We start from the raw sequence: 56,655 nt of genomic DNA, 5'->3' as shown, positions 1-56,655 counted from the left end.
CGGCGTTTCATCGGGTTTTCGCGCAGAACCTGGCCTCGAACACCGCGGCGTACACCGGTGCCGAGTTCCAGAACCTGTTGGGGGTCGGAAACAACGGCGACACCAACGCCGGCGGCGGCAACAAGGGCATCGCCAACCTGGGCCTCGGCAACAACGGAACCGGCAACCTGGGCGGCGGCAACGTCGGCGACGGGAACCTCGGCGGCGGCAACCTCGGCGGCGGCAACGTCGGCACCGGCAACTGGGGCAGCGCGAACCTGGGCATGGGGAACCTGGGCAACAACAACCTCGGTGTCGGCAACTACGGCAACAACAACATCGGCATCGGGCTCAACGGCGACAACCTGGTCGGCATCGGCGGCCTCAACGCCAACGGCAGCATCGGCAACCTGGGCTGGGGCAACGCTGGCAACAACAACGTCGGCCTGGGCAACACCGGCAACAACAACGTCGGCCTGGGGCTCACCGGCAACAACGAAATCGGCATCGGCGGCACGTATTACGACACCGCGACGGGTCACTTCACGTTCGGTGGGCTCAACTCGGGCAGCGGCAACGTCGGACTGTTCAACTCCGGCACCGGCAACGTCGGCGTGTTCAATTCGGGCAGCGGCAACACCGGCCTGTTCAACAGTGGCGCTCACAACTGGGGCCTGTTCAACTCGGGCCACGCCAACACCGGCGTCGGCAACACCGGCAACACCAACACCGGGTTGTGGAACGCCGGCTACTCCAACGCCGGAATGTTCAACGCCGGCCTGCAAAACGTCGGCGTCGGCAACCCCGGCGACAGCAACGTCGGCTCGTGGAACGCCGGCCAGAACAACATCGGCGATCTCAACGGGTCAAACGGCAGCATCGGCTACCTCAACGGCGGCTACAACAACATCGGCGTCGGCAACGCCGGCGCGTACAACATGGGCAGCTTCAACGGCGGCGACCAGAACGTCGGCGACTTCAACGCGGGCTGCGACAACACCGGATCGTTCAACCTGGGCAACACCAACACCGGGTTCTTCAACTCGGGCAACACCAACACCGGGCTGTTCAACGCAGGCAACCTGGACACGGGCTGGGGCCGCACCGAAGACCTGACCGGCGTGGTGAGCAACTCGGGCATCGGCAACACCGGCACGGGCAATTCGGGCTTCTTCAACACCAGCGATTACAACTCGGGCTTTTACAACACCGCCAGCGCCGGCCTCAACTCGGGCTTTTACAACAGCGGCGCCGGCGGCAACAACATGGGCTTCTTCAACTCCGGCAGCGGTCAATTCGCCGTGGGCTTCCAGAACTCGGGCAGCGGCAGCTTCTACACCGGCATCGGCAACTTCGGCACGGGCGACTACAACACCGGCATCGGCAACTCCGGCGTCAACGGCAACCACACCGGCTTCTGGAACACCGACACGGGCATCGGCGGCAACACCGGGTTCTTCAACTCCGGCCTGGGCAACAACACCGGCTTCTTCAACACCGGCGGGGGTTACCCCTTCGACCAGGGCAACACCGGCTTCGCCAACTTGGGCGTCGGCGTCTCCGGTTTCTTCCGGCGCTGACGGCCGGCCTAGATCGCGCGCTTGAGCTCGTCGACCATGTTGAGCTGCTCCCACGGCAGCTCGACGTCGGTGCGGCCGAAGTGCCCGTAGGCGGCGGTCTGCGCGTAGATCGGGCGCAGCAGGTCCAGGTCGCGGATGATGGCGCCGGGCCGCAGGTCGAACACCTCGGGCACGATCTTCTCGATCTTGACCGGGTCGACCGTTGCGGTGCCGAACGTCTCGATGAACAGCCCGACCGGGGCGGCCTTGCCGATGGCGTAGGCCACCTGCACCTCGACCCGCTCCGCCAGCCCGGCGGCGACGATGTTCTTGGCCACCCAGCGCATCGCGTACGCCGCCGAGCGGTCCACCTTGGACGGATCCTTGCCGGAGAAGGCGCCGCCGCCGTGGCGGGCCCAGCCGCCGTAGGTGTCGACGATGATCTTGCGGCCGGTCAGGCCCGCGTCGCCCATCGGCCCGCCGACAACGAACTTGCCGGTCGGGTTGACCAGCACCCGGGTCGCCGACGAGTCCAGGGTGTCGTGGGCCAGCTCGTCGAGCACGGTCTGCAGCACGTGCTGCCGGATGTCGGGGTCCAGCGTCTTCTCCAGGTCGATGCCGTCGGCGTGCTGGGTGGAGATGACCACGGTGTCCAGCCGCACCGGGACGTCGTCCTCGTAGGCGATCGTGACCTGGGTCTTGCCGTCGGGGCGCAGGTATCCCAGCGTGCCGTTCTTGCGGACCTCGGTCAGCTTGCGCGACAGGCGGTGCGCCAGCGCGATGGGAAGCGGCATCAGCTCCGGGGTGTCGTTGATCGCGTAACCGAACATCAGGCCCTGGTCACCGGCGCCCTGCGCGTCCAGCGGGTCGGCGGCGCCCTCGACGCGCGTTTCGTGCGCGGTGTCCACGCCCTGCGCGATGTCGGGCGACTGACGGCCGATGCCGATGTTGACCCCGCACGACGCCCCGTCGAAGCCCTTCTCCGACGAGTCGTAGCCGATGTCGAGGATGCGGGCGCGCACGGTGTTGGTGATGTCGGCGAACGCCTCCTTGGCCGACGTCGTCACCTCGCCCACCACGTGCACCTGCCCGGTGGTCACGAGCGTTTCGACCGCCACCCGCGAGCGGGGGTCCCCCGCCAGCAGCGCGTCGAGGACCGAGTCGCTGATCGCGTCACAGATTTTGTCGGGATGCCCTTCGGTCACCGACTCACTGGTAAACAGACGACCCTTTTCGCTCACAGTCCCGATCCTTCCAATAATTAGTTAGTCGAATTATATCTTCTGGCGTCATCCGGCACCCCTCCGGGCGCCGTAGCGAAGTAAACCCTGCTACCCGCTGTGACCGTGCAGGAACGCGACGATTGCATCCACGATACGACTGGCCATCAGCGTCTTCGAGCCGTGTGGCAGCGCCGACTCGGCGCCGTCGGATGCCAGCAGCCAGCCGTCGTTGCTGTCCACCTCGAACGCCTTGTTGTCGCCGACGGCGTTGACGACCAACAGGTCACAACCCTTGCGCCGCAGCTTTTCTCGCGCGTGGAACAGAACGTCTCCGTTGGCGTCGCCGGTCTCGGCGGCAAAACCCACGATGGCCCGCATGTTGGGCAGCTGCCCGTGCGCGCGGGCCCGCACCGCGCCGGCGAGCACGTCGTCGTTGCGGACCAGCTCGATCGTCGGCTCCTCGGCGACGTCCGGGCCCTTTTTGATCTTCGCGGTGGCAACCTGCGCGGGCCGGAAGTCGGCGACGGCCGCCGCCATCACCAGCACGTCCGCGGCGGGTGCGTGCTTGGACACTGCCTCGCCGAGCTGCTCGGCCGAGCTGACGTGCACCACGTTGACGCCGGCTGGGTCGATCAGGCCGGCCGTGTGCCCGGCGATCAGGGTGACCTCGGCGCCGCGCTGGGCGGCGACCCGCGCCACCGCGTAGCCCTGCTTGCCGGAGCTGCGGTTGCCGATGAAGCGCACCGGGTCGATCGGTTCGCGGGTGCCGCCGGCGGTGACCAGCACCCGGCGCCCGGCCAGGTCGTAGGGCAGGGCGTCGTGGCGTTCCAGCAGCAGCTGGGCCAGCGTGGTGATCTCCTCGGCCTCGGGAAGCCGTCCCGCGCCGCTGTCGGCGCCCGTGAGCCGTCCGTAGGCGGGTTCCAGCACGACGGCCCCGCGGCGCCTCAATGTGGCCACGTTGTCGACGGTGGCCGGGTGCAACCACATCTCGGTGTGCATCGCCGGAGCGAACAGCACCGGACACCGGGCGGTCAGCAGGGTCGCGGTCAGCAGGTCGTCGGCGCGGCCGGAGACGGCCCTGGCCAGCAGGTCGGCGGTGGCCGGCGCCACGACGACCAGGTCGGCCTCCTTGCCGAGCTGGACGTGCGGCACCTCCGGCACGTCATCGAAGACACCGGTGCGCACCGGCTGCCCGGACAGCGCCTCGAAGGTGGCGGCGCCCACGAAGCGCAGCGCGGATTCGGTGGGGATGACGCGGACTTGGTGGCCGGCTTCGGCGAGCTGACGGACGACGGTGCATGCCTTGTAGGCGGCGATGCCCCCGGAAACGCCAACGATGACCCTTTTCGCGGTCCGATTGCCGTCGTCCACAGCGCCGGGCCCGTTACTCGCCCTCGGTGTGCTCGAGCAGGTCGGCGTGGATCTCGCGCAGCGCGATGGACAGCGGCTTTTCCTGCAGTCCGGGCTCGACGAGCGGGCCCACGTACTCGAGGATGCCCTCGCCGAGCTGGTTGTAGTAATCGTTGATCTGGCGGGCCCGCTTGGCCGCGTAGATGACCAGGGCGTACTTGCTGGACACGCGGTCCAGCAGCTCGTCGATGGGCGGGTTGGTGATGCCCAGCGGGGTGTCGTAGGCGCCCTGGCCGCCGGCCGACGGGTCGAACTGGTCCACGGCGGTCAGCGACGCGTCGGACTGGGGAATGCTCACGTAGGTCAGTCTCCTGGCGGATAGAGCCGTGCGGTACGGCTAGAGAACTTCGATGCTTGAATCTGGTCTGGTCAGGCGGTTCATGCCGGGCCCGGCGCAGTTACCAGCAAGGATACCAATTCGGCGCACGCTGACTCCAATCGACTGTTGACCACCACCGCGTCGAAGTCGTTTTGCGCCGCCATTTCGGTGCGCGCGGTGTCCAGGCGGCGCCGGATGGCCTCCGGCGTCTCGGTGCCCCGGCCGATCAGCCTGGCTTCCAGGTCCTCCCAGCTGGGCGGCGCCAGGAACACCGTGAGGGCCTCGGGCATCGCCTTCTTGACCGCCCTGGCGCCGGCCAGGTCGACCTCGATGAGCACGGGAAGCCCGGACGCGGTGGCGGCCCGTACCGGCTCGGCCAGGGTGCCCGACCGGTGCAGCCCGCCGTGGATCTCGGCCCACTCGAGCAGGGCGCCGTCGTCGATCAGCTGCTGGAACCGGGCGGGGGTGACGAAGTGATAGTCGACGCCGTCGACCTCGCCGGGCCGCGGGGCCCGGGTGGTGGCCGACACGCTGAACTGCAGGTTGGGGATCCGCTCGCGCAGACACCGGACCACCGTCGACTTGCCGACCGCGGAGGGACCGGACAGCACGACCACACGCCCCCGGCCTGATGGCTCAGGGCGTGCCCCCCGTGCGACGTCCGGCCCCCCGCCGGCGCTCACTGGCGCTCCTGGGTCGGTGCCCCCAACAGGCCGTTCGGCCTGCATGGTCGCGGTGTCGGGTTAGGAGCCGAACTTTTCCAGCAGGGCCTTGCGCTGCCGGTCCCCGAGGCCGCGCAGGCGGCGGGTGGGGGCGATCTCCAGCTCGGTCATGATCTCCTGCGCCTTGACCTTGCCCACCTTCGGCAAGGCCTCGAGCAGCGCAGACACCTTCATCTTGCCAAGGACTTCATCGCTTTCGGCGTCCTTGAGCACCTGGGTGAGGTTGGTGCCACCGCGCTTGAGGCGATCCTTGAGCTCTGCTCGCGCTCGACGTGCGGCGGCCGCCTTCTCCAACGCGGCCGCGCGCTGCTCGTCGGTCAACTGGGGAAGGGCCACGATTCCTCCGTATCTGATCAATCGATAATCGATCTCGTTTTTGTCTCTGCCGGGTACTTCAGCCAGCGGAGATGACCGTACTCAGGCTTCCTGACGAAATCTAACCCGACCCCCTGGTTAATTGTGCAAATGTGCAGCGTGAGCCGCCGGGACGGGCCCGGCGGGGCCTCGCCGAGACGGGCCCGGCGCCGCCCCGAGCCGGTCGCGGCGACGCGCTCTCGGTGGCCCCAATAACGTGTTCTACCTGCGGTTTTGTGCCGTAACACCAGGCGGGGGCGGGGCGCCCGCGGGGCGCGCCGACGGCGGTGGCCGACGGCCCCGAACCCGGGTGCCGGGGATCACGAGATTTTTCGTCGCGTGTCGCGCGTGTCGCGGCCCGGCAGTCCAGCGCCAGGTCGGCGGCGGTTATGCAGCGATGTGCCAGCTAACACCCAGCCAAATATCAGTTACGATCGAAATCGTGCCGAACCTGCGCATCCGTCAGGCGGCTGAACTGCTGGGAGTCAGCGACGACACCGTCCGTCGCTGGATCAACCAGGGCACGTTGTCGGTCACCCACGACGCGGCGGGACGCAAGGTCATCGCCAGCGAGGATCTGGCCGAATTTTCCCGGGCAAACGCGCCCGCCCCGCCGCCGGACCCGCTGAGCATCGGCAGCTCGGCCCGCAACCGGTTCGTCGGCCTGGTCACCAAGGTCCTCAGCGACACGGTGATGACGCAGGTCGAGATGCAGTGCGGCCCGCACACCGTGGTCTCGCTGATGAGCACCGCCGCGGCCGAGGAGCTGAAACTGCGGCCCGGCAGCGTCGCCGTGGCCGTCGTCAAGGCCACCACCGTCATCGTGGAGACCGCCAGGCCAGGAGCGGCGATAGGCGCGGAATGACGCGCTGAGCGTGCGCTGACGGCTTTGCGTGTGCAGTGGGGGCGGAAAAGCGGCCGGATTTGCGCCCTCAGCTCACTTTGAAAGCCAAGGATTCACACCCAAGCGGCCTACAGGGCCGCGAGGTAGGCGACGGAGTCCAGCATCCGTTGGCCGGCCGCGCGCAGGTCCGCCACGCTGGGGCCGGCCCGCAGCACCTCACGCGCCACCGCGGGCAGCAGCTGGCCGGGGGCGGCCCCGCCGAGGCCGCGGAGCGCCTCGGGCCGTCCGCCCTGCACCCCGACGCCGGGCACCAGCACCGGTCCGCCCAGCTCGCTGACGTCGGGCGCCTCGAAGACGGTCGCGCCGAGCACCACGCCGACGTAGCCGGGCTCGGTCGGGTTGGCCGAACGGTTGACCACCGCCGCCTGGTCGATGATCAGCTGGGACACCGTGCGGCCGTCGAATTCGGCGCGCTGCACGGTGCCGCCCTCCGGGTTGGACGTCGCCGCCAGCACGAACACGCCCCGGTCGTTGGCCGCGGCGGCCTCCAGCAGCGGGCGCAGCGACCCGAAGCCCAGGTAGGGCGAGGCGGTCACCGCGTCGGCGGCCAGCGGCGAGTCGCCGGCCCAGGCCGCGGCGTAGGCCGCCATGGTCGTCCCGATGTCGCCGCGCTTGGCGTCGGCCAGGACCAGCACCCCGGCCGAGCGCAGCGCGGCGATGGTGCGTTCCAGGACCGCGTATCCGGCGGCGCCGTAGGCCTCGAAGAACGCCACCTGGGGCTTGACGACCGCGAATCCGGCGAACGCCTCGATGCAGACGTCGCAGAACGCGGCCAGGCCGTCGGCCGTGGTGGGCAGGTCCCACGCCCGCAGCAGCTCCGGGTGCGGGTCGATGCCCAGGCACAGCGGGCCGCGGCTGAGCTTCGCCGCCGCCAGCCGGGCACCGAATCCGGTCATTGGGAGCCGCCAGCCGGCGCGATCGCGCTGTGCAGCTCCTGCAGCGAGCGCACGCCGATGTCGCCGCGGATGCCCGCCTCGATGCCCTGCACGGCGGCCGATGCGCCCTGCACCGTGGTGACGCAGGGGATGTTGACCGACACCGCGGCCGAGCGGATCTCGTAGCCGTCGATGCGCGGGCCGGAGTTGCCGAACGGCGTGTTGATCACCATGTTGACCTCGCCGGCCTTGATCGCGTCGACGGCCGACATCGCGGGGCGGCCGGGCTGCGGCGGCTCGAAGTGCTTGCGGACCTCGTCGCAGGGAATCCCGTTGCGGCGCAACATCTCCGCGGTGCCCTCGGTGGCCAGCACCCGGAAACCGAGGTCGGCCAGCCGCTTGACCGGGAACACCAGTGACCGCTTGTCCCGGTTGGCGACCGACACGAAGATCGTCCCGCCGGCCGGCAGCGATCCGTAGGCGGCGGTCTGGCTCTTGGCGAAGGCGCTGCCGAAGTCGCGGTCGATGCCCATCACCTCGCCCGTCGATTTCATCTCCGGGCCGAGCAGCGAGTCGATGGCGGCGCCGTCGGCGCGGCGGAAGCGGTGGAACGGCAGCACGGCCTCCTTGACCGCGATCGGCGCCTGCGGCGGCGCGTGGGCGCCGTCGCAGGTCGCGGCCAGCAGGCCCTCGTCGCGCAGCTGGGAGATGGTGGCACCCAACATGATCCGCGCGCAGGCCTTGGCGAGCGGGATCGCGGTCGCCTTGGAGACGAACGGCACCGTGCGGCTGGCCCGCGGGTTGGCCTCGAGCACGTAGAGCACGTCGTCCTTGAGCGCGTACTGCACGTTGAGCAACCCGACGACGCCGATGCCGTGGGCGATGGCCTCGGTGGCGCGGCGCACCTTCTCGATGTCGCTGCGGCCCAGCGTGACCGGGGGCAGCGCGCAAGCCGAGTCGCCGGAGTGGATGCCGGCCTCCTCGATGTGTTCCATGATGCCGCCGATGTAGACCTCCGAGCCGTCGCACAGGGCGTCGACGTCGATCTCCACCGCGTCCTCGAGGAAGCGGTCGACGAGCACCGGGTGCTCGGGCGAGAGCGCGGTGGCGCGGGTGATGTAGCCCTCCAGCGTCTCCTCGTCGTAGACGATCTCCATGCCGCGGCCGCCGAGCACGTAGGACGGCCGCACCAGCACCGGGTAGCCGATGTCCTCGGCGATGCGGCGGGCCTGCGCGAAAGTCGTTGCCATGCCGTACTTCGGCGCCGGCAACCCGGCCGCGGCCAACACGTCGCCGAAGGCGCCGCGGTCCTCGGCCAGGTCGATGGCCTCCGGCGGGGTGCCGACGATCGGGACCCCGGCGTCGAAGAGCCGCTGCGCCAGCCCCAGCGGCGTCTGCCCGCCGAGCTGCACGATGACCCCCACCACCCCGGGGCCGCCGGTCCCCGACTGCGTTTCGGCGTGGAACACCTCGAGCACGTCCTCGAAGGTCAGCGGCTCGAAATACAGCCGGTCGGCGGTGTCGTAGTCGGTGGACACCGTCTCCGGGTTGCAGTTGACCATCACGGTCTCGAAACCGGCCTGGGACAACGTCGTTGCCGCGTGCACGCAGCTGTAGTCGAATTCGATGCCCTGACCGATGCGGTTGGGGCCCGAACCCAGGATCAGCACCTTGGGTTTGTCGGTCTGCGGGGCCACTTCTGTCTCGGCGGCGGGGTCCAGCTCGTAGCTGCTGTAGTGGTAGGGCGTCTTGGCCTCGAACTCCGCGGCGCAGGTGTCCACCGTCTTGTACACGGGGTGGATGCCGAGGCGCTCGCGCAGCGAGCGCACCCCGTTCTCCCCCGCCAATTCCGGCCGCAGCGCGGCGATCTGGCGGTCCGAGAGCCCGCTGTGTTTGGCCCGCCGCAGCAGCTCGGCGTCGAGCACCGGGGCGTCGACCAGCCGGGCGCGCAGCCCGATCAGCTCGCCGATCTGTGCGACGAACCACGGGTCGACCCCGCTGGCCTCGGCGACCCGCTCGACCGAGGCGCCCAGCCGCAGCGCCAGCTCGATGTCGTAGAGCCGGCCCTCGGTCGGCGTCCGCAGCCGGGTCAGGACCTCGTCGATGTCGCCCCGGTCGTCGGGGGCGGTCCAGAAGCCGGCGCGGCCGGTCTCCAGGGAGCGCATCACCTTGCCGAGCGCCTCGATGAAGTTGCGGCCCAACGACATCGCCTCGCCGACGGACTTCATGGTGGTGGTCAGGGTGGGGTCGGCGCCGGGGAACTTCTCGAACGCGAACCGCGGGGCCTTGACGACGACGTAGTCCAGCGTCGGCTCGAAGCAGGCCGGTGTCTCCTTGGTGATGTCGTTGAGGATCTCGTCGAGGGTGTAGCCGATGGCCAGCTTGGCGGCGATCTTGGCGATCGGAAAGCCGGTGGCCTTGGACGCCAGCGCGCTGGACCGCGACACCCGCGGGTTCATCTCGACGACGATCAGCCGGCCGTCGCGCGGGTTGACCGCGAACTGGATGTTGCAGCCGCCGGTGTCGACGCCGACCTCGCGCAGGATCGCGATGCCCAGGTCGCGCATCCGCTGGTATTCCCGGTCGGTCAGCGTCATCGCGGGCGCGACGGTCACCGAGTCGCCGGTGTGCACGCCCATCGGGTCGACGTTCTCGATCGAGCACACCACCACCACGTTGTCGTGGCCGTCGCGCATCAGCTCGAGCTCGAATTCCTTCCAGCCGTAGATCGATTCCTCGATGAGCACGTTCGCGCTGGGCGAGGCGGCCAGCCCGGCGCCGGCCATCCGGTCGACCTCCTCGGCGGAGTGCGCCATGCCCGAGCCCAGGCCGCCCATGGTGAAGCTGGGCCGCACCACCACCGGCAGGCCGACCTCTGCGACGGTCTCGCGGACCTCGTCCATCGTGAAACACACTCGGCTGCGGGCGGATTCACCGCCGACCTTGGCGACGATGTCCTTGAACCGCTGCCGGTCCTCGCCACGCTGGATGGCGTCGAAGTCGGCGCCGATCAGCTCGACGCCGTAGCGCTCCAGCGCCCCGTTCTCGTACAGCGCGACCGCGGTGTTCAGCGCGGTCTGCCCGCCCAGGGTGGCCAGCAGGGCGTCGATCTTGTTGCCGCGCTCCGCCTGTTGGGCGATCACCCGCTCGACGAACGCCGGCGTGATGGGTTCGACGTAGGTGTGATCGGCGAACTCGGGGTCGGTCATGATGGTGGCCGGGTTCGAATTGACCAGGCTCACCTGCAGGCCCTCGGCGCGCAGCACCCGGCAAGCCTGGGTGCCCGAGTAGTCGAACTCGCAGGCCTGCCCGATCACGATCGGCCCCGAGCCGATCACCAGCACGTGGTGCAAGTCGGTGCGGCGCGGCACTAGCGTCCCCCTCTCTCGGCGCGAGGGTGCGCAGATGTACAGGTATTACGGCGTGTCGCCGTACAAACACGCACGCTCGCGTGGAAAGCCGGCACTAGCGTCCCCCTGCCATCAGGTCGACGAATTGGTCGAACAGGTACTCCGCGTCGTGCGGGCCGGCGGCGGCCTCGGGGTGGTATTGCACCGAAAACGCCTTGCCGTCGGCGAGTTTGACGCCTTCCACCACCCCGTCGTTGGCGCAGGTGTGGCTGACGATCGCCGGGCCGAACGGCGTGTCGAAGGACTGGCCCGCCTCGCCTTCGAGCGCGAAGCCGTGGTTCTGTGCGGTCACCGCGACCCGCCCGGTGGCGTGGTCGATGACCGGGACGTTGATGCCGCGGTGCCCGAAGACCATCTTGTAGGTGGACAGGCCCAGGGCCCGGCCGAGGATCTGGTTGCCGAAACAGATGCCGAACAACGGGATTCCGGCGCCCAGCACCTCGCGGGTGAGCTCAACGACGTGGTCGGCGGTAGCGGGGTCGCCCGGGCCGTTGGACAGGAACACGCCGTCGGGGCTGATGTCGGCGATCTGCTCGAAGGTCGCCGAAGCGGGCAGCACGTGGCTGCGGATGCCGCGCCGGGAGAAGTTTCGGGGTGTGTTGGTCTTGATCCCCAGGTCGAGGGCGGCCACCGTGAACCGGTGCGGCACTTCGGGTTCCACGACGTAGGCGCCGTCGGTGCTGACCTCGCCGGCCAGGTCGGCGCCCAGCATCGACTGCTGGCCCCGCACCCGCTCCTGCAACTCGGCCGGCTCGGCCAGCGCGTCGCCGGAGAAGATCCCCGCCTTCATCGAGCCGCGGCTGCGCAAGTGCCGCACCACCGCCCGGGTGTCGATGCCGGCGATGCCGACGACGCCCTGCCGGGCCAGCTCGTCCTCCAGCGTGCCGGTGGCGCGCCAGTTGGAGGCGCGCGGCGACGGGTCGCGCACCGCGTAGCCGGCGACCCAGATCTTGTCGCCGCGGCTTTCGGCGTCCTCGTCGTTCCAGCCGGTGTTGCCGATCTGCGGCGCGGTGGCCACGACGATCTGGCGGTGATAGCTGGGGTCGGTCAGCGTCTCCTGGTAGCCGGACATGCCGGTGGAGAACACGGCCTCCCCGAGCGTCTGGCCGACCTTGCCGAACGGCGTTCCGGTGAAGACGCGCCCGTCTTCCAGAACCAGCACAGCTTTAGTCACGCGGCCCCCTTCTCCTGGCCCTCCAGCCAGGCGTCGTACTCGTCGCGGTGGTTCGCGCGAAACGCGGTGTCGATCTCGGTTCCCGAAGGCAGCCGCCACCGGATCGCCAATATTCCGGTGCGGGGCGCGACCCTACCCGCCATTCGGCGCTCCATGCGGATGCCCTCGATCGAGGCCTGGGGAATCCAAATGGGTTGGGCCCGCAGCCTTTCCACCATGATCCCCTCGTGATAGCGGGTCATCACCGCCTTGCTGCGGAAACCCAGATCGCCGGCCGCGATCCGCTCGCTCCAGTCGGGCGCCATCATGGAGCCGCAATAGTGGCCGCGGGTGGTGATGGTCGCGGCCCCCACCTTGTCGGGCAGGTCGGGCAGCTCGCCGATCAACTGCTCCTGCCGCTGCCCGCGCCGCTGCCAGGAGCGCATGATCAGCTGGATGAGCACCGTTATCACGACCACCAGCACGGCCGCGAAGATCAGCGACCCCACCAGCGTGCCGGAATTCATGCCGGGCTCTTCCCGTCCCGCGCGGTGACCTTTCCGCGCAGCAGGGTCGCGGTCACGGTGGCGGGCAACGTCATTGACTCGTACGGCGTGTTGGCCGACCGGCTGGCCAGGTCCGACCCGGCGACCGTCCACGTCGCGTCCGGGTCCACGACGGTCAGGTTGGCCGGCTCCCCCACCTCCAGCGGGCGCCCGTGGTCGGGCAACCCGACGATGCGCGCCGGGTTCTCGCTCATCACCCGCGCCACATCGCGCCAGGTCAACAGCCCGGGTGCCACCATCGTCTGCGCCACCACCGACAGCGCGGTCTGCAGCCCCAGCATGCCGGGGCGCGCCGCCGAGAACTCGACGCACTTCTCGTGTTCGGCGTGCGGGGCATGGTCGGTAGCCACACAGTCGATTACCCCGTCGGCCAGCGCCTGACGCAGCGCGACGGCGTCGGCGGCCTCGCGCAGCGGCGGGTTGACCCGGTTCACGCCCTCGTAGTTGGCCAGCCGGCTGTCGTCGAGCAGCAGGTGGTGCGGGGTGACCTCGGCGGTGATCGAGATGCCTTGTTCCTTGGCCCATTTCACGATCTCGACGGTGCCCGCGGTGGAGGCGTGGCAGATGTGCACCCGGGCACCGGCGTCGCGGGCCAGCAGCGCGTCGCGGGCGACGATCGATTCCTCGGCTGCCCGGGGCCACCCGGCGAGTCCCAGCCGCGCCGCCGTCGGGCCCTCGTGCGCGACGGCGCCGACGGTCAGCCTGGGCTCCTCGGCGTGCTGGGCGATCAGCACCCCCAGGCCGGTGGCGTACTCCAGGGCGCGGCGCATGATCAGCGGGTCGTGCACGCAGATGCCGTCGTCGGAGAACATCCGCACCTGCGCGGCGCCGGCGGCCATCATGCCCATTTCGGTGAGCTCGGCCCCGGCCAGCCCGACGGTGACGGCGCCGACGGGATGCACGTCGACAAGCCCGACCTGCTGGCCGCGATGCCAGACGTGGTCGGTGACCACCGGGCTGTCGGCAACGGGATTGGTGTTGGCCATCGCGAACACGGCCGTGTAGCCGCCCAAAGCCGCTGCTGCCGAACCGGTTTCGATGTCCTCGGCGTATTCGCGGCCCGGCTCGCGCAGGTGGGTGTGCAGGTCGACGAACCCGGGCAGCAGCACCTGGCCGGTCGCGTCGATCACGTCGGCCGTGTCGGGGATCTCGAGTTTCGGCCCGATGTCCGCGATCTGACCGTCATCGACCAGCACGTCGACCCGGTCGCCTTCGCCGTAGAGCCGCACCCCGCGGATCAGCACGCTCATGCCGCGATGTCCTCCGCCCCGACCAGCACATGGAACAGCACCGCCATCCGCACATGCACTCCGTTCGAAACCTGTTGCAGCACAGCCGATTGCGACGAGTCCGCCACCGACGACGAGATCTCCATGCCGCGCACCATCGGCCCCGGGTGCAGCACCACGGCGTGGCCGGGCAGCATCGCCTGGCGCCGCTCGGAAAGCCCGTAGCGGACCGAGTATTCGCGCACCGACGGGAAGAAGCCGCCGTTCATCCGCTCGGCCTGCACGCGCAGCATCAGCACCGCGGCGGCGGCGGGCAGCTCGGCGTCGAAGTCGTAGCTGACGGTGGCCGGCCAGCCGTCGACCCCGACCGGCAGCAGCGTCGGCGGCGCGACCAGCACCACCTCGGCGCCCAGGGTGGCCAGCAGCATGACGTTGGAGCGGGCGACCCGGCTGTGCAGGATGTCGCCGACGATCACGACGCGCCGGCCCTCGATGCCGCCGAGCCGCTGGCGGACGGTCAACGCGTCCAGCAGCGCCTGCGTGGGGTGCTCGTGGGTGCCGTCCCCGGCGTTGATCACCGACGGGCCGTCGCCATTGCTGCAAGTCCAGTCGGCGAGCAGGTGCGCGGCGCCGGACGCGGGGTGGCGGATGATCAGCGCGTCGGCGCCGGCCGCGCGCAGCGTCAGCGCGGTGTCGCGCAGTGACTCGCCCTTGCCCACCGACGATCCGGCGGCGCTGACGTTGATCACGTCGGCGCTCATCCACTTGCCGGCCACCTCGAAGGAGACCCGGGTGCGGGTGGAGTTCTCGTAGAACATCGTGACGACGGTGCGGCCGCGCAGCGTCGGCAACTTCTTGATCTCGCGGCCGACCAGCGCCTGCGCGAACCGGTCCGCGTCGTCGAGGATCGCGGTGGCGTCGTCGCGGCTCAGGTCGCCGGCGGCCAGCAGGTGGCGCGTCATCGCGAGATCACCACCCCGTCGCGGCCGTCGTGCTCACTGAGCTGCACGTGCACGCTCTCGGCGCGCGAGGTCGGCACGTTCTTGCCGACGTAGTCGGCGCGCAGCGGCAGTTCGCGGTGGCCGCGGTCGACCAGCACCGCCAGTTGCACCGCCCGCGGCCGGCCCACGTCGCGTAGCGCGTCCAGGGCCGAGCGCACCGAGCGGCCGGAGTAGAGCACGTCGTCGACGAGGATCACCAGCGCGTCGTCGACGCCGCCGGCCGGGATGGAGGTGGCCGCCAGCGGGCGCGGCGGCTTTTGCATGAGGTCGTCGCGATAGAGGGTGATGTCCAGGGCGCCGTGCGCGACGTCGACCCCGCTGAACTCGCGGATGTTGGTGGCGAGCCGGGTGGCCAGGATCACGCCGCGGGTCGGGATGCCCAGCAGCACCACGCGCGGTCCGTCGGGACCATCCAGCGCGGTCTTTTCGATGATCTGATGCGCGATGCGGGAAATGGTGCGACTCACGTCGGCCGCCGACATCAATTCGCGGCCGGTGTCATCCGCGGCGCACATACGAGACTTGACCTCCTTCTCCGCCTCTCTGGACGGATCGTTAAAGGATGTCGACTGCCCGGCAGCGTAGCACTTCCCGCTTCGCGGCCCGCAACGCGCCCAACGTGTCGGCGACTCGTGTACAATCGAACGTATGTTCGAACATGATCCCGGCGAGGCGGCGCTCATCGCGCGGATCGCCGAGTTGGAGCGGTCCAAGTCGGCGGCCTCCGCGGAGCAGGCGCGCGCGGCCGCGTCGCTCGATACGCTGCGCCGCGCCAACGAGGCCGCCGCCGGGATGCCCGCCGCCCAGCGCGGTCGAGGGCTGGCCAGCGAGATCGCCCTGGCCCGGCGCGATTCCCCAGCGCGCGGCGGGCGCTACCTCGGCTTCGCCAAGGCGCTGGTGCACGAGATGCCGCACACGCTGGCCGCTCTCGAGGCCGGACGGTTGTCCGAGTGGCGGGCCACGCTGATCGTGCGCGAATCGGCGTGCCTGGACGTCGAGGACCGTCGCCTGCTGGACTCCGAGCTGTGTGCCGACGGATCCAAGCTGGACGGGATGGGTGACGCGCGCGTCGTCGCGGCGGCCCGGGCGATCGCCTACCGGCTGAACGCTCAGGCGGTGGTCGATCGCGCCGCCAAGGCGGAATCCGAACGCACGGTGACGATTCGGCCGGCCCCGGACACCATGACGTATGTGACGGCGCTCCTTCCGGTCGCCAAGGGTGTCGCGGTGTACGCGGCGCTCAAGCGGGCTGCCGACACCACCTTCGACGACCGCACGCGCGGCCAGGTGATGGCCGACACGTTGGTCGAGCGGATCACCGGGCGGCCCGCGGACGCGGCCGAGCCGATCGCGGTCAACCTGCTGATCCCCGGCGCGATGCTGTTCGGCGATGATGACGGCGCCGCGGTCGTCGACGGGTACGGCCCGATCCCGGCGGCGGTGGCCCGCCAGCTGGTGAGCGACGCGGTCGCGGATAGCCGGTCGCGGGCCACGCTGCGGCGGCTCTACCGGCATCCGGGCTCGGGGGCGCTGGTCGCCATGGAGTCGCGCGCGCGTCGCTTCCCGAAGGGGCTGGCGACGTTCATCGGGCTGCGAGATCAGGGCTGTCGCACGCCTTACTGTGACGCCCCGATCCGCCACTACGACCACGCCACCCCGCATCGCCACGGCGGACCGACCAGCGCGGCCAACGGGCTCGGGATGTGCGAACGCTGCAACTACGCCAAGGAGGCGCCCGGGTGGCGCGTCACCGCCGCCGTCGACGAAACGGGCGGGCACCGAGCCGAATTCGAGACGCCGACCGGGATGCGTTACCACTCCGGCGCGCCGCCGCCGCCCGGGCCGTTCGAGATATTCGTCAGTGAGCTCGAAGCCCGGATCGCGATCGCGTTGCCCGATCTGCACGCCGCCTAAGCTGGCGGGTATGACTGGTCTTGATTTCGACGCGCTCTACCGCGGTGAGAGTCCCGGCGAAGGCATGCCGGCGATGGCCACACCGCCGTGGGATACCAAGGCGCCCAAGGAGAATGTCGTCGCCTGGCACACCGGCGGCTTCGTCCACGGCGACGTCCTCGACATCGGCTGCGGGCTCGGCGACAACGCGATCTATCTGGCGCGCAACGGCTACCGCGTGACCGGGCTGGACATCTCGCCGACGGCGCTGGTCACCGCCGAGCGGCGCGCCCACGACGCCGGGGTCGAGGTGACGTTCGCGGTGGCCGACTCCACGCTGCTCGAGGGCTACACCGAAGCGTTCGACACGATCGTCGACAGCGGCATGTTCCACTGCCTCGACGACGACGGGAAGCGCCGCTACGCCGCCGCGGCGCACCGGGCGACCAGGCCCGGAGCGACGCTGCTGATCAGCTGCTTCTCCGACGCGAATCGGAGCGACGACGACTGGCCCCGCCCGGCGGTGTCCGAGGCGACGTTGCGCGACGTCCTCGGTTCGGCCGGCTGGGAAATCGACTCCCTCGAGCCCGCGACGGTGCGCCGCGAGCTGGACGGCCAGGCGGTCGAAATGGCGTTCTGGCACGTCCGGGCGCGGCGACGCTAGCCGCTACGGCGGCGGAGGGTTCGGCGGGGGCGCGGGCGGCGACAAGGTCCGTGGGCGAGTGCGCCCACAGTTCAGGCCGACAATGCAGTCCCAGGTGGCTGACGCCTGCGGCTGGGCCGGGTCGCAGCACTGGTCGTCCGGCGAGCCGGGCGTCGGAGCAACAGTCGTCGGCGGGTCCGCAACGGTGCGCGGCGCCCCAGCACCACCGACTTCGCCGACACCGCCGAGCCCTAGGGCTAGCACGGCGGCGCCACCGCACGCTGCGGCAATCGCCCTGACTGGTTTATTTACCATGAGACAAATTCTTGACCTCAGCGCACCGTATGTACAGAGCCGCGGTGCGTCCGCTCCCAGCGGTCCTAGCTACCCTGAACCGGTGAATCTGGACGTTAATCAGGCCTCCATCCGCGAGGTGTGCGACGCGGGCATGCTCGCGGGCGCGTTGACGATGGTGTGGCAGCGCGGAGAAGTGCTGCAGGTCAACGAGATCGGCTACCGCGACGTCGACGCGGGCGTGCCGATGCGGCGCGACACGCTGTTCCGGATCGCGTCGATGACCAAGCCGGTCACCGTCGCGGCGGTGATGAGCCTGGTCGACGAGGGCAAGCTGACGCTGAAGGACCCGGTGGTGCGCTGGGCGCCGGAGCTGGCCGGCGTGCGGGTGCTCGACGACCCGCACGGTCCGCTGGACCGGACGCACCCGGTGCGCCGCGCGATCCTGATCGAGGACCTGCTCACCCACACCAGCGGCCTGGCGTACGGCTTCTCGGTGTCCGGGCCGATCGCCAAGGCCTACGTGCGGCTGCCGTTCAATCAGGGACCGGACGTCTGGCTGGCCGAGCTCGCCAAACTGCCGCTGGTGCATCAACCCGGTGACCGGTTGACCTACAGCCACTCGATCGACCTCCTCGGCGTCATCGCTTCCCGCATCGAGGGCAAGCCGTTCCACGAGGTTCTCGACGAGCGGGTGCTGGGTCCGGTCGGCATGCCCGACACCGGGTTCTTCGTGTCCCCCGCCGGGCGCCGCCGCGCGGCGACCATGTACCGGCTCGACGGGCAGGGGCGGCGGCACGACGACGTGATGGGGCCGCCGCACATCGAGCCGCCGTCGTTCTGCAACGCCGGCGGCGGGCTGTGGTCCACCGCCGACGACTACCTGCGCTTCGTGCGGATGCTGCTGGGCGACGGGACGATCGACGGCGTGCGGGTGCTCTCCCCGGAGTCAACCCGGCTGATGCGGACCGACCGGCTCACCGACGAACAGAAGCGGCACAACTTCCTCGGGGCGCCGTACTGGGTGGGCCGCGGATTCGGGCTGAACCTGTCGGTCGTGACCGATCCGGCCAAGAGCGCGCCGCTGTTCGGGACGGGCGGGGTGGGAACGTTCAGCTGGCCGGGCGCCTACGGGACGTGGTGGCAGGCCGACCCCTCCGCCGATCTGGTCCTGATGTATCTGGTGCAGAACCTGCCCGACATGTCCGCGGACGTGGCCGCGGCCGTCGCGGGCAACACGTCGCTGGCGAAACTCCAATCGGCGCAACCGAAGTTCGTCCGCCGCACCTATCAGGCGCTCGGGCTCTAGCGCATGGTCGACTACCCGCCCGTCCGCATCACCGGGCAACGGTTGGTATTGCGCCCGCCGATGCTCGACGACGCGGGCGCGCTGTTCCAGCGGATCGCGCGCGATCCCGAGGTCACCAAGTACCTGCTGTGGGCGCCGCACCCCGACGTGGCGGCGACGCGGCGGGTCATCACCGAAAAGCTCAACGTCAGCGATGACGAGCGGACCTGGGCGATCGCACTGAAAAACAGCGGCGAACTCATCGGGCTGACCAGCTGCCGGCGCCCCGTGCCGCACTCGGTCGAGATCGGCTACTGCATGGGGCGGCGCTGGTGGGGCAAGGGTTACATGTCCGAGGTGCTCGACCTGCTGATGACGGCGCTGCAGGCCGATCGCGGGGTGTACCGCGTCTGGGCATCCTGCAGCGTCGAAAACGACCGCTCGGCGCGGCTTTTGGAGCGCTCGGGTTTCGTGCTGGAGGGCCGGCTCGGCCGCTACGCCGTGTTCCCCACCATGGGACCCGAGCCGCAGGACAGCCTGCTGTACGCCAAAATCCTGCGTTAACGCAGCGTATCGCCAGGCGCGACGAGGTTTCCCAGCATGGTTAGTGGGAATCCGAGATGAGACACGAGGTGCATCGGGGCACACGCGAGCCAGTTGCGATAGGAGAAGGTGGCCTGCCGATGACCACCGCCACGCGGAGTCGGCCCTGCCATGGGCCGGGACGCCACGAATTGTCCGGTGGCCGCCACGAACTGCGCCGCGGTCGCCGCGGTTTTGCGCGACCCCGGTTGGGAATCATCTTCGGCGCCACCGCGCTTGCGCTGTTCTCGGGCGCCGCGGGCGCCCTCGGCGTGGTCGAACTTCGCCCGAGTGACCCGGGTGCGACGGGCCCGTCCGCCGGTACCCATCCGCCCGCCGCAACCATTGAGCAGGCGGCGGCCAAGGCGAGGCCCAGCGTGGTCAAACTCGAGACGGCGACCCCCGCGCAGGCCGACGAGGGCTCGGGAGTCGTGCTGAGCGCCGACGGGCTGATCCTCACCAACAACCACGTCGTATCAATGCCCGGCCCGGCGGCGACCCGGGCTACGCTGGCCGACGGACGCGCCGCGCCGTTTACGATCGTCGGCGCCGATCCCGTCGCCGACATCGCGGTCGTTCGCGTTCAAGGGATTTCGGGCCTGGCTCCGATCACCATGGGCTCGTCGGCCGGCCTGCAGGTTGGCCAAAACGTGGTGGCCATCGGCGCGCCGCTCGGGCTGGACGGCACGGTCACCACCGGGGTGATCAGCGCGCTGCACCGCCCGGTGTCGGGCGTCAGCGGCCCCGCCGGCAGCAGCGCGGTGTTCGACGCCATCCAGACGGACGCCACGATGAGCCCCGGCAGTTCCGGCGGCGCATTGGTCAACACGGCCGGCGAAATGATCGGGCTCAACTCCGCCATCGCGTCGATGGGAGCCATTTATCCCGGCGGCCCGGCCGGCTGGATCGGCGTGGGTTTCGCCATCCCCGTCGACCAGGCCAAGGGCGTCGCCAACCAATTGATCGCGAACGCCAACGCGGCGAACGCGTCGCTGGGTCGCCGCTGAGCCGCGACTACCCGTCCTGTTCCAACGCCCGCCGCGCGTAGGCGCGCACGTCGGCGTCACCGTCCTTGAGCGCGATGGTCAGCGCGTCGCGGGCGGGGGGTTCGACGGCCCAGCGGGTCAGGCTCAGCACCGCCGCCTTGCGCACGTCGAGGTGCGCGTCGGTGAGCGCCTCGGCCAGCAGCGGCACCGCCACCGCGGCGGGCGCACCCTTTAGTGCCCGCGCCGCGCCCTCGCGCACCTGCCACGCCGGTGCCCGCAATGCCTTTTCGACGGCGCCCAGATCGGCTTCCGCGCAGCCCAATTCGCCGAGGGCGGCGAGCGCGGCCGCGCGCACCAGCGGGTCGGGATCGGCGACCAGCGCGCTCACCGCCTGCGCGCCGTCGCGCAGCGTCGCCAGGCCGCCGGCCGCCGCGATGCGGACCTCCCGGCTCTCGTCCCCGGTGGCCGCGACGACACCGGCCACGTCGTCGACCGACACCAGCGCCCGCACCGCCTCGATGCGCACCCGGTGGTCGGGATCGTCCAGGGCGCCGCGGTATTGGGCGGCATTGCCGGCCCGGCGCGCGGCCAGCAGGTAGACGGCGGCCGCGCGCACCACCGAATCCCGGGACGCCAGATGAGGTTCGGCGCCGGACGGGTCGGGCAGCACCTCCACCAGCTCCCGGACGCCCTCGGCGCCGGTGCGGCGCACCGCGGCGTCGGCGTCGTCGAGCGCCGCGAACAGGGCTGGCGCGTACGCGTCGGGGATGTGCTCGGTCAGCGTGGCCACCGCGGTCCGGCGCACCCCGGCATCGGCGTCGGCCAGGTACGGCGCCAACTCGGCGACCGTCGGCTCCTCCAGCGCGAGGACCTCGGCGATGCGCGGCGACGGCGGCTCGAACGCCATTGCGGGCGAGGCGATCCGGGACGCGACGGTGGCCGGGGCCTGGCCGCCGAACAGCGGCGGCTGCTCCACCTCGCGCACGCTCTGGTCCGCCGGCGGTAGACCGTCCAGCTCCGGGACGGGCACGAAGTACGGCGCGACGGGCCGCTTGAGGAAGGCCATCTCGCCGTCGGCGCCCTTGCGCAGGTTCAGGTGATAGCCCCATTGGTTGTCGTCGCGGCCGGGCAGGTCGGCGCGGTCGTGGTAGAGGCCCCAGCGGGATTCGGTGCGGGTGAGCGAGGAGCGGGCGGCCATCTCCGCGCAGTCGCGGATGAACGACACCTCGACGGCGCGCATCAGCTCGTGCGGGTCGCGGGCGCCCATCTCGGCGATCTCGTCGCGCATCCGCTCGAAGGTGCGCACCGCGATGGACAGCTTGGCCGCCGTCTTCGGCGGCGCCACATAGTCGTTGACGAAGCGGCGCAGCTTGTATTCGACCTGCGGCTGCGGCGGCCCGTCCGGGTGCCGAAGCGGCCGATAGATCAGCTCGTGGGCGGCGCGCAGCTGGTCCTCCGGGAGCGTTTGTGGGGCAACGACATCGGGCAGCGACGCGGCGGCGTCGGTGCCGGCGAGGTCGCCGAAGACGAACGCTCCGATCATGTAGTTGTGCGGGACGCAGGCCAGGTCCCCCGCGGCGTAGAGGCCCGGCACCGTGGTGCGGGCGTGCTCGTCGACCCACACCCCGGAGGCGGAATGGCCGCCGCACAGGCCGATCTCGGAGATGTGCATCTCCACGTCGTGGGTGCGGTAGTTGTGGCCGCGATTGGCGTGGAAGGTGCCGCGGGTCGGGCGTTCGGTGGTGTGCAGGATGTTCTCCAGCGCCGTCAGCGTCTCGTCGGGCAGGTGCGACACCTTGAGGTAGATCGGCCCCCGGGCGGAGTCGATCTCGCTTTTCACCTCGGCCATCATCTGCCCCGACCAGTAGTCGGAGTCGACGAACCGCTCACCGAGGGCGTTGACCTGGTAGCCGCCGAACGGGTTGGCCACGTACGCGCAGGCCGGCCCGTTGTAGTCCTTGATCAGCGGATTGACCTGGAAACACTCGATTCCCGACAGCTCCGCGCCGGCGTGGTAGGCCATCGCGTACCCGTCGCCGGCGTTGGTCGGGTTCTCGTACGTGCCATACAGGTAGCCCGACGCGGGCAGGCCGAGGCGCCCGCACGCCCCGGTGGCCAGGATGACCGCCTTGGCGCCGACGGCGACGAATTCGCCGGTGCGCGTGTTGAATGCGGCCGCGCCCACCGCCCGCCCACCGGACGTCAGCACCCGCACCGGCATCAGCCGGTTCTCGATGCGGATCCGCTCGCGCATGGACTTTTGCCGCAGCACCCGGTAGAGCGCCTTCTTGACGTCCTTGCCCTCCGGCATGGGCAGCACGTAGGAACCGGAGCGGTGCACCCGGCGCACCGCGTACTCGCCGTGCTCGTCCTTCTCGAACTTCACCCCGTAGCGCTCCAGCCGCTGCACCATCGCGAAACCGCGGGAGGCGGTCTGGTAGATGGTGCGCTGGTTGACGATTCCGTCGTTGGCGCGGGTGATCTCCGCGACGTAATCCTCGGGTTCGGCCTTGCCGGGGATGACGGCGTTGTTGACGCCGTCCATGCCCATGGCCAGCGCGCCGGAGTGCCGCACGTGGGCCTTCTCCAGCAACAGCACCTGCGCGCCGTGCTCGGCGGCGGACAGGGCCGCCATGGTGCCGGCGGTGCCACCGCCGATGACCAGCACGTCGCAGTCGAGGCGGAGCGGGGTCAGGTCGGGCATGTCCATCATGCCGGCACCGAATTATCCAGCGCGGCAATGATTTCGGCGCGCAGTTCCGGACGCGCCCGGTCGACGCGCGGATCGGGCACGTCGAGCACCGCGCGCACCGGCTCGCCGGCGCGGCCCAGCACGACGATGCGGTCCCCCAGCGTCAGCGCCTCGTCGACGTCGTGGGTGACGAAGACGATCGTGGTCGGATGGGTGCGCCAGGTGTCGATGAGCAGGCGCTGCATGGCGGCGCGGGTCTGGGTGTCCAGCGCCCCGAACGGCTCGTCCATCATCACCGCGCGCGGCGCCCCGGCCAGGCCGCGGGCCAGCTGGACGCGCTGGCGCATCCCGCCGGACAGGCTCTTGGGCAGGTAGTTGCCGAAGCCGGTGAGCCCGAGCTCCTCAATCCAGCGCTCAGCCGCCGCGCGGCGGGTGGCGCGGGGTTCGCCGCGCAGCCGCAGCGCCAGCTCGATGTTGGACCGCACGGTGCGCCACGGCAGCAGCGCGTTGTCCTGGAAGACCATGCCGCGGTCGCCCGAGCTGGTGGTGACCTCGGCGCCGTCGGTGAGCACCCGGCCGTCGTCGGGTGCCAGCAGGCCGGCCAGCGCCCGCAGCACCGTCGACTTGCCGCAGCCCGACGGCCCGGTGAGCACCAGGATCTCCCCCGGCCGGACCGCCAGGCTCAAGCGGTCGATGACGGGAGTACCGGTGTAGGACAACCGGACTCGGTCCAGTTCGAGGCTCATGCCGAGCGTCATCGCGCCACCTCCTGCGCGCGCGGCAGCCACCGCGTCACCCGGCGGCCCACCAGCTCGACGGCGGCCGCCGTCGCGAAGCCGAGCACGCCGATGGTGATGATGCCGACGAACACCTGCGGGTAGGCCAGCACCGTGTAGTCCTGCCAGGTGCGGTAGCCGACGCCGAGCCGGCCGGAGATCATCTCGGCGGAGATCACGCAGATCCATGCCACCCCCATGCCGACCGAGAGCCCGCCGAACACGCCCGGCAGGATGCCCGGCAGCACCACCTGGCTCAATACTTCCCACCGGCCGCCGCCCAGGGTGCGCACCGAGTCCTCCCACAGCGTGGGCAATGCCCGCACCGCGTGCCGGGTGCTGACCATGATCGGGAAGTAGGCCGCGAGGAAGGTGATGAACACGATCCCGGCCTCGTCGGTCGGGAACAGCAGGATCGCCACCGGCACCAGCGCGATGGCCGGGATCGGCCTGGCCAGCTCCGTCAGCGGGCCGAAGACGTCGGCGAACAGCCGCGACCGGCCAAGCAGCACCCCGGTCGCCACCCCGATCACGGCGGCCAGCCCGAAGCCGGTGAGGATCCGCAGCAACGACTGCGCCAGGTCGAGCCAGTACTCGTAGGCGCCCAGCCGGCGGTGCAGCGCGGTCACGATCTGGGTGACCGTCGGCAGGGTGTCGAATCGCAGCACCGCCCGCACCTTGACGGCGGTGAGCAGCTGCCACAGCCCGATGGCGGCGGCCACCGACGCCACCCGCACCAGCCACGAGGGCCACGGCGACGCGACTCGTCGCGGCGTGCCGACGACGGGCGGCGCAATGGCTTGATCAATCGCCGTCGCGGTCATACCGAACCTCCCAGTGCTTGTTGGTAATTCACGGCGACACTGCCGGGATGGGCAGCGGTGTAGCGACGGGCCCCGGCGACGGTGCCGAAGGGCAGGAAGGCCTGGCCGTCGCGCACCCAGACCGCCTTGTCGGCGAACCACCGCGTTCCCAGCTCCGCGTCGGGCACGTAGGCGGCGCGGACCTTCGCGCCGCGGGCGGCGGCATCCCTGATCGCCTGCAGCAAGGCGGTGGGATTGGCGATGGTTTGGGTCGTATCGGAGCCGTCCAGCCACAGCTCGCTGGCGAGCGCGGGGTCGCCGGCGTCGACCGACGGGTTGACCGCACGCGCCCGCGTCGCGTCGTAGTCGAGCCCGCGGGCGGCGAACACCGCGCGCAGCGGTGTGTCCACGACGAACTTGCCCACGTCGAGGTCGGCGAAGTCACCGATCGACTTCAGGTACGGCACATCGCTTTTCAGCGCGTCGACCAGCGACGGTTTCAGCGTGGTGTCGAACGAGGTGCCGCCGGGGCCGTTGTAGAGGTACACCACCTCCTGCGGCAGCCCGCTCCCCTGCGCGACGATGCGCGCGGCCTCCAGCGGCTTTTGGTTGAGGAAGTCGGTCGCGTCCAGTTGCGCCTGCAGAAATGCCGCCAGCACCTCCGGGTGCGCCGACGCGTAGGAGCGCCGCACCACCACGCCGTGCAGGGTGGGCAGGTTCAGCTCGGCGCCGTCGTAGAGCAGCTTGGCCTTGCCCTGGTAGACCAGCAGCCCGGGCCACGCGACGAACTGCGACAGCGCCTGCACCTGACCGGATTCCAACGCGGACGCACCGATCTGCGGCTGCTGGTTGAGCACCTCCACGCCGCCGACGCCGGCCTTGGCCAGGGCGCGCACCAGCGTGCCGTGGCCCGCCGAGCCCACGCTGGCCGAGACCTTGGTGCCCGCCAGGTCGCCCAGCGCGGTGGCCGGCGAATCCGGCCCCACCACAACCATATTCAGCGCGCCGCGCGGGTTGTAGCCGGTGACCGACACCATCTCGGTGCGGGCCAGCGGGTTGGCCTGCGTCTTGGAGCCGTTGATCAGCATCGGATAGTCACCCATGGAGCCGATGTCGATCTTCTCGGCGAGCATCTGCGCGGTGATCGGCGCGCCGGTGTCGTAGTCCTGCCAGCGCACCGCGTATCGGGTCCCGGTGCGGGTGGTGATGTCGGCGAGCCGGTGCTCCAGGTAGCCCTGCGCGCGCAGCAGCGTGCCCGCGGTGACGGTGTTGATGGTCTTGGACTGGTATCCCACCACGACGTTGACCACGCCCGAGGACTGCGAGAACGATTCCAGCGAGCAGCCGGAAACGACGGCGACGACGACGGCCGCGATCGAGATCAGCCGTCCGGCTTGGCGTTTCATCAGCGTAAGAGGTAGGGCATGTTGACGGTGACGGCGCCGGTGGGGCAGCGGGCCGCGCAGGGGCCGCAGTACCAGCATTCGTCGACATGCATGTAGGCCTTGCCGGTGTCGGGGTCGATGGCCAGCGCGTCGAGCGGGCAGACCTCGACGCACAGCGTGCAGCCGTCGATGCACAGCGACTCGTCGATCGTGACGGGCACGTCGGCGCGGTTGTTGACCAGCGTCATGGCTTGCTCCTAATCAGACTGCCCTGCATGGTGATTCGATCGCCGCGCATCCGGATGTACTCCAGGTCGACGGGTCTGCCGTCGTCGAGGCTGGTGAGCCGCTCCAGCATGAGCAGCGCCGCCCCGTCGGGCACCTGCAGCGTGGCCGCGGAGTGCGCGTCGGCGGGGATGGCCTCCAGCGCCAGCGACGCCGAGCCGAGCCGCTGCCCGCTCACCTCCTCGATGAGCGCGAAGATGTCGTTGGTCTCCAGCGGATAGTCCAGGATCCGGGTGCCGATGTCCGGGGCCAGGTAGGTCAGGTCGAGGCTGAGCGGCAGGTCGCCGAGGTATCGCAGCCGCTCGACGAACACGGCCTGCTCGCCCGGCTCCAGCCCGAGCCGGCGGGCCACCGACGGCGGGGCGGTCACCGGCATGGCGGCGCGCACCTCGTTGCGCACCTCGCCGAGGTGTTTGAACGTCTCCTTGAGCCCCAGCAGCGCGTCCAGGCCGTGGGCGTACTTGCGCTGGGCGACGTGGGTGCCGACCTTGGGCCCGCGGTCGATCAGTCCCTCGTTTTTCAGGACCGCCAGCGCCTCGCGAACGGTGTTGCGCGACACGGCGAATTCGGCCGCCAGCTCGTGCTCGGCCGGCAGCGCGTCGGGGTACGCGCCGGCGTGGATCTGCTGGCGCAACACGTCGGCCACCCGGCGGGCACGGTCGGATCGGGAGCCATCGAGGGGTCCGCGAATCGGTACTGGTTGCGCCACGCCGTCACGCTAACGCGGCCCGGCGGGCCGCCCGGGGCCGCGAAATGCGGACCCCGGGACCGCATCGAGGCATTGCGCCGGGCGAGATTCGGCGGCGACCAGCCAAAAGCCGCCCCCACCGCCCTATTGCGCCACCTGACGCACGGCAGCGTCTTTGCGATCCCGGTGAGCAAAAATTACGCTCGCGAAGCGCCGGCCAGTTCTCGCTCCGGCGGTGGCGGCGGCCGGTTGTCCAGGCCGGGCGGCACCAACCCGGTGGGCACCAGCGCCGCCGCCGCCAGCGGGAACAACCCGCACAGCGCCCAGGCCGCCGGGTATTCGGCCGCCGCGATCACCGCGCCGAACAGCGGCGGCCCGCCCGCGGCCATCAGCCGCTGCGTGGTGTTCTGCAGGCCCAGAGCGCGTCCGCTCCAGAACGGCCCGGCGAACTCCGTGATCGCGGTGGCCTCCAACCCGTTGTCCAGGACCGCGAGCACCGAGACGGCGACCATCATCAGCACGGCGTACCCCGAACCCGTGCCGTCGGTGAGGGCGAGCACGAACAGGGCCACCGCGGCGGCAATGGCGATCGCGCGGACCGGGCGCATCCGCGAGCCGACGCGATCCGACCAGCGGCCCACCGCAATTCGGCCCGCGGCGCCCAGCACCTGGGTGAGGGTGACCAGGCCGCCCGCGGCCGCCACCGACCAGCCGTGGCGGTCCATCAGCCACACCAGCATGAACGTCACGGTCACCGTCTGCGGGATCATCAGCAGCCCGGCCGCCGCGTGGATCCGCCACAGCACGAACGAGCCGAGATAGGGGCTGGCGAGGTCCTCCACGGCCGCCGCCGCGCGGGGTTTCCTTGGCGGATCGGCGATTCCGATCGCGCTGGCCACCGCCGCGATCGTGCACATCACCGCGAGGAACATCAGTCCCCGGTGCGGGCCGCTTTCGGACAGCTCCGGTATCACCAACGCCCCCAAGGCAATTCCCAACGGTTGCGCGGTTTGGCGGATGCCCATCGCCAGGCCTCGCTGCCGCGGCGGGAACCAGGCCGACACCAGCCGGCCGCCGGCGGTGTTGCAACTCGCCGCGGCCATCCCGCCGATGAACAGGAACACACCGATCATGAGCACCGAATGGGCCGACGCGGCGGCGTAGGCCGCGGCCGCCGTCAGCACCGAGCCCGCCGTGAGCACGGTGCGCTCGCCGACCCGGTCCAGCACGTATCCCCAGAAGACCAGCGTGACCACCATGCCCCAGCTGGGCATCGACGACAGCAGGACGGCCGTGGGCAGCGACATGCCGCGGCGCGACTCGAGCGAGGGAATCAGGAACGCCACGCCGTTGATGAAAAGGAAGGACGTCGCCGTCACCCCCAACGAGACGGCCATGATCGACCACCGCGCACCCATTCAACAATGTTGCCACAGCATTCGGTGGGCACCGGGCGTCGAGGCGGCCCAAACTTATTGAAAATTAAGGTAATTCATACCTGGCATCTAGCATTGTTTCTCCGCCCGGGTTCCGTGGGAGGATCGACCCCGTGACTGATGACGCTGCCAAACACGCACTGACCAAGGTGCCGGCGGTCACCCTGGGCTTCTGGGTGATCAAGATCCTGGCGACGACGCTGGGCGAGACGGGCGGCGACACCGTCACGATGACGCTGAATTGGGGCTACGCCGCGGGGGTCACCCTGTTCGGGGTCGCGCTCGTCGTGCTGGTCGCCGCGCAGATCTTCGCCAAGCAATTCCACGCGAGCCTGTACTGGGCCACCATCGTGGCCTCGACGACGTTCGGGACGACGCTGGCCGATTTCGCCGACCGACAACTGGGGATCGGCTACACGGGCGGATCGCTGCTGCTTTTGGGTCTCCTCGTGGCGACCCTGGGGCTCTGGCGCTGGACGCAGGGCACGGTGTCGGTGAGCACCGTTTCGACGCCGAAGGTCGAGGCGTTCTACTGGGCCACCATCACGTTCTCGCAGACGCTCGGCACCGCGCTCGGCGATTGGCTCGCCGACACCCGCGGATTCGGCTATGAACGCGGCGCGCTGGTGTTCGGCGCGGCGCTGCTCGTGGTCGTGGCCCTGTACTACTGGACCGGCATTTCGCGCGTCGCCCTGTTCTGGGTGGCCTTCATCCTCACCAGGCCGCTGGGCGCCACTGTCGGCGACTTCATCGACAAGCCGGTCGCGGACGGCGGCCTCGCGCTGAGCCGCCCCCTGGCGTCGGCGGTGATCGCGGCGATCGTCGTCGCGTTGGTCATCGTGTTGCCGCAGCGTCCGGGACGCCACCCGAGCCACGCGTAACGCTGTCGCCGTTGCGCGCCGACGCGTCGGCCGGCAGCTCGAACGCCGGGTACGCCGAACCGACCGCGGCCGTCGCCGCGCTGCGCTGGGCCTCCATGCGCGCCAGCGCGGCGTCGGTGAAGACCGACAACCCCAGGTCGGGGTTGTAGCCGTGGATCTCCTTGACGTCGAGCTGCGCCAGGAAATAGACGATCTCCTTGGAGACCACCTGGCCCGGGACCAGCACCGGGAAACCCGGCGGGTAGGGCACCACGAACGTGGTGGACACCAGCGTCCGGCCCTCCGCGAGCCGCCGACCCGCCATGCCGATCAGCACGTGCTCGCGGTCCGACTCCTCGTATCCGGCGTAGAAGGCCGACCGCATGTCGCCGAACATGCAGGCGTCGACGGGGCGGAACGCCATGTCGAACTCGCTGAAATCCGGGAGGTGCGGCAGGTCCTCGGTGATCTCCTCGACCCGGCGCTGCTGCAGGGCGCGGTCGTCCTTGCCACCGATGCTCTGGCTGCGCTCGAAGTCGGTCGCGATGCGCCGCAGCACGTCGAGCAGGTAGTGCACGCTCGACCAGGTGACCCCGATGGTGAAGATCAGCAGCACGCTGTTGATGGACGTCTTGTTGATCTGAATTCCGAACCGCTCCATCAGGATCTTCTCGCGGAAGTCGTAGCCGTTCATGCCGGTCTTGCCGATGAACAGGGTCACCCGCGTCGCGTCCAGCACGAACTGGTCCGACCGCCACGCCTCGTTCCACTCGGCCAGGGCGCCCTGGCGAACCTCGCGGTAGGAGCTGACGGACGACGTGCGGAACTCGTCGGGCACCAGGTCGGATTCGTCCAGGATGCGGAACCACTTGCCGATCAGCCGGTCCTTGCGGACGCGGTGCCGAAAGACCAGCGCCATGTTGTAGACGTTGCGGACCAGCTCGAAGCCCTCGATGTCGACCTGCCGGCGGGCCAGGTCCAGCGACGCCAGCAGCTGCTGATTCGGCGACGTCGAGGTGTGCGTCAAGAACGCCTCGACGAACGCGTCGCGGGTGAGCGCCTTGAAGTCCTGGTCGCGGACGTGGACCATCGACGCCTGCCGGAACGCCGAGAGCGACTTGTGCGTGGAGTGCGTCGCGTAGACGCGGACCCGCGCGCGGGCGGGGTCGGGCAGCAGCCGGCGATCGACCCACTCGGAGCGGTCCACGCCTTCCATGGATGCGGCCCAATCCCGGTATTCCGCAGCGTATTCCGGCGACACCAGCATCTGCTCGAGGCGTTCCGCGGACACCATCGCGGTGCGCTGGCGCGCCCACGGCACCGCGGTGGCGAACGCGTACCACGCCTCGTCCCACAAGAAGCAGATGTCCGGCTTGATCGCCAGCACCTCCTCCATCACCCGGCGCGGGTTGTACACGACGCCGTCGAACGTGCAGTTGGTGAGCAGCAGCATGCGCACCCGGTCCAGCTGGCCGGCCGCCTCCAGGTCCAGCAGCGCCTTTTTGATCGTGTGCAGCGACACGGCCCCGTAGATCGCGTATTCGGGCAGCGGGTAGGCGTCCAGGTACAGCGGGTAGGCCCCGGCCAGCACCAGGCCGTAGTGGTGCGACTTGTGGCAGTTGCGGTCGATGAGAACGATGTCGCCCGGTCGGGTCAGCGCCTGCACGACGATCTTGTTGGCGGTCGACGTCCCGTTGGTGACGAAGTAGGTGTGGTTGGCGTTCCAGGTCACCGCGGCCTTGTCCATCGCCTTCTTGATGTTGCCGTGCGGGTCCAGCAGCGAGTCCAATCCCCCTGAGGTGCTCGAGGTCTCGGCCATGAAGATATTGCGGCCGTAGAACTCCCCCATGTCCTGCAGGGACTTTGAGTTGAAGATGCTGGCGCCCCGCGCAACGGGCAGCGCATGGAACTGGCCCACCGGGGCGCCCGCGTAGGCGCACAGGGCGTCGAAAAACGGTGTGGCGAAACGGTTTCGCAGGCCCGCGAGCACGGTGCTGTTCAGGTCGGTGACGTCGTTGAGCCGGTAGAACGTTCGGTCGTAGACGTCGGGTTCGTCCTCGGTCTCCGCGGCGATCGACTCGTCGGTGAGCAGGTACAGGTCGATGTGCGGGCGGAGCTCGCGCATCCACTCGGCGCATTCGACCCAGTCCTGCGTGTCCGTCGTCAGCGCGTCGTCGTCGTCGACGGCGCCCAGCAGCGTGTTCATCAGCGGCACCCGGTCGTGGGAGCGCAGCGGTAGGTCGTGGCGGATGATCGCCGCCTGGATCTCGCCGTTCAGCGCGACGGCGGTGATGGCGTCCTCGATGCTGCTCACGACGAGCAGCTCGTACTGCACGTCGTCGGACGTGTTGCGCAGCGCCCGCAGGCACTCGGCCAGGCTGTCGGGGGCCGTCGACGGGGCGTCGTCGGCGAGCAGCACGGTGTAGAACTGCTGCTGTTTGGCCTGGGCGACCAGCTCCTGCTCGGCCAGCGACGCGGTGGTATCGAAGAGCCCGGCGCGGTCGCCGTATTCGCTCAGCAGCCGCACCGCCAGCGACACCTCCTCGCTGAGGCGCACCGTCGAAAGGCCCTCCAGGTGGGCGCGAAACGTCGCGAGGTTGGCGGCGCCGGGGTACAGCCAGTACCGCTCGTAGGCGGCGATGCGGTCCATGAGGCGCTTCACCCGGGCGATGTCGTGCGTCTTGTCCAGGCCGGCGAGGTCGACGTCGCGCAGGTGACGGCAGGCGTCGTCGAGCAGGTTCCAGGTGTCGACACGCGTGTACGACGGGTTGGCGACCGCCGCGAGCGCGGACACGCGAAGTCGCCGCGGGCGGGCGCTGTTTCGATCCATCTGGCCATTGTGGCCCGGCTTTGCCGCGGGCGGAATGATTATCGGCGGTCCGTTTTGCCGTACCCGACGGCCGCGACGAGCCAGACCGCCGCGACCAAAAGGAACAGCGTGGCCACCGGGTCGACCAGTTCGAAGATCATGCGACCACGGCGACGTCGGGCTCCGCGCTGATCAGCGTCACGATCAGGTTGGCGCCGTCGGGAATCGAGTAGACCCGCCGTTCCCCCGGACGGGCTCCGGCGATCGCGCGGCCCAGCGGCGACAGCGTCGAGTACACCTTGGTGTCGCCGTCTTTGGCGCCGTACCGGCCCAGTCGAAACGTTTCCGTCTCGCCGCTGTCCTCGTAGCGGATGGTGACGGTCATGCCCGGCTCGGCGGTGTTCCCGGCGGTGTCGTCCGCCACGATTGCGCGCGCCAACAGGTCCTCGATCGCACGGATGCGGGCCCGGCGCGCCGAGTAGCGGGCGATCCGGTTGGCGTCGTAATCCATGAAGTCGTCCGGCACTTCGATACTGCGCCGCGAGCGCAGCGCCGTGAGCTCGCTCAGCAGCCGGCCGTACTCCTGTCGGGTCAGGCAAATTCCTTGTTGGTCGCGCATTTTCATCGATCTCCTTCATTTCCAGGTAGTTGTCGTCAGGGACGGGCCGCGGCGGGGCAACCGCCCCTGACGACTCGGCGCCCGCGGGGGGCAGGTCTGAGAAGTGGGTAGTGCGTGGGCTATTCGGCGGTGCGCTCGCCGACCATGCGGTCGAAGTCGCGCTGCCAGCCGGCGTGGCGCTTGCGGTCAATGAGGATGCGCGCCATCCCGAACAGCACCGCCGCCCCGATGACGACGCCGAACCAGATGGCCGTCCCGGTCGCCACGGCCTCGTCCACTGCGGAAAACACCGGCTTGCCGACCGGCATACCTTGCTCGTCGACCCAAATATCCACGCGGTCACCGGGTTTGGCGTTCCGCTCGACGACGACCAGGCCGGTGCGTTCGGTCCCCTCGACGACCCAGCGCGCCGGCGCGGCGACCCTCGCGCTGGAGAGCTTCCGGTCGGCGTCGCTGTTCCCGGTGACGGTCGCGGTGACCTTCTGGTGGGTCTGCGCCTGCGCGGCGTAGACGCGGCTGCGGGAGTCGTGGACCGCGGTCCCGACGGCCGCGGCGACGGGCAGGGCGACGATCGACACCACGAACGCGAACACCAGAAGCAACGCTTCGACGCGGTCGGCGGTGCGCACCAACGGATTCAGGCCGAGCAGCCGCGCGAGCAGCGGCGGCACGCGCGCGGGAACCCCGAGCGTTTCCATCTCGTCGGGGCGCGGAGTAGTCATGGGACGGTCACCTCAAAACCGGGGCATTGGTTGACAACTCCATGGTGCGGTCGGTGGCGGCCAAAGGCTTTGCACTGGCCGGACAACAAGGCCGGCGCGCATTGTCGCGTTCCGACAGTGCGGCGACTCCTCAGTCCGTGTCGGTGGCGGCCAACTCGATCGTCATGGCCAACCGCTTCTTGGCGTCGTCCAGCGGCAGGTTGGTGATCTCGGCCATCTTGCGCAGTCGGTATCGGACGGTGTTCTCGTGCACCCCCAGCCGCTCACCCGCGCGCACCGGGTCACCCTGGGCCTCCAACCAGGCCCGAAGCGTGGCGACATAGTCCGTCGCGTTGGCCCGGTCGTGGCGACGCAGATCGGCGACCGGACCACGGTCCGGCAACCGACCGGCTCGCGCCGCGGTGCGCAGCCGCTGCAGCAGGATCTCGTCCCACGCCTCGTCGTACGCCGGCGGCACCCCGCCGCGCGATTCGTGCAGCGCCAGGCACTCGTCGGCCTCCCGGCGCGCGGCGGCCAGGACCGCCACGTCGGCCGGCCCACTGATGCCGGCCGTGACGCCCACGGCTTCGGGCATGGCCGCCGTGAGGTCGCTGACCCAGCGCCGCGCCGCGTCCGCCCGTTCGCCGGGAAGGAGGGTGTAGACGGTGTTTCCGGCCAGCGCGCTGCGGCCGGGCCGTGACCAGCCGAACCCGGCAGTGGCGCGCTCGAACGCCAACAGCAGCGCGGCGTCGCGTTCGCCGTCGACAACCGCCTGCAGCGCGATCACGCGCAGCGGTCCGCGCGACAGGCCCAGTCGGCTGGCCAGCGTCGCGGCCTCGATGGTGCCCTCCAACAACCGAATCACCAGCTCGGATTCGACCTGGCGCTCCAGGTCCGCGCTGGCTCGGGAGCGCAGCAGATGCAGGGCCACCGTGTGGGCGCCGTCCGTCAGCGCGTCCCGCTCGGCGCCGTCCAACGGGGCCGGGCAGGCCACCCACACCGAACCCAGCAGCTCCCGCCCGGAACGCGCCGCGACCACCATGCGCCCGGTCAGGCCGTGTTCCGCGTCGGCGCCGACGAACACCGGGTCGTCGGACGCGGCCAGGTGCGCGAACACACCCCGCGCCTCGAAGAACGCCCGCAGGCGCTCGGGGGTCTGACGGCCCAGGATGGTCTCGACGCGCGCCGGGTCGGCGTGCTGCTGCGGCCGCGAATACGCCAGCAGCCGCAACCGCCCGTCCTCGATCGTCACGGCACCGCCGGTCGACTCGGCCAGACTGTCGGCCAGCGCGAACAAATCCGTTGGCCCGCGCCCGGATTCGGTTTCGCGGCCCTCCAGCACCAGCCCGTAGACCACCGCGGCGACCTCGCTCCACGACACCGACGGGTCGAGCACCATCACCGCGCCGGGCTCGGCACCGCCGTCGGACGGCGTCGGCGCCTCGTCGCCGCGCGTCAACAGCACCACCGCGCGGGCGGACGCGGCCCAGTCAACGGCTTCCTGCGGGGAGCCGGCCCCGATCGCCAGCAACACGTCGCCCACGGGCGGACGCTCGGCGGTCGACTCGTGAATCACCACGCTGCGCAGTTCTGTCGACCTGGGCACCGAAGACCATCGCAACCTGACCCCGTAACCCCCCAGCACGTTGACCAAGCGGTCCAAAGTGATCACGAGCCGCTCCCCGGTTCAGCCGTCCAGTTCGTCGTCGCTATCCACGATCCGCCGGTTCGCCCTGGAGTCCATCCACCGCAGCACGGGCAGCTCCCGGCTGCGCGCGGGCAGTTCGGTGACGTCGGTGAGCGAGCGCACCACGGCCTGCGTCAGGCCCATGATGGCGGCCATCACCGGCAGCAGCGGCTGCAGCGGCCGGGCGGCCGACCGGACCGTGCTGATGCGGCGGGCCACGATCAGGCGCTCGATCGAGTGGTAGAGCCAGGCGCCGACGCCCAGCGCGTAGATCGCGAGCGCCGACGCGACGATGCTCCACCCGTAGGCGGCGCACACCACGGCGCCCAGCACCACCGTCGCGGCCAGGAAGGCGGCGACGGCGACGCGCAGCTCAAGCCGGGTCATTGTTCTTCGCGGACCGCCTTGGCGGCGGCGCGGATCTGCGGGGTGACCAGCATGACCTGGCCGAGCACCCCGTTGACGAAGCCCGGCGACTCGTCGGTGGACAGCTCCTTGGCCAGTTGCACGGCCTCGTCGACGGCGACGGGCTCGGGGACGTCGTCGGCGTAGAGCAGCTCCCACACCGCGACCCGCAGGATGGCCCGGTCGACCGCGGGCAGCCGGTCCAGCGTCCAGCCCTGCAGGTGCGAGCTGATCAGGTCGTCGATGTGGGCGAGGTGCTCGCCGACGCCCCTGGCCGCCGCGGCGGTGTATGGGTACAGCGGCGACACGTCCGGGTTCGCGCCGGCCAGCGCGGTCCGGACGTCGACCACTTCAGCCGGGGTCATGTCCCGGGCCTCGGCCTCGAACAACAGGTCGACGGCGCGCTTGCGCGCCAGATGGCGTCCCTTAGCAGCCATGCGGCCCGCTCACGCGTTGACGCGCCCCAGGTAGCTACCGTCGCGCGAGTCCACCTTCAGCTTGTCCCCGGTGTTGATGAACAGCGGCACCTGGATCTCCGCGCCGGTCTCCAGCGTGGCCGGCTTGGTGCCGGCGCTGGACCGGTCGCCCTGCAGGCCCGGTTCGGTGTGGGTGACCTCGAGCTCGACCGACACCGGCAGCTCGATGTAGAGCGGCGCCCCGTTGTGGAACGCGATCTGCACGGGCAGACCCTCCAGCAGGAAGCGCGACGCGTCGCCGACCAGCGACTCGGGCAGCGGGTGCTGCTCGTAGTCCTGGCTGTCCATGAATACGAAGTCCGAGCCGTCGTGGTACAGGTACGTCGCGTCGCGGCGGTCGACGGTGGCTGTCTCCACCTTGACGCCCGCGTTGTAGGTCTTGTCGACCACCTTTCCGGACAGCACGTTCTTCAGCTTGGTGCGCACGAAGGCCGGCCCCTTGCCGGGTTTGACGTGCTGAAACTCGACGATCTGCCATAGCTGGCCGTCGATCTCCAGCACCAGTCCGTTCTTGAAGTCGGCAGTACTTGCCACGGTCGGTGTGTCTCCTAAGGAATGGCGGTTCTCGGCGAACTTCGCTCTCGGTTCGCCCCATGCAGATTACCCGCGCCACGGTGCCGGCCCGCACCCTGCGCCCGCGGACCCCGTCCCTTACAGGGCGACCAAGATATTCAGCGCGATGTCGATCGTCGGCAGCACGAACACAAAGAAGAACGCAGTCGAGAATGCGATGGCTTGGCGAATCAGCGGAAGCAGAAATCCCGCTAATTGATTGAGCATCTGCTCGAACGTGGTGAGGGCGCCGGCGAAGAAATTCTGCACATCGCCCCAGAGGGCGGAGATGGTGCCGGTTATCGATTCCGCGGCCGGCAGCGACGCGGCGTTGGCGGCCTCGGCGCCGGCGTACTGTGCCACCCCGGCGTTCAGCAGCTGGACAAATTGCTGGTGGAACTGGGCGGCCTGGGCGCTCAGCGCCTGGTAGGCCTGCCCGTGTGCCCCGAACAGCGACGCGATGGCCGCCGACACCTCGTCTTCGGCGGCCGCGGGCAGCACCGCGAGGGTCGGGGCGGCCGCGGCGACGTGGGCCGCGTTCAGGTTCGAGCCGATGCCCGCCAAATCCGTTGCGGCGGAAGCAATTACCTCCGGCGTCGCGGTCAGGTATGGCATGTCGGCCCTCGCATCCGGTGAGCCTAGCCTGCGGGTGCGAGCGCAGAAACTGAACAAATGGCCAACTTTGGGCGTCGCGTCCGGCCAAAACCATAGGGAAATCCCTGATTCGCGCCGACGCCGCGATCGCTAGCGTCACCGGCATCAGGCCCGAGCGGATAGGTGGGGTGGCATGTCGTTTGTCGTTGCAGCGCCGGAGTACATATCGTCGGCGGCTTCGGATGTGGCCAACATCGAGGCGGCGCTGCGCTCCGCGCACGCCGCGGCCGCGGCCAAGACGTCCAACGTGCTGGCGGCCGCCGAAGACGAGGTGTCGGCGGCCATCGCGTCGCTGTTCGGGGCACACGGGCAGGCCTACCAGGCGCTGAGCGCCCAGGCCGCCCAGTTCCACCAGCAATTTGTCCAGCTGCTGAACGCCGGGGTGGCACAGTACGCCGGCGCCGAGGCCGCCAATACCGGCCCGCTGCAGACCCTCGAGCAGGATGTGCTCGGAGTGATCAATGCGCCCACGGAGATACTGCTGGGACGCCCGCTGATCGGCAACGGCGCCAACGGGTTCACCGATGCGAACGGCGTCGGCACCCCCGGGCAGGCCGGCGGAATCCTGTGGGGCAACGGCGGCAACGGCGGCACCAGCACCGCCAATTTCGTGTCCGGCGGCGCCGGCGGGGCCGCCGGGCTGTTCGGGAACGGCGGCGCCGGCGGCGGTGGAGGAGGATCCGCAAGCGGCGGGAGCGGCGGGGCCGGCGGCCTCATCTACGGTGCCGGCGGCGCCGGCGGGAGGGGCGGTCCGAGCGTGCTGATGACCGCCGGCGTCGGCGGCGCCGGTGGGTCGGCCGGTCTGTTCGGCAACGGGGGGCTTGGCGGCGCGGGCGGCGTGGGCGGCCTGGAAGCCGGCGGCGGCGGCGGTGTCGGCGGCAACGGCGGCTTCTTCTACGGCAACGGCGGTGGCGGCGGCGTTGGCGGCACGAGCCTAGACAACGGTGGCGCCGGGGGCGCCGGAGGTCACGGCGGCGTCCTCGCGGGTGACGGTGGCGCCGGCGGCGGGGGTGGCCAGGCGACCGACCAGAACAATGCACCCGTAGGCGGCCGGGGAGGCAACGGCGGTACGGCCGGCGCCCTGTTCGGCAACGGCGGAGTGGGCGGTCACGGCGGAGGTGCCCTGAACGGCGGGGCCGGCGGCAACGGCGGCGGCGCCGCGCTGTTCGGCAACGGGGGCGGCGGCGGCGACGGCAGCGGCGGCCTCGGCGGCGGGGCCGGCGGCGCCGGCGGCAACGCGATCCTGGTCGGCAACGGCGGCAACGGCGGCAACGGCGGGAGCGGCCTCAGCCACGGCACCGGCGGGGCCGGCGGGACAGGCGGCGCCATCTTCGGCGCGCACGGTACCAACGGCGCCAGCTAGGTCAGGATCGCGAGCTCCTTCGGGAACCGGGTCAGCAGCTCCGGGGTCTCCCCCGCGGTGTGCGACGTCCCATCAGCCACCACCAGCGTGTCCTCAATCCGGACGCCGCCGCGGCCGGGCAGGTAGACGCCGGGCTCCACGGTGACCACCGACCCCGCGAGCAGCGTGCCGGCGGACGTGGCGCCGATCCCCGGCGCCTCGTGGATCTGCAGGCCCACCCCGTGCCCCAAACCGTGTCCGAACTGCTCGGCGTACCCGGCGTCGGCGATCAGCTGGCGCGCCGCGCCGTCAACCTCGCGCAGGTTGGCGCCGGGCTTCAGCGCCTCCCGCCCGGCCCGCTGCGCCTCGGCGACCAGCTGATAGATCTCCAGCTGCCAGTCGGCAGCCTTGCCCAGCACAAACGTGCGGGTCATATCGGAGTGGTAGCCGGCGACCAGCGCGCCGAAGTCGATCTTGACGAAGTCGCCGTCGGCCAGCACCGCGTCGGTCGGGCGGTGGTGCGGGATCGCCGAATTCGGCCCGGCGGCCACGATCGTCTCGAACGAGATCGCGTCCGCGCCGTGGTCGAGCATCAGCGACTCCAGCTCGCGGCTCACCTCGCGTTCGGTCCGGCCCGGCCGCAGCCCGCCGCGCGCCACCAGGTCGGTCAGCGCGGCGTCGGCCGCCTCGCAGGCCAGGCGCAGCAGCGCGACCTCCCCCGCGTCCTTGACCTCGCGCAGCCCCTCGACGGTCCCGGCGGCCCTGACAAGCTCGGTCGACGCCTTATGCTCCTCGATCTCGCCGGTCAGCGCGTCGAAGCCGTCGACGGTGACCACGTTGCTCTCGAAGCCCAGCTTGCCGACGGCGGCGTCGGCGGCCCGGCCCGCCAGATAACGCCCGACCGCCCGCTCGATGGCGACCTCGAGGTCGGGCGCCTGCTCGGCGGCCTGGGTGCGGTACCGCCCGTCGGTGGCCAGCACGGGTTCGCGATCGTCGGCAAACACCAGCAACGCGCCGTTCGATCCTGAGAAACCGGACAGGTACCGCACGTTGACGAGGTCTGTGACCAGCAACGCGTCCAGCCCGCTGGCCCCGATCTGCGCTTTCAGCTTGTCTCGGCGCTGGGAATGTGTCACGACCCTTGACGGTACTCGCTAGGCTTTCCCTTCATGAGGAACTGGATCCTGCGCGGATTGGTGTTCGCCGCCGCGATGGTCGTCGTCCGTTTGATACAAGGTGCACTGATCAACGCGTGGCAAACACAGGCCGGGCTGATCAGCGTCGTGCTGCTGCTCTTGTTCGTGATCGGCGTCGTCGTGTGGGGGGTGCTCGACGGCCGGGCGGACGCCACGGCGCAGCCCGATCCGGACCGCCGGCAGGATCTGGCGATGACGTGGCTGCTGGCCGGCCTGTTGGCCGGCATCCTCAGCGGCGCCGTCGCCTGGCTCATCGCGCTGTTCTACTCGGGGCTGTACACCGGGGGCCTGCTCAACGAGCTGACGACGTTCGCGGCGTTCACCGCGCTGCTCGTGTTCCTGCCGGGAATCATCGGTGTGGCCGTGGGCCGCTGGCGCATCGACCGCAACCCGCCGCCCCGCCCGCGCGAACCGGGCGACGAGCGCGCCGACACCGACGTCTTCTCGGCCGTCCGCGGCGACGAGGCGCCGACCGGCGAGATCCCCACCGCGGGAGCCCAGCACGAGGAGCGGACCGCTGCGGTCGCCACGGCCGAGCGTGACGCGCCGACCGAGACGATCCACACCGCGGCCGACCACGAGCCGAAGACCGAGGTGATCCGCACCGCTGACCAGAAGCCAGACGCGGAGCCTAAGTAGGACTAGTCGGATCGCCGGACCTCGGTCACACTCGCAGCGCCGTGACGAAGCTGATTGCTGCGGCCGAGCCCACGTGGCTGGCCTGTTGCAACGCCGGTAGCCCCGCCGCGGTGAAGAGGTCGCTGATCCCGAAATTCGTTGTAGCCCAGCCTTTTGCGTGTAAGTAAGCCGCGGCATCGGTGTGCTCGCCGGGATAAATCAAACCGGCCATGTTCATGTCCAGACCGCGTCGTCGCCAGCCCTCGGCCATCAACCGTGCCTGTTCACGGGACTCTGCTGACGTACCGGTGACCAGACCGTAGTCCGCGGCCAGCCGGCTGTCGCTGTGGGACAACGAAATGATCGAGTCCAGCATCGAGACTTCTGCTTCCGGCGGCAAGTATCCGATCAAGAGACCCTCGGCGAGCCACGCGGTGGGTTGCGCTGAGTCAAAGCCGGCGTCCCGCAGCGCCGTTGGCCACGCTTCGCGCAAATCGACACCGATTGTTTCCAAGCTCGCGGTGGGGGCCGCGCCGAGGGCGGAGAGCGCTCCTCTCTTAAAGGCGATAACGTCAGGCTGGTCGATCTCGTACACCGTCGTCCCCGCCGGCCAATCCAACCGGTAGGCGCGGGTGTCCAGCCCGGAAGCCACGATCACCACTTGACACGCGCCCGCCCGCGTCGCCGCGACGCAGAAGTCGTCGAAGAAGCGGGTGCGGGCGGCGAACATGTCGACCATCCGCGGAACACCGATAGCGCTTTCTAGGCTCCCCGAATCGATCTCGCCGCTGGCCAGTTGGCTCAGCACCTCCAGTCCGACGGCGCGCACCAAGGGCTCGGCCAGCTCGTCGGTGATGATCGGTTGCGGACGCCTGGTCGCGACCGCTCGCGCCGCGGCGACCATCGTCGCGGTGGCTCCCACGCTGCTGGCCAGATCCCACGCATCACGCTCGGTTCGCACCATCGGATATCCCTTTCCTGCTTGCATGGCGAACACACCAAAGCGACTGTCGCAGCGGTGTTTCGCGCTCAGCTGCGGATGCGGCGCGTTGATGTGGTCGACTGATTGCGAACGATTACGGCCCGGACACCGATGCCCGCAGTGACGCGGTGATGCGTTCAGCGGTCCGGCGGGTGGCTTCAATCATCCCGGCCGGGGGGCTGCCCGTCGGCAGCAACGTGGACACGACGGCGACGCCCGAAGAACCAAGCGGTATCGCCATCGCGGAGCAGCTGTAGTCGGCTGCCACCTGCCCGGCGTCAACGAGCGGAACCGTTGTTGCGCAACTGTGGTGCGCGCGAGCCTGCGCCGTCTCCGGCAGGACGGCGTCACCCGTCTTGGCGATGTAGCGGATTGGTGTTCGCGCGGCGAGTGTGTCGAGGTATATGGGCCCGTCGCCCAGGTCGGCCGACAGGCTCACGGCCGCCCCGGTGAGTGCCGCGAGTTCGGCCATGGGCCGCTTGGCCGCGACGCGTAGCCGTGCCACAGGCGTGACCCTCGCACCGAGGTGAAGCACCGTTGCGCCAAGGCAGTAGCGCGAGCCGTCCCGCCGAACTGCGCCCACCTCTACCAGCTGGCGCAGGAGCCGATGCACCGTCGGATGGGGGAGCCCCGCGGCCGCGCTGAGGTCCACCAGCCGTACGGGTTGCAGCTCGGCGACCAGGTCAAGAAGCGCGAAGGCAGTATGGATGACGCTTCGGGCTGTGCGGGCTGGTTCGTAATTTCCCGCGGTGGGGGCCATGCAACAGCGTACCTTTCTGGCACCGGTGACCCCGTCCGGTCGTCTCGCTTGCTTCGTGCGGGACATCAACGGATCCTCGAGGCGCGCAAGTAGCTGCTCATATCGGACGTGTCCGGCAGCGGCGGCGTGGCGGCGGACAGCAGACCGGCTTGGCGCAGGACTTGGGCCTGGTCCCAGTAGAGCGTCTCGCTCAGCATCAAAGAGTCGCGGAACCTGACGATCACGACGAAGGCGACCTCGAGTGACACACCCGTCGGGGCCACCCCGGGGAGAAGCTGCGGTACCTCGCGGTCATGGGTGAGCCGCATGATGCACTCGTCGACCAAGACGTCTTCACCGATCGAGCGGGCAATGAGGTCGAGCTCGGTGTCCGGCGGCTGCCCCGGGATGAATACGTCAGCGTAATAGGCGCGCAGGGCGTCGCGTCCGGACGCTCCGCTCATCGTCGGTAGGTGCATGACGCGCGCCTCAGGCACCATCGTCGAAACCGCGAGATCTGCGTCCCTGCATTCGAATTCGTAGCGGGTGTGCTGCTCCCAGAGCTCCACCATGTCATTGTCGTTCATCACGATGGAACGCTAGGACCGTTGCGGCGGGGCCGACAAACCAATGTCCGGAGAGTGGACATTCAGCCCGGTCATGTTCGGTGAGTGAACAACCAGGCGGGTGGCTTGATGAAGCGCCCCTATCGTCGGCTCCTATGAGCGAAGCTCACCGCAAGATCGCAGCCAGCGGAGAGATTCACACGATGAGTCACGCTGCGCAACAGAGCATTCAACCGGGTCAGCCTGCGGATCACCCGGTACACGATGAACGATCGGGCCCGGGACGAAGGAGCACGATGAAGCTCGAAGTCATCGACAAAGGTTCTATTAGCGTGGCGCACCCGGCGCCGCTGCTCTTCATCCATGGCTCATGGCACGCGGCCTGGTGTTGGGACGAGAATTTTCTCGATTTCTTCGCGGACAAGGGTTATCGAGCGGTGGCGGTGAGCCTGCGCAACCATGGCGGAAGTGGAAGGACCAAGCCACGACGGTGTTCGGTTGCCGACTGGGTGCAGGACGTAGCGAGCGTCGCCAGGCGCCTTCCCGTGGAGCCCGTGGTCATTGGTCACTCGATGGGCGGCTTCATCGTCCAGAAATACCTTGAGACGCACAACGCCCCAGCGGGAGTCCTCCTCGCGACGATGCCGGTAAGCGGCGCCAGCCGCGCCTTGCTCCGCATCCTCGGGCGTCATCCGGCGCGCTCTGCACGTGCCTTGATCCGGGGCAAGACCCTGCGCGCGGTGAACACAACGACAGCGGCACGCGAGAACTTCTACTCCGCGGGCACGCCCGATTCGGATGTCGCGCGATACACCCCGCTGCTGGACGAAGAGTATGTCGGAAGGCAGGCCTTGGATTTGACGGTGCTCAGTCTTCCGAGGCCCAAGCGAGTGACCACGCCTCTGCTGGTCTTAGGAGCGGAAAGAGACGCCTGTTTCAGCCAGAACGAGATGCGGAAGACTGCCCGCGCGTACGGTACCGACGCCGAGTTTTTTACCGGCATGGGCCACAACATGATGCTTGAACCGGGTTGGCGTGCAGTCGCCGAGAGGATCGACGGCTGGCTGTCGGCAGGAGGTTTGTGATCGCGACTACCCGGCGGCTTCCGCCAGGTAGCGCAGGGCGAGCAGGTAGCCCTGAATTCCCAGCCCGACGATCACGCCGGTCGCGACCGGGCTGATGTACGAGTGCCGCCGAAACTCCTCGCGGGCATGCACGTTGGAGATGTGCACCTCGATCAGCGGCGCGCTCAGCTCGGCACATGCATCCCGCAGCGCCACCGACGTGTGGGTCAGGCCGCCGGCGTTGAGGATCACCGGCTCGCCGGCATCGGCGGCCGCATGGATCCAGTCCAGCAGCTGCGCTTCGTTATCGCTTTGCCGCACAACCACTTTGAGCCCCAGGGCGGCGGCTTCGCGTTCGATCAGCGCCGCCAGCTGGTCGTGCGTGGTGTCGCCGTACACGTCGGGCTCGCGGCGGCCCAGCCGGCCCAGGTTGGGGCCGTTAATCACATTCACCGTCATGACGCCGCCAACCCCGAGTACGCCGCCGCCAGCAGCGACGGGTCCGGCCCGGTCAGCCGGCCCGGCTTCCCCAGCCCGTCGAGCACCACGAACCGAAGCACGCCGGCGCGCGTTTTCTTGTCCCCGGCCATGTATTCCAGCAATTGCGGCAACGCGTCGGCGTCGTAGCTGACCGGCAGGCCGAGCGAGGTCAGGATGCTGCGGTGGCGCGCCGCGGTGTCGTCGTCCAGCCGGCCGGCGAGCCGGGCCAGCTCCGCGGCGAACACCAGACCGACCGAAACCGCGGCGCCGTGGCGCCACCGGTAGCGTTCCCGGCGCTCGATCGCGTGCGCCAAAGTGTGCCCGTAGTTGAGGATTTCGCGCAGCTCCGACTCCCTCTCGTCGGCGGCGACCACCTCCGCCTTGACGGCGATCGCGCGCCGAATCAGCTCCGGCAGTACGTCGCCCGCGGGGTCCAGCGCGGCCTGCGGGTCGGCCTCGATGAGGTCGAGGATCACCGGGTCGGCGATGAACCCCGCCTTGACCACCTCGGCCATCCCGGCGACGAGTTCGTTGCGCGGCAACGTTTTCAGCGTCTCGAGGTCCACCAGGACGGCCAGCGGCTGATGGAACGCGCCGACGAGGTTCTTGCCGGCGTCGGTGTTGATGCCGGTCTTGCCGCCGACGGCCGCGTCGACCATGCCGAGCAACGTGGTCGGGACGTGGACGATGTCGACGCCGCGCAGCCAGGTCGCCGCCGCGAAACCGGCTACGTCGGTGGCCGCGCCGCCTCCCAGGCTCACCAGGGCGTCCTTGCGGCCGATCCCGATGCGGCCCAACACTTCCCAGATGAATCCCACGACGGGCAGGTCCTTGCCCGCCTCGGCGTCCGGGATCTCGATGCGGTGAGCGTCAATTCCCTTGTCGGCCAACCGGCTTCGGATCTCCTCGGCGGTCTCGCCCAACACCGGCTGGTGCAGCACTGCGACGCGGTGCCGGCCGGACAGCAGGTTCTCCAGCTCGCCGAGCAGGCCGGTGCCGATCACCACCGGATACGGTTCGTCGACGGCCACGTGCACGGTGACCGGCGCGGCGTTGGGGGTCATGTGGCGGCCTCGCTGGGCGTCTGCAACCGGCTCAGGATGTTGCGGACCACCGCCCCGGGATTGCGGCGGTTGGTGTCGATCCGGATGGTCGCGACGCGCCGGTACAGCGGGACCCGTTTGGCCATCAGCTCGCGGTATTTCTCGGCGCGGTCCGGGCCGGCCAGCAGCGGCCGCACGGTGGTGCCGCCGGTGCGCCGCACCCCCTCGCGGGCGCCGATCTCGAGGTAGATGACGGTGTGCCCGGCGAGCGCGTCGCACACGCCCGGGCTGGTGACCGCGCCGCCGCCGAGGGAGAGGACGCCGTCGTGCTCGGTCAGCGCCGCGCGCACCACCTGTTCCTCGATGCGGCGGAACTCCTGTTCCCCGTCGGTGGCGAAGATGTCGGCGATGCTGCGGCCGGTCTGCTGCTCGATGGCCGCGTCGGTGTCGAGCAGGCCGACGCCGAGCGCCTTGGCCAGCCGCCGCCCGATGGTGGACTTGCCGGAGCCCGGCAGGCCGACCAGCACCGCCTTGGGCGCCATCACGCGGTACCGCGCGCGGCGGGCGCTTCCCGGTCGGCGACCGCGCGCCGGTAGGACTCGACGTTGCGGCGGGTTTCGGTCAGCGAGTCGCCGCCGAACTTCTCCAGCGCAGCGCGGGCCAACACCAGCGCCACCATGGTCTCGACCACCACGCCGGCGGCCGGCACCGCGCACACGTCCGAGCGCTGGTGGATCGCGACGGCCTCGTCGCCGGTCGCCAGGTCGACGGTGGCCAGCGCCCGCGGGACGGTGGAGATCGGCTTCATCGCCGCGCGCACCCGCAGCGGCTGGCCGTTGGTCATCCCGCCCTCCAGCCCGCCCGCCCGGTTGGTGGAGCGGACCACGCCGTCGGGCCCGGGGTACATCTCGTCGTGGGCGCGGCTGCCGCGGCGACGGGCGGTCTCGAAGCCGTCGCCGATCTCGACGCCCTTGATCGCCTGGATGCCCATCACGGCGGCGGCGAGCTGGCTGTCCAGCCGGTTGTCGCCGCTGGTGAACGAGCCCAGCCCGACCGGCAGGCCCAGCGCCACGACCTCGACCACGCCGCCGAGGGTGTCGCCGTCCTTCTTGGCGGCCTCGATCTCGGCGATCATCGCTTCCTCGGCCGCCTTGTCGAAGGCGCGGACCGGGCTGTCGTCGATCGCGGCCAGATCCTCCGGGCGTGGCGGCGGGCCGTCGTACGGCTTCGACGGGCCGATCGCGATGACGTGCGAAAGCACCTCGACGCCCAGCGCCTGACGCAGGAACGACCGGGCGACGGTCCCGGCCGCCACGCGGGCGGCGGTCTCGCGGGCGCTGGCGCGCTCCAGCACCGGCCGCGCGTCGTCGAAGCCGTACTTGAGCATGCCCGCGTAGTCGGCGTGGCCGGGCCGCGGCCGGGTCAGCGGTTCGTTGCGGGCGCTGTTCGTCAGTTCGGCCGGGTCCACCGGGTCGGTGGCCATCACGGTCTCCCACTTCGGCCACTCGGTGTTGCCGATCTCGACGGCGATGGGCCCGCCGAGGGTGACGCCGTGGCGGATCCCGGACAGGATGGTCACCGCGTCGCGCTCGAACTTCATCCGCGCGCCGCGCCCGTAGCCCAGGCGGCGGCGGGCCAGCTGGTCGGCGATCTCGGTCGACGTGACCTCGACGCCGGCGACCATGCCTTCCACCACGGCCACCAGCGCCCGGCCATGGGATTCTCCGGCGGTGATCCAGCGCAACACCCGGCCATTCTCCCATGTGCTCCGTCGCGAACTTAAATCCGAGATGTCACGCCGAAATCGACGCTAGCGCGACCTACTCGCACTTTTCCGCGCTGGCGTCGAGTTCGAACTGAGGTCAAACGAGGGCCAGCCCTACCGCGCCCGCCGTGGCCAGGCACATCGGCGGGCCGTGCGGCACGGTGCGCGCGCCGCGCGCCAACCCGACCAGACCGGCCAGCGCCGTCAGCAGCGGCGCGCCCAGCGCCGCCAGGAACCACACGTCCGGGCCGAAACCGCCGGCCAGGCCGCCCAGCCCGATCGCCAGCTTGACGTCGCCGGCCCCCATCGCCGCCGGCGCGACGAGGTGGACCGCCAGGTACGTCCCGGTCAGCGCCGCCGCGCCGGCCAGCGCGGGCAGCCCGCGGGCGGCCAGCGCGGCGGCCAGCAGGATGACGGCGGCCCCGGGCAGCGTCAGCGCGTTGGGCAGCCGGCGTGACCGGACGTCGTAGGCGCTCAACGCGACCATCCACAGCAACACCACCGCGGTCGCCATGCGCGGCAGGTTAGCGCAGCGCCGCCTCCATCGCCGCTCGCGGCGCGGGCAGCCCGGTGAACTGTTCCACCTGGGAAAACGCCTGGTGCAGCAGCATCTGCAGGCCACTGATCACCCGGCCGCCCGCCGCGTCGACCGCGGCCGCCAGCGGCGTCGGCCACGGGTCGTAGACGGCGTCCAGCAGCACTGGGATCGCGGCGAACGTGCCGGCATACCGCGCGGCCACGTCCGCCGGGATGGTGCTGACCAGCACCTGCGCCCCCGCCACCTCGTCCGCCAGCCCGCCGCCGTCCAGCGCGCAGAACCGCGCCTCGACGCCGACACGGGCGCCGAGCTCCACCAGCCGGGCGGCCTTGCCCGGATCCCGCGCGACGACCGTGATGCCGGTGACGCCGAGCTCGGCCAGGCCCACGACGGCCGCCGGCGCGGTGCCCCCCGATCCACAGACCAGCGCCCATCCCGAGGCCGATCCGACGGCACCAGAGACCCCGTCGACGTCGGTGTTGTCGGCCCGCCAGCCCGCCGCCGTGCGCACCAGGGTGTTGGCGGAGCCGACCAGGGCTGCGCGCTCGGTGCGCTCGTCGGCGAAGCGCAGGGCGGAGAATTTGCCCGGCATGGTCACCGACACCCCGACCCACTCCGGCCCCAAGCCGCCGACGACGCCGGGCAACTCCTCGGCGCCGCACTCGATGCGCTCGTAGGTCCAGTCGTGCAGGCCCAGCGCCCGGTAGGCGGCCAGGTGCAAATCGGGGGACTTCGAATGGGCAATGGGGCGCCCGAGCACCCCCGCCTTTCTAGCGGGGCGTGCTGTCGAGGACACCGTTGTGCTTAGCCAGCTCGATATTGGCCAAATGCTGTTGATAGTCCTTGGTGAACAGCGTCGTGCCCTGGGCGTCGATGGTGACGAAGTACAGCCAGTCCCCCGGCTCGGGATGCTCGGCCGCGTGCAGCGCGTCGACGCCGGGCGAACAGATTGCCGTGGCGGGCAGCCCCTGCGACACGTAGGTGTTCCACGGGGTCCGCTGGGCACGGTCGGCGTCGGAGGTGGCGACCTCGCGGCGGTCCAGCGGATAGTTCACGGTCGAGTCGAATTCCAGCGTGTGGTGCGCGTGCAGGCGGTTGTAGATCACCTGCGCCACCTTCGCGAAGTCCTGCGAATTGGATTCCTGCTGCACCAGCGAGGCGACCACCAGGATGTCGTAGGGCGACACCCCCCTCGCCTGCGCGGAATCCAGCAGGCCGGACTTCATGTACTCCACGGCGCCCGCGCTGACCAGGCTGGTCAGGATGCTTTCGGCCGACGACGCGGGGTCGATGTTGAAGGTTCCCGGCGCGATCAGTCCCTCGATGCGGCGATGGTCCTTGCCCAGCTCGGTGACCGGCTCGACGGCCCACGGCGGGACCGCCAGCGTCGTCGGCGCGCTGTCGGAGGCCGCCGCGCGCAGGTCGTCGACCGAGACGCAGCGCTTGGTGCCGTCGAGGTTCACACAGGTAGCGCGCGAGATCAGCGAGAAGATCCCGGGATTCACCACGTTGGTCTTCATGTCGGTGGTGTCGTCGAGCTGACGGCCTTCCGGGATGACCAGCCGCCCCACCCGGTTGTTCGGGTCGGCCAGCCGCGCGACGGCGTTGGCCGCCGGGATCTCCGTGCGCATCCGGTAATAGCCGGGCTGGATCGAGTTGATCGCGGCGTTGCCGTGCGCGGCGTTGACGAACGCGCGCACCGTCGCGACCACTCCCTGGCTGTGCAGGGTCTCGCCGACCATGGTGGTCGAGTCGCCGTCCTGCACGTGAATCACGATGTCGCGCTTGCCATTTCCGCTGTAGTCGTCGCCGGAGCCGACCACCGTGTTCCACAGCCGGGTGCCGACGAAGACGACGACGACCGTGACCACGACCAGCGTCGCGAGGACGATCCGGCCGGCGACGCGCTTGCGCCGCTTGCGCTGTGCGGCCCGGTTGCGGGCAACCCGGCTCATCCGGCGGCGCGGCGCGCCTACCGTCTCGGGCTCGGCGCGCTGGCCGCGGGCGCTGTCAACCATCGCTGCGACCCCCGGCCGCCGCCCGGCGCTGGTCGAGCCAGCTCTGCAGGATCGCCACCGCCGCGGCCTGGTCAATCACCGCGCGCTGCTCTCGGGCCCGCACCCCCGCGGAGCGCAGCGACCGCTGGGCGCTCACGGTGGTCAGCCGCTCGTCGGCCAGCCGCACCGGCGTCGGGGCGATCCGCCGGGCCAGCGTCTCGGCCAGTTCGATCGCGTCCACCGCCGACGGCCCGGTGCGGTCGGCCAGGGTGCGCGGCAGCCCGACGATCACCTCGACCGCCTCCAGCTCGGCGGCCAGCTCGGCCAGCCGGCGCACGTGCCGACCGGAACGGTCGCGGCGCACCGTCTCCACCGGGGTGGCCAGGATGCCGTCGGGGTCGCTGGCGGCCACGCCGATGCGCACGCTCCCCACATCGATGCCCAGCCGTCGCCCGCGCCCGGGGTCCTGATCAGGGTCGCCGGGCCGGTCGGGGAGGCGGTGCTGTGTCAAGACCACTCAACCGACCCGCGCGATCTCGGAACGTACCGCGTCGAGGGCCGCGTCGATCCCGGTCGGGTCCTTCCCCGAGCCCTGCGCCAGGTCGGCCTTGCCGCCGCCGCGGCCGTCGACCGCCCCGGCGAGCTGCTTGATCAGCTCGTTGGCGCTCAGACCAAGCTCCTGGGCGGCGGCGTTGGCGGCGACGGCGTAGGGCACGCTGTTGCCCTCCCCCTCGGAGATGAGCGCCACCACCGCCGGGTCGCTGCCCAGCTTGCCCCGGATGTCGCCGACCAGGGAGCGCAGGTCGCCCGCCGTCATCCCGCTCGACATCCGCTGCGCCACCACACGCACGTTACCGATCCGCTCGGCGCCGGCCGCGGCGTTGGTCGCGGCGGCCCGCGCGCCCGCCAGCCGGGCGCGTTCGAGTTCCTTCTCGGCGGCCTTGAGCCGCTCCACCAGGTTGGCGACCCGGGCCGGCACCTCCTCGGACGGCACCTTCAGCGACGACGCCAGCCCGGCCATCAGCGCGCGCTCCTTGGCCAGGTGGCGGAACGACTCCAGCCCGACGTAGGCCTCCACCCGGCGGATCCCGGAGCCGATCGACGACTCGCCCAGGATGGTCACCGGCCCGATCTGCGCCGAGTTGTGCACGTGCGTCCCGCCGCACAGCTCCAGGGAGAACGGCCCGCCGATCTCCACCACGCGCACCTCGTCGGGGTAGGCCTCGCCGAACAGCGCCATCGCCCCCATCGCCTTGGCCTTCTCCAGCTGCTCGGTGAAGGTGTGCACCTCGAAGTCGGCCTGCACCGCCTCGTTGGTGACCTCCTCGATCTGGGTGCGCTGGTCCTCGGTCAGCGCGCCCTGCCAGTTGAAGTCGAAACGCAGGTAGCCCGGCCGGTTCAGCGACCCGGCCTGAACGGCGTTGGGCCCTAACACCTGTCGCAGCGCGGCGTGCACCATGTGGGTGCCCGAGTGGCCCTGCGTGGCGCCGCGGCGCCAGCCCGGATCCACCGCGGCGACGACGGTGTCGCCCTCCACGAACTCCCCGGACTCCACGTTGACCCGGTGCACGAACAAGGTCTTGGCGATCTTCTGCACGTCGGTGACGGCCGCGCGGGCGCGCCCGCCCGCGCCGGTTCCGCTGATGCTGCCCTCATCGGCGATCTGGCCGCCCGACTCGGCGTAGAGCGGGGTGCGGTCCAGCACCAGCTCGACGCGGTCGGCGTCGACGCCGCCGTGCGCGACGACGGGCACCCGCTTGCCGTCCACGAAGATGCCCAAAATCCTTGCCTCGGAGGTCAACTCGTCGAACCCGGTGAACTCGGTGGGCCCGGCGTCGACGAGCTCGCGGTAGGCGCTCAGGTCGGCGTGCGCGTGCTTACGCGCGGCGGCGTCGGCCTTGGCGCGGCGGCGCTGCTCGGCCATCAGCTCGCGGAAGCCGATCTCGTCGACCTGCAGGCCGGCCTCGGCGGCCATCTCCAGCGTGAGCTCGATCGGGAAGCCGTAGGTGTCGTGCAGGGTGAAGGCGTCCGATCCGGACACCACCGTCGCGCCCGTCGCCTTGGTCGCGCCGGCGACGTCCTCGAACAGCTTCGAACCCGACGCCAGCGTGCGGTTGAAGGCGGTCTCCTCGGCGACCGCGATGCGTCGGATCCGGTCGAAATCGGTGACCAGTTCGGGGTACGACGGGCCCATCGAGTCGCGCACGGTGGCCATCAGGTCCCCGACGATCGGCTCCTCGATGCCGAGCAGCTTGGCCGAGCGGATCACCCGGCGCAGCAGCCGGCGCAGCACGTAGCCGCGCCCGTCGTTGCCGGGGCTCACACCGTCGCCGATCAGGATCGCTGCGGTGCGGCTGTGGTCGGCGATGACGCGGTAGCGCACGTCGTCCTCGTGGTTACCGGTGTCGTAGCCACGGGGCGCACGGGTGGCGACCAGATCGATGACCGGCCGCAGCAGGTCGGTCTCGTACACGTTGTGCACGCCCTGCAGCACGAACGCGACCCGCTCGACGCCCATGCCGGTGTCGATGTTCTTGCGGGGCAGCGGCCCGAGGATCTCGAAGTCGGTCTTGGACGTGCCCTCGCCGCGCTCGCTCTGCATGAACACCAGGTTCCACAGCTCGACGTAGCGGTCCTCGTTGGCGATCGGGCCGCCCTCGACCCCGAATTCGGGGCCGCGGTCGTAATAGATCTCCGACGACGGCCCGCACGGCCCGGGGATGCCCATCGACCAGTAGTTGTCCTCCATGCCGCGGCGCTGGATCCGCTCGGCCGGCAGCCCGGCGATCTCCTGCCACAGCGAGAACGCCTCGTCGTCGTCAAAAAATACTGTGGCCCAGAGCCTTTCGGGATCCAGGCCGTATCCGCCGTCGTCGATCGGGTTGGTCAGCAGCGCCCAGGCCAGCTCGATCGCCCGGCGCTTGAAGTAGTCGCCGAACGAGAAGTTGCCGGCCATCTGGAAGAAGGTGTTGTGCCGGGTGGTGATGCCCACCTCGTCGATATCGGGGGTGCGGATGCACTTTTGGATGCTGGTGGCCGTCGCGTACGGCGGCGTGCGCGCGCCCAGGAAGAACGGCACGAACTGGACCATGCCGGCATTGACGAACAGCAGGTTGGGGTCGTCGAGGATCACCGATGCGCTCGGCACCTCGGTGTGGCCCGCCTTCACGAAGTGATCGAGGAATCGCTTCCTGATCTCGTGTGTCTGCACTTTTAGTCCGCTTCTTCCTGTTGCTTTGCTTTGCTTCGATCGGGATTCCCAGCCTAGCCAGCTAGCCCTCGAGGAAGCTCAGCCGCACCGACCGCCGTGGATTGTCCCGGTTGAGGTCGACCAGCACGATGCTTTGCCAGGTGCCCAGCTGCGGGTCGCCGCTGGCGACGGGCACCGTGACCGACGGCGCGACGATCGCCGGCAGCACGTGGTCGGCGCCGTGGCCGGGCGATCCGTGCGCGTGCCGGTACCGCTCGTCGCGCGGCAACAGCCGTTCCAGCGTGTCGACCAGGTCGTCGTCGGAACCGGCGCCGGTCTCGATGATCGCGACCCCGGCCGTCGCGTGCGGGACGAACACGTTGCACAGGCCGTCGCCGTAGCTGAAGCAGAACCGGCGCACCGCATCGGTCAGATCGACGATTCGACGCTGGGCGGTGTCTACCTGCAGCACATCGGTATGCACCCGCTCAAGCCTACGGCGCGGCCCGCGTGACCGGCCAATCGTTTGTGACGGCAGCCACACCCCCGGGGGGCATTGCCACCGCCGCGCGCCAGGAGGAACGTATCTGGTTGGACCGGTGGCGCCACCGGGGCGCTGCCCCGAACAAAGAGGGGGTGGATCGTGTACGCGCGCTCTACCACTATTCAGGCGCAACCCGATTCCATTGACGCGGGCATTGCGCACGTTCGCGATGAGGTTATGCCGGGGCTGCAGGCCATGCCGGGGTGCATCGGCGTGTCCCTTCTGGTCGACCGGCAGTCCGGCCGGTGCATCGCCACCAGCGCCTGGGAGAGCGAGGACGCCATGCGCTCCAGCGGGGAGCAGGTGGCGCCCATCCGGGACCGGGCCGCGGAAACGTTCGGCGGGACGGCGGAGGTCGGGGAATGGGAGATCGCGGCGCTGCACCGTGATCACCGCGCGCCCGCCGGCGCCGGCGGGCGCGCGACCTGGGTCCAGGTGCCGGAGGGCCAAATGGACCAGGGCATCGAGTACTTCAAGTCGTCCGTCCTGCACCAGCTCGAGGAGCTCGACGGGTTCTGCAGCGCCAGCCTGCTGGTCGACCGCGCATCCGGGCGCGGCGTGTCCTCGGTGACGTTCGACAGCATGGACGCGATGGAGCGCAACCGGGAGCAGGCGACCGCGCTCAAGACCGCGTCGATTCGCGAGGCGGGCGTCGAAGAAGTCGACGAGCGCGAGTTCGAGCTGGCGCTGGCACACCTACGGGTGCCCGAACTGGTCTGATCCCTACCCCGACGAGGAGGCTCCACCAATGTACGCACGCTCCACCACAATTCAGGCGCAACCCCTGTCCGTCGACATCGGAATTGCGCACGTTCGCGATGTCGTGATGCCCGCCCTGCAGGAGATGGACGGGTATGTCGGAATGTCGCTGTTGGTTGACCGGCAGGACGGCACCTGCATCGCCACCAGCTCTTGGAACAGCCTGGAGAAGATGCGGGCCACCGCCGAGCGGGTGGCGCCCATCCGTGACCGCGCGGCCATGATGTTCTCCGGCCAGGCGAGGGTCGAAGAGTGGGACATATCGCTGATGCGCCGCGATCATCGGGCGCATCAGGGAGCGTGCGTGCGGGCCACCTGGCTCAAGGTGGTGCCGGACCATCTCGAGCGATCCCTCAACTTCTACCGGATGTATGTGCTCCCGGAGTTGGAGACGCTCGACGGCTTCTGCAGTGCCAGCCTGATGGTCGACCACCCGGCGTGCCGGCGGGCCGTGGCGTGCTCGAGCTTCGACAGCCTCGAAGCGATGGCCCGAAACCGGGACCGGGCGAGTGAGCTGCGCAGCAGGCGCGCCCGCGACCTGGGCGCCGAGGTGCTCGACGTGGCCGAGTTCGAGCTGGCCATCGCGCATTTGCGGGTGCCCGAGCTGGTCTAGCCCGGCTCGCCTCGTTCGCCGAGTGTGCGGCCAGCCGCACTGTCGGCCGCGAGTGTGCGGCCAGCCGCACGATCGAGCTCCTATGGCAGCGCGTCCCCGGGGAATCCGCGGCACTCGTGCACCTGGTAGGTGAACACGCCCGCCGCGACCCCGGGATCGTCGTCCATGATGGCGCGGGTCTCGTCGACGCTAGCGGCGAACACCCCGATGCCGCAGACGTCGGACTCGTCAGTGACCGGCAGCACCACCGCCAGCACGCCGTCGTCGCGCAGGGCGAAGTTGCGCCGGCCGTGCTCCCAGATGATCCCCGGCGACGACTCGTCGCCGAACCTGGGGCCGCGCTTGAGGATGACGACGCTGTAGGCCTTGGCGGTGGGCAGCAGCCGGCCCATCTCCTCGTCGGTGAAGGTCTTCATGCCCGTCCCCTCTTGCGAATGATCGCGCGCAGCCGGTCCAATCGGCCGGCCATCTCCCGTTCGCCGCCGCGGCCGGTGGGCCGATAGTAGTCCACGCCCACCAGCTCGTCGGGCGGATATTGTTGGGGCACAACGCCATCCGGGGCGTCGTGCGAGTACTTGTAGCCCTGCGCGTTGCCGAGCGCCGCGGCGCCGGAGTAGTGCCCGTCGCGCAGGTGCGGCGGCACCAGCCCGGCCCTGCCGGCCCGGATGTCGTCCATCGCCGCCGCCAGCGCGGTGGTGACCGCGTTGGACTTCGGCGCGGTGGCCAGGTGGATGGTGGCGTGCGCCAGGGTCAGCTGGGCCTCCGGCATGCCGATCAGCGCCACGGTCTGGGCGGCGGCGACCGCGGTCTGCAGCGCGGTCGGGTCGGCCATCCCGATGTCCTCGCTGGCCAGGATCATCAGCCGGCGCGCGACGAACCGCGGGTCCTCCCCCGCGACCAGCATGCGGGCCAGGTAGTGCAGCGCGGCGTCGACGTCGGAGCCGCGCACCGACTTGATGAAGGCGCTGACGACGTCGTAGTGCTGGTCGCCGTCGCGGTCGTAGCGCACGGCGGCCTTGTCCAGGGACTGCTCGATGGTCTCGACGGTGACTGTGGCATTGGCCTCCGCGGCGACCTCCAGCGCGGTCAGCGCGCGGCGGGCGTCGCCGGCGGCCAGCTGGACCAGCAGGTCGACGGCCTCGGGCTCCACCTCGACCCGCCCGCCGAGGCCGCGGGGGTCGTCGATCGCGCGGCGGACCAGCGTGCGGATGTCGTCGGACGTCAGCGGCCGCAGCTGCAGGATCAGCGAGCGCGACAGCAGCGGCGCCACCACGGAGAACGAGGGGTTCTCCGTCGTCGCCGCCACCAGCAGCACCACCCGGTTCTCCACCGCGGACAGCAGCGCGTCCTGCTGGGTCTTGGAGAACCGGTGCACCTCGTCGATGAACAGCACGGTCTGCTCGCCGGAAAGCAGCGCGTGCCGCGCCTTGTCTATCACCGCCCGGACGTCCTTGACGCCGGCCGACAGCGCCGACAGCGCCTCGAACCGGCGGCCCGTCGATCCCGAGATCAGCGCGGCCAGCGTGGTCTTGCCGCTGCCCGGTGGGCCGTACAGGATGACCGACGCGACGCCGGAGCCCTCCACCAGACGGCGCAGCGGCGACCCGGGCGCCAGCAGGTGGCCCTGGCCGACCACCTCGTCCAGCGACGCCGGCCGCATCCGCACCGCCAGCGGCGCGCCCGCCGACACGCCGAAGCCCTGGTCGGTTGTCTGCGGTGCGCCGGGAAGGTCGAAGAGACCGTCGGACACGGTTTTAGGCATACCACGTCCGGCCGACGGGGCGCGGCGGGGAGAAAGGGCCCGAAAACAATCCGAGCGTCCTGGCGACTTATTTGCTAAGTTCCGGTTTGCCAGATTCCGTGCGCGTGGCCACAAGTTGAATCCAACAGCTAGGACGGACATGAGCCAGCCTCCCGAGTACCCCGGCGCCCCCACCGACTTCAGCCGCGCCGCCAGGTCGGAGGCCCGCTGCCGCTTGTGCGGGCCGTCGGCGGCCGTCG

General features: G+C 70.2%; 55 protein-coding genes and 1 pseudogene (1 of these 56 only partly in view). 13 read left to right on the top strand and 43 right to left on the bottom strand.

What is annotated here, in order from left to right:
- Positions 1–1,559, top strand: partial view of a PE family protein gene (locus tag A9X00_RS09110; protein ID WP_067152140.1) — the 3' portion only. Its footprint begins 208 nt before the window's first position; only the last 1,559 of its 1,767 coding nucleotides appear in the window; the start codon falls outside the window, past its left edge; it ends in the stop codon at positions 1,557–1,559.
- Positions 1,560–1,567: 8 nt separating this feature from the next.
- On the opposite strand, the gene metK is transcribed toward A9X00_RS09110, so the two are convergent.
- The 5 genes from metK to mihF form a co-directional block, all read right to left on the bottom strand.
- The gene (gene metK, locus A9X00_RS09105; protein ID WP_067152139.1) at positions 1,568–2,779 is read right to left on the bottom strand and encodes a methionine adenosyltransferase; all 1,212 of its coding nucleotides are present in this window, start codon (positions 2,777–2,779) and stop codon (positions 1,568–1,570) included.
- Between the two features lie 90 nt (positions 2,780–2,869).
- A complete protein-coding gene (gene coaBC / locus A9X00_RS09100) occupies positions 2,870–4,132 on the bottom strand; it encodes a bifunctional phosphopantothenoylcysteine decarboxylase/phosphopantothenate--cysteine ligase CoaBC (RefSeq protein ID WP_067152137.1) in 1,263 nt (420 codons plus the stop codon).
- Between the two features lie 13 nt (positions 4,133–4,145).
- Positions 4,146–4,469 carry a DNA-directed RNA polymerase subunit omega gene (gene rpoZ / locus A9X00_RS09095; RefSeq protein ID WP_067114083.1) on the bottom strand — a complete coding sequence of 108 codons (324 nt, stop codon included), beginning with the start codon at positions 4,467–4,469 and terminating at the stop codon, positions 4,146–4,148.
- An 80-nt stretch (positions 4,470–4,549) separates the two neighbouring features.
- Complete coding sequence (gene gmk, locus A9X00_RS09090) at positions 4,550–5,173, bottom strand: guanylate kinase (RefSeq protein WP_156772004.1); 624 nt, start codon at positions 5,171–5,173, stop codon at positions 4,550–4,552.
- 60 nt (positions 5,174–5,233) lie between these two features.
- Positions 5,234–5,548, bottom strand: coding sequence for an integration host factor, actinobacterial type (mihF, locus tag A9X00_RS09085; RefSeq protein WP_036355303.1), 315 nt, complete (start codon positions 5,546–5,548; stop codon positions 5,234–5,236).
- A 460-nt stretch (positions 5,549–6,008) separates the two neighbouring features.
- On the opposite strand from mihF, the gene A9X00_RS09080 reads away from it, so the two are divergent.
- Positions 6,009–6,431: a molybdopterin-binding protein gene (locus A9X00_RS09080; RefSeq protein ID WP_067152134.1), complete on the top strand. Its 423-nt coding sequence runs from the start codon at positions 6,009–6,011 to the stop codon at positions 6,429–6,431.
- A gap of 107 nt (positions 6,432–6,538) precedes the next feature.
- Here the strand turns inward: A9X00_RS09080 and pyrF are convergent, their stop codons facing one another.
- From pyrF to pyrR, 7 genes are all read right to left on the bottom strand, one after another.
- Positions 6,539–7,366 (bottom strand): orotidine-5'-phosphate decarboxylase, encoded by an 828-nt coding sequence (gene pyrF / locus A9X00_RS09075; RefSeq protein ID WP_067152132.1) that lies wholly within the window; start codon positions 7,364–7,366, stop codon positions 6,539–6,541.
- Positions 7,363–10,716, bottom strand: a complete 3,354-nt coding sequence (gene carB, locus A9X00_RS09070) for a carbamoyl-phosphate synthase large subunit (protein ID WP_067152130.1) — start codon at positions 10,714–10,716, stop codon at positions 7,363–7,365. Before carB ends, pyrF begins: the two co-directional genes overlap by 4 nt.
- Before the next feature lie 94 nt (positions 10,717–10,810).
- Positions 10,811–11,929, bottom strand: coding sequence for a glutamine-hydrolyzing carbamoyl-phosphate synthase small subunit (carA, locus tag A9X00_RS09065; protein ID WP_067152128.1), 1,119 nt, complete (start codon positions 11,927–11,929; stop codon positions 10,811–10,813).
- Entirely contained in the window at positions 11,926–12,435 is a 510-nt protein-coding gene (locus tag A9X00_RS09060) for a transporter (protein WP_067152126.1), read from the bottom strand. The genes carA and A9X00_RS09060 overlap by 4 nt, the downstream gene beginning before the upstream one ends.
- Positions 12,432–13,724, bottom strand: coding sequence for a dihydroorotase (locus A9X00_RS09055; RefSeq protein WP_067152124.1), 1,293 nt, complete (start codon positions 13,722–13,724; stop codon positions 12,432–12,434). The genes A9X00_RS09060 and A9X00_RS09055 overlap by 4 nt, the downstream gene beginning before the upstream one ends.
- Positions 13,721–14,665, bottom strand: coding sequence for an aspartate carbamoyltransferase catalytic subunit (locus A9X00_RS09050; RefSeq protein ID WP_067152122.1), 945 nt, complete (start codon positions 14,663–14,665; stop codon positions 13,721–13,723). The genes A9X00_RS09055 and A9X00_RS09050 overlap by 4 nt, the downstream gene beginning before the upstream one ends.
- Positions 14,662–15,219: a bifunctional pyr operon transcriptional regulator/uracil phosphoribosyltransferase PyrR gene (gene pyrR, locus A9X00_RS09045; RefSeq protein ID WP_067152120.1), complete on the bottom strand. Its 558-nt coding sequence runs from the start codon at positions 15,217–15,219 to the stop codon at positions 14,662–14,664. The genes A9X00_RS09050 and pyrR overlap by 4 nt, the downstream gene beginning before the upstream one ends.
- A gap of 133 nt (positions 15,220–15,352) precedes the next feature.
- Between pyrR and A9X00_RS09040 the strand changes: the two genes are divergently transcribed.
- The 5 genes from A9X00_RS09040 to A9X00_RS09020 all read left to right on the top strand — a co-directional run bounded on the left by A9X00_RS09040 (position 15,353) and on the right by A9X00_RS09020 (position 20,411).
- Positions 15,353–16,618, top strand: coding sequence for an HNH endonuclease signature motif containing protein (locus A9X00_RS09040; RefSeq protein WP_067152118.1), 1,266 nt, complete (start codon positions 15,353–15,355; stop codon positions 16,616–16,618).
- Positions 16,619–16,628: 10 nt separating this feature from the next.
- Entirely contained in the window at positions 16,629–17,261 is a 633-nt protein-coding gene (locus tag A9X00_RS09035; protein ID WP_067152116.1) for a class I SAM-dependent methyltransferase, read from the top strand.
- Between the two features lie 376 nt (positions 17,262–17,637).
- On the top strand, positions 17,638–18,843 hold the full coding sequence (locus A9X00_RS09030; protein WP_067152114.1) for a serine hydrolase: 1,206 nt from the start codon (positions 17,638–17,640) through the stop codon (positions 18,841–18,843).
- A 3-nt stretch (positions 18,844–18,846) separates the two neighbouring features.
- The gene (locus tag A9X00_RS09025) at positions 18,847–19,386 is read left to right on the top strand and encodes a GNAT family N-acetyltransferase (RefSeq protein WP_067152112.1); all 540 of its coding nucleotides are present in this window, start codon (positions 18,847–18,849) and stop codon (positions 19,384–19,386) included.
- Positions 19,387–19,505: 119 nt separating this feature from the next.
- Positions 19,506–20,411 carry a S1C family serine protease gene (locus tag A9X00_RS09020; protein WP_232006721.1) on the top strand — a complete coding sequence of 302 codons (906 nt, stop codon included), beginning with the start codon at positions 19,506–19,508 and terminating at the stop codon, positions 20,409–20,411.
- 7 nt (positions 20,412–20,418) lie between these two features.
- Here the strand turns inward: A9X00_RS09020 and A9X00_RS09015 are convergent, their stop codons facing one another.
- From A9X00_RS09015 to A9X00_RS08985, 7 genes are all read right to left on the bottom strand, one after another.
- Positions 20,419–23,100: a fumarate reductase/succinate dehydrogenase flavoprotein subunit gene (locus A9X00_RS09015; RefSeq protein WP_067152108.1), complete on the bottom strand. Its 2,682-nt coding sequence runs from the start codon at positions 23,098–23,100 to the stop codon at positions 20,419–20,421.
- Entirely contained in the window at positions 23,100–23,840 is a 741-nt protein-coding gene (locus A9X00_RS09010) for an ABC transporter ATP-binding protein (protein WP_067152157.1), read from the bottom strand. The genes A9X00_RS09015 and A9X00_RS09010 overlap by 1 nt, the downstream gene beginning before the upstream one ends.
- Complete coding sequence (locus A9X00_RS09005) at positions 23,837–24,682, bottom strand: ABC transporter permease (protein WP_067152106.1); 846 nt, start codon at positions 24,680–24,682, stop codon at positions 23,837–23,839. The genes A9X00_RS09010 and A9X00_RS09005 overlap by 4 nt, the downstream gene beginning before the upstream one ends.
- On the bottom strand, positions 24,679–26,067 hold the full coding sequence (locus tag A9X00_RS09000; protein WP_067152104.1) for an ABC transporter substrate-binding protein: 1,389 nt from the start codon (positions 26,065–26,067) through the stop codon (positions 24,679–24,681). Before A9X00_RS09000 ends, A9X00_RS09005 begins: the two co-directional genes overlap by 4 nt.
- The gene (locus tag A9X00_RS08995; RefSeq protein WP_067152101.1) at positions 26,067–26,294 is read right to left on the bottom strand and encodes a ferredoxin family protein; all 228 of its coding nucleotides are present in this window, start codon (positions 26,292–26,294) and stop codon (positions 26,067–26,069) included. Before A9X00_RS08995 ends, A9X00_RS09000 begins: the two co-directional genes overlap by 1 nt.
- A complete protein-coding gene (locus A9X00_RS08990; RefSeq protein WP_067152099.1) occupies positions 26,291–27,040 on the bottom strand; it encodes a GntR family transcriptional regulator in 750 nt (249 codons plus the stop codon). The genes A9X00_RS08995 and A9X00_RS08990 overlap by 4 nt, the downstream gene beginning before the upstream one ends.
- Positions 27,041–27,216: 176 nt before the next feature.
- Entirely contained in the window at positions 27,217–28,416 is a 1,200-nt protein-coding gene (locus A9X00_RS08985) for an MFS transporter (RefSeq protein ID WP_232006719.1), read from the bottom strand.
- 152 nt (positions 28,417–28,568) lie between these two features.
- Between A9X00_RS08985 and A9X00_RS08980 the strand changes: the two genes are divergently transcribed.
- Positions 28,569–29,336: a hypothetical protein gene (locus A9X00_RS08980; protein ID WP_067152095.1), complete on the top strand. Its 768-nt coding sequence runs from the start codon at positions 28,569–28,571 to the stop codon at positions 29,334–29,336.
- Here the strand turns inward: A9X00_RS08980 and A9X00_RS08975 are convergent.
- The 8 genes and pseudogenes from A9X00_RS08975 to A9X00_RS32480 all read right to left on the bottom strand — a co-directional run.
- Positions 29,290–32,145, bottom strand: coding sequence for an aminotransferase class I/II-fold pyridoxal phosphate-dependent enzyme (locus A9X00_RS08975; protein WP_067152093.1), 2,856 nt, complete (start codon positions 32,143–32,145; stop codon positions 29,290–29,292). The two genes, A9X00_RS08980 and A9X00_RS08975, sit on opposite strands and share 47 nt — an antisense overlap.
- Positions 32,146–32,281: 136 nt before the next feature.
- Positions 32,282–32,743 carry a GreA/GreB family elongation factor gene (locus A9X00_RS08970; protein ID WP_067152091.1) on the bottom strand — a complete coding sequence of 154 codons (462 nt, stop codon included), beginning with the start codon at positions 32,741–32,743 and terminating at the stop codon, positions 32,282–32,284.
- A gap of 119 nt (positions 32,744–32,862) precedes the next feature.
- Entirely contained in the window at positions 32,863–33,465 is a 603-nt protein-coding gene (locus A9X00_RS08965) for a hypothetical protein (RefSeq protein WP_067152089.1), read from the bottom strand.
- A gap of 130 nt (positions 33,466–33,595) precedes the next feature.
- A complete protein-coding gene (locus tag A9X00_RS08960; RefSeq protein WP_067152087.1) occupies positions 33,596–35,116 on the bottom strand; it encodes a CdaR family transcriptional regulator in 1,521 nt (506 codons plus the stop codon).
- 15 nt (positions 35,117–35,131) lie between these two features.
- Entirely contained in the window at positions 35,132–35,518 is a 387-nt protein-coding gene (locus tag A9X00_RS08955) for an antitermination protein NusB (RefSeq protein ID WP_067152086.1), read from the bottom strand.
- Positions 35,515–35,973, bottom strand: a complete 459-nt coding sequence (gene nusB, locus A9X00_RS08950; RefSeq protein WP_067152085.1) for a transcription antitermination factor NusB — start codon at positions 35,971–35,973, stop codon at positions 35,515–35,517. The genes A9X00_RS08955 and nusB overlap by 4 nt, the downstream gene beginning before the upstream one ends.
- 9 nt (positions 35,974–35,982) lie before the next feature.
- Positions 35,983–36,546 carry an elongation factor P gene (gene efp / locus A9X00_RS08945; RefSeq protein ID WP_067152084.1) on the bottom strand — a complete coding sequence of 188 codons (564 nt, stop codon included), beginning with the start codon at positions 36,544–36,546 and terminating at the stop codon, positions 35,983–35,985.
- A 291-nt stretch (positions 36,547–36,837) separates the two neighbouring features.
- Positions 36,838–37,179: pseudogene (locus A9X00_RS32480) on the bottom strand (PE family protein); the annotation flags it as partial.
- 172 nt (positions 37,180–37,351) lie between these two features.
- On the opposite strand from A9X00_RS32480, the gene A9X00_RS32475 reads away from it, so the two are divergent.
- Positions 37,352–38,581 (top strand): PE family protein, encoded by a 1,230-nt coding sequence (locus tag A9X00_RS32475; RefSeq protein WP_082974939.1) that lies wholly within the window; start codon positions 37,352–37,354, stop codon positions 38,579–38,581.
- Here the strand turns inward: A9X00_RS32475 and A9X00_RS08930 are convergent.
- Positions 38,578–39,696: a Xaa-Pro peptidase family protein gene (locus tag A9X00_RS08930; RefSeq protein ID WP_067152079.1), complete on the bottom strand. Its 1,119-nt coding sequence runs from the start codon at positions 39,694–39,696 to the stop codon at positions 38,578–38,580. The genes A9X00_RS32475 and A9X00_RS08930 overlap by 4 nt on opposite strands.
- A 33-nt stretch (positions 39,697–39,729) precedes the next feature.
- On the opposite strand from A9X00_RS08930, the gene A9X00_RS08925 reads away from it, so the two are divergent.
- Complete coding sequence (locus A9X00_RS08925; protein WP_067152077.1) at positions 39,730–40,395, top strand: B-4DMT family transporter; 666 nt, start codon at positions 39,730–39,732, stop codon at positions 40,393–40,395.
- Positions 40,396–40,420: 25 nt separating this feature from the next.
- Here the strand turns inward: A9X00_RS08925 and A9X00_RS08920 are convergent, their stop codons facing one another.
- The 3 genes from A9X00_RS08920 to A9X00_RS08910 form a co-directional block, all read right to left on the bottom strand.
- Entirely contained in the window at positions 40,421–41,338 is a 918-nt protein-coding gene (locus tag A9X00_RS08920) for a class I SAM-dependent methyltransferase (RefSeq protein ID WP_067152072.1), read from the bottom strand.
- A 112-nt stretch (positions 41,339–41,450) separates the two neighbouring features.
- Complete coding sequence (locus tag A9X00_RS08915; RefSeq protein WP_067152069.1) at positions 41,451–42,116, bottom strand: helix-turn-helix domain-containing protein; 666 nt, start codon at positions 42,114–42,116, stop codon at positions 41,451–41,453.
- Between the two features lie 65 nt (positions 42,117–42,181).
- Positions 42,182–42,685 carry a nuclear transport factor 2 family protein gene (locus A9X00_RS08910; protein ID WP_156772003.1) on the bottom strand — a complete coding sequence of 168 codons (504 nt, stop codon included), beginning with the start codon at positions 42,683–42,685 and terminating at the stop codon, positions 42,182–42,184.
- A gap of 272 nt (positions 42,686–42,957) precedes the next feature.
- Between A9X00_RS08910 and A9X00_RS08905 the strand changes: the two genes are divergently transcribed.
- Positions 42,958–43,746 carry an alpha/beta hydrolase gene (locus A9X00_RS08905; protein WP_067152065.1) on the top strand — a complete coding sequence of 263 codons (789 nt, stop codon included), beginning with the start codon at positions 42,958–42,960 and terminating at the stop codon, positions 43,744–43,746.
- A 6-nt stretch (positions 43,747–43,752) separates the two neighbouring features.
- Here the strand turns inward: A9X00_RS08905 and aroQ are convergent, their stop codons facing one another.
- The 10 genes from aroQ to A9X00_RS08855 all read right to left on the bottom strand — a co-directional run bounded on the left by aroQ (position 43,753) and on the right by A9X00_RS08855 (position 53,210).
- Positions 43,753–44,184 (bottom strand): type II 3-dehydroquinate dehydratase, encoded by a 432-nt coding sequence (gene aroQ, locus A9X00_RS08900; protein ID WP_067152060.1) that lies wholly within the window; start codon positions 44,182–44,184, stop codon positions 43,753–43,755.
- Positions 44,181–45,269: a 3-dehydroquinate synthase gene (gene aroB / locus A9X00_RS08895; protein ID WP_067152058.1), complete on the bottom strand. Its 1,089-nt coding sequence runs from the start codon at positions 45,267–45,269 to the stop codon at positions 44,181–44,183. The genes aroQ and aroB overlap by 4 nt, the downstream gene beginning before the upstream one ends.
- Positions 45,266–45,790, bottom strand: coding sequence for a shikimate kinase (locus tag A9X00_RS08890; RefSeq protein ID WP_067152155.1), 525 nt, complete (start codon positions 45,788–45,790; stop codon positions 45,266–45,268). The genes aroB and A9X00_RS08890 overlap by 4 nt, the downstream gene beginning before the upstream one ends.
- Positions 45,790–46,995 carry a chorismate synthase gene (gene aroC, locus A9X00_RS08885; protein ID WP_067152056.1) on the bottom strand — a complete coding sequence of 402 codons (1,206 nt, stop codon included), beginning with the start codon at positions 46,993–46,995 and terminating at the stop codon, positions 45,790–45,792. Before aroC ends, A9X00_RS08890 begins: the two co-directional genes overlap by 1 nt.
- A gap of 115 nt (positions 46,996–47,110) precedes the next feature.
- Positions 47,111–47,527: a prepilin peptidase gene (locus tag A9X00_RS08880; RefSeq protein WP_067152054.1), complete on the bottom strand. Its 417-nt coding sequence runs from the start codon at positions 47,525–47,527 to the stop codon at positions 47,111–47,113.
- A 10-nt stretch (positions 47,528–47,537) separates the two neighbouring features.
- Complete coding sequence (locus A9X00_RS08875; protein ID WP_082974927.1) at positions 47,538–48,347, bottom strand: shikimate dehydrogenase; 810 nt, start codon at positions 48,345–48,347, stop codon at positions 47,538–47,540.
- The gene (gene mltG / locus A9X00_RS08870; protein ID WP_067152052.1) at positions 48,322–49,569 is read right to left on the bottom strand and encodes an endolytic transglycosylase MltG; all 1,248 of its coding nucleotides are present in this window, start codon (positions 49,567–49,569) and stop codon (positions 48,322–48,324) included. Before mltG ends, A9X00_RS08875 begins: the two co-directional genes overlap by 26 nt.
- Complete coding sequence (ruvX, locus tag A9X00_RS08865; protein ID WP_067152051.1) at positions 49,562–50,065, bottom strand: Holliday junction resolvase RuvX; 504 nt, start codon at positions 50,063–50,065, stop codon at positions 49,562–49,564. Before ruvX ends, mltG begins: the two co-directional genes overlap by 8 nt.
- Positions 50,066–52,759: an alanine--tRNA ligase gene (alaS, locus tag A9X00_RS08860; protein ID WP_067152050.1), complete on the bottom strand. Its 2,694-nt coding sequence runs from the start codon at positions 52,757–52,759 to the stop codon at positions 50,066–50,068.
- Positions 52,760–52,820: 61 nt separating this feature from the next.
- The gene (locus tag A9X00_RS08855; RefSeq protein ID WP_193376520.1) at positions 52,821–53,210 is read right to left on the bottom strand and encodes a secondary thiamine-phosphate synthase enzyme YjbQ; all 390 of its coding nucleotides are present in this window, start codon (positions 53,208–53,210) and stop codon (positions 52,821–52,823) included.
- 171 nt (positions 53,211–53,381) lie between these two features.
- Between A9X00_RS08855 and A9X00_RS08850 the strand changes: the two genes are divergently transcribed.
- Both A9X00_RS08850 and A9X00_RS08845 read left to right on the top strand, forming a co-directional pair.
- Entirely contained in the window at positions 53,382–54,002 is a 621-nt protein-coding gene (locus A9X00_RS08850) for an antibiotic biosynthesis monooxygenase (protein WP_067152046.1), read from the top strand.
- A 28-nt stretch (positions 54,003–54,030) separates the two neighbouring features.
- Positions 54,031–54,654 (top strand): hypothetical protein, encoded by a 624-nt coding sequence (locus tag A9X00_RS08845; protein WP_067152045.1) that lies wholly within the window; start codon positions 54,031–54,033, stop codon positions 54,652–54,654.
- Positions 54,655–54,734: 80 nt separating this feature from the next.
- On the opposite strand, the gene A9X00_RS08840 is transcribed toward A9X00_RS08845, so the two are convergent.
- Both A9X00_RS08840 and A9X00_RS08835 read right to left on the bottom strand, forming a co-directional pair.
- Entirely contained in the window at positions 54,735–55,070 is a 336-nt protein-coding gene (locus tag A9X00_RS08840) for a hypothetical protein (RefSeq protein ID WP_067152043.1), read from the bottom strand.
- Positions 55,067–56,416 (bottom strand): replication-associated recombination protein A, encoded by a 1,350-nt coding sequence (locus tag A9X00_RS08835; RefSeq protein ID WP_067152041.1) that lies wholly within the window; start codon positions 56,414–56,416, stop codon positions 55,067–55,069. The genes A9X00_RS08840 and A9X00_RS08835 overlap by 4 nt, the downstream gene beginning before the upstream one ends.
- Between the last annotated feature and the right edge of the window lie 239 nt (positions 56,417–56,655).

It is taken from the genome of Mycobacterium sp. 1245805.9 (genome assembly GCF_001672915.1).
Lineage (GTDB): Bacteria > Actinomycetota > Actinomycetes > Mycobacteriales > Mycobacteriaceae > Mycobacterium.
This window is presented reverse-complemented; position numbering and strand designations above follow the sequence as displayed.

Bases quoted from the DNA above. Each gene is read 5' to 3' on its own strand.
- pyrF (WP_067152132.1), bottom strand. From the start codon at position 7,366: ATGACCGGATTCGGTGCCCGGCTGGCGGCGGCGAAGCTCAGCCGCGGC.
- A9X00_RS09060 (WP_067152126.1), bottom strand. From the start codon at position 12,435: ATGAATTCCGGCACGCTGGTGGGGTCGCTGATCTTCGCGGCCGTGCTG.
- A9X00_RS09055 (WP_067152124.1), bottom strand. From the start codon at position 13,724: ATGAGCGTGCTGATCCGCGGGGTGCGGCTCTACGGCGAAGGCGACCGG.
- A9X00_RS09050 (WP_067152122.1), bottom strand. From the start codon at position 14,665: ATGACGCGCCACCTGCTGGCCGCCGGCGACCTGAGCCGCGACGACGCC.
- pyrR (WP_067152120.1), bottom strand. From the start codon at position 15,219: ATGTGCGCCGCGGATGACACCGGCCGCGAATTGATGTCGGCGGCCGAC.
- A9X00_RS09040 (WP_067152118.1), top strand. From the start codon at position 15,353: ATGTTCGAACATGATCCCGGCGAGGCGGCGCTCATCGCGCGGATCGCC.
- A9X00_RS09035 (WP_067152116.1), top strand. From the start codon at position 16,629: ATGACTGGTCTTGATTTCGACGCGCTCTACCGCGGTGAGAGTCCCGGC.
- A9X00_RS09025 (WP_067152112.1), top strand. From the start codon at position 18,847: ATGGTCGACTACCCGCCCGTCCGCATCACCGGGCAACGGTTGGTATTG.
- A9X00_RS09020 (WP_232006721.1), top strand. From the start codon at position 19,506: ATGACCACCGCCACGCGGAGTCGGCCCTGCCATGGGCCGGGACGCCAC.
- A9X00_RS09015 (WP_067152108.1), bottom strand. From the start codon at position 23,100: ATGGACATGCCCGACCTGACCCCGCTCCGCCTCGACTGCGACGTGCTG.
- A9X00_RS09010 (WP_067152157.1), bottom strand. From the start codon at position 23,840: ATGACGCTCGGCATGAGCCTCGAACTGGACCGAGTCCGGTTGTCCTAC.
- A9X00_RS09005 (WP_067152106.1), bottom strand. From the start codon at position 24,682: ATGACCGCGACGGCGATTGATCAAGCCATTGCGCCGCCCGTCGTCGGC.
- A9X00_RS09000 (WP_067152104.1), bottom strand. From the start codon at position 26,067: ATGAAACGCCAAGCCGGACGGCTGATCTCGATCGCGGCCGTCGTCGTC.
- A9X00_RS08995 (WP_067152101.1), bottom strand. From the start codon at position 26,294: ATGACGCTGGTCAACAACCGCGCCGACGTGCCCGTCACGATCGACGAG.
- A9X00_RS08985 (WP_232006719.1), bottom strand. From the start codon at position 28,416: ATGGCCGTCTCGTTGGGGGTGACGGCGACGTCCTTCCTTTTCATCAAC.
- A9X00_RS08975 (WP_067152093.1), bottom strand. From the start codon at position 32,145: ATGGATCGAAACAGCGCCCGCCCGCGGCGACTTCGCGTGTCCGCGCTC.
- A9X00_RS08970 (WP_067152091.1), bottom strand. From the start codon at position 32,743: ATGCGCGACCAACAAGGAATTTGCCTGACCCGACAGGAGTACGGCCGG.
- A9X00_RS08965 (WP_067152089.1), bottom strand. From the start codon at position 33,465: ATGACTACTCCGCGCCCCGACGAGATGGAAACGCTCGGGGTTCCCGCG.
- A9X00_RS08955 (WP_067152086.1), bottom strand. From the start codon at position 35,518: ATGACCCGGCTTGAGCTGCGCGTCGCCGTCGCCGCCTTCCTGGCCGCG.
- nusB (WP_067152085.1), bottom strand. From the start codon at position 35,973: ATGGCTGCTAAGGGACGCCATCTGGCGCGCAAGCGCGCCGTCGACCTG.
- A9X00_RS32475 (WP_082974939.1), top strand. From the start codon at position 37,352: ATGTCGTTTGTCGTTGCAGCGCCGGAGTACATATCGTCGGCGGCTTCG.
- A9X00_RS08925 (WP_067152077.1), top strand. From the start codon at position 39,730: ATGAGGAACTGGATCCTGCGCGGATTGGTGTTCGCCGCCGCGATGGTC.
- A9X00_RS08920 (WP_067152072.1), bottom strand. From the start codon at position 41,338: ATGGTGCGAACCGAGCGTGATGCGTGGGATCTGGCCAGCAGCGTGGGA.
- A9X00_RS08915 (WP_067152069.1), bottom strand. From the start codon at position 42,116: ATGGCCCCCACCGCGGGAAATTACGAACCAGCCCGCACAGCCCGAAGC.
- A9X00_RS08905 (WP_067152065.1), top strand. From the start codon at position 42,958: ATGAAGCTCGAAGTCATCGACAAAGGTTCTATTAGCGTGGCGCACCCG.
- aroQ (WP_067152060.1), bottom strand. From the start codon at position 44,184: ATGACGGTGAATGTGATTAACGGCCCCAACCTGGGCCGGCTGGGCCGC.
- aroB (WP_067152058.1), bottom strand. From the start codon at position 45,269: ATGACCCCCAACGCCGCGCCGGTCACCGTGCACGTGGCCGTCGACGAA.
- A9X00_RS08890 (WP_067152155.1), bottom strand. From the start codon at position 45,790: ATGGCGCCCAAGGCGGTGCTGGTCGGCCTGCCGGGCTCCGGCAAGTCC.
- A9X00_RS08880 (WP_067152054.1), bottom strand. From the start codon at position 47,527: ATGGCGACCGCGGTGGTGTTGCTGTGGATGGTCGCGTTGAGCGCCTAC.
- mltG (WP_067152052.1), bottom strand. From the start codon at position 49,569: ATGGTTGACAGCGCCCGCGGCCAGCGCGCCGAGCCCGAGACGGTAGGC.
- A9X00_RS08845 (WP_067152045.1), top strand. From the start codon at position 54,031: ATGTACGCACGCTCCACCACAATTCAGGCGCAACCCCTGTCCGTCGAC.
- A9X00_RS08840 (WP_067152043.1), bottom strand. From the start codon at position 55,070: ATGAAGACCTTCACCGACGAGGAGATGGGCCGGCTGCTGCCCACCGCC.
- A9X00_RS08835 (WP_067152041.1), bottom strand. From the start codon at position 56,416: ATGCCTAAAACCGTGTCCGACGGTCTCTTCGACCTTCCCGGCGCACCG.